The organism is Rathayibacter sp. VKM Ac-2835 (assembly GCF_013266705.1).
Taxonomy (GTDB): domain Bacteria; phylum Actinomycetota; class Actinomycetes; order Actinomycetales; family Microbacteriaceae; genus Rathayibacter.
This window is the reverse complement of the sequence record NZ_JABSNQ010000001.1, coordinates 395655-452969: the sequence shown is the minus strand read 5'-3', so window position 1 is coordinate 452969 and position 57315 is coordinate 395655. Positions and strand designations below refer to the sequence as shown.

Genomic DNA, 57315 nt, shown 5'->3' with positions numbered 1-57315 from the left:
GCGACCTCGACGTCTCCACCATCCGCGAGCTGCCGGCCGGCCGCCCCGGCATCAGCAGCCACGTCGTGTCCCTCGCCGACCATCCTGCCCTGATCGCCCGGGCCTGGGAGCGGGCTGACGAGGAGATCCGCAAGGGCCACCAGGTGTACCTCGTCTGCCCGGCGATCGAGCCGGGGGAGGCGGCGGAGGGTCCGCTCGCCGCGGAGGACGAGCCCACGGCGACCCCGCTGACGACGGTGTCGGAGACGATCGAGGGCGTCCGCAGGCACTCCCTCCTGGGGAAGCGCCGCTCGGCCGCCCTGCACGGACGGATGACGGCGGAGGAGAAGGACGCCGTCATGCAGTCCTTCGCGGCCGGCGAGATCGACGTCCTCGTCTCGACCACCGTCATCGAGGTCGGCGTCGACGTGCCGAACGCGTCGATGATGATCGTCCTCGACGCCGAGCGGTTCGGCGTCTCGCAGCTGCACCAGCTGCGCGGGCGGATCGGGCGCGGCGGCGTGCCCGGCGTCTGCCTCTTCGTCACCGCGGCCGAGGCGGGCACGACGCCGCGCGAGCGGGTCGAGACCGTCGCGGCGACGCTCGACGGCTTCGACCTGGCCGAGGCCGACCTGGAGCTGCGCCGGGAGGGCGACGTGCTGGGCGACTCGCAGTCCGGCGGGCGCTCCTCCCTGCGGCTGCTGCGCGTGGTGCAGGACTCCTGGCTCATCCTCGAGGCACGGGTGCTCGCCGAGCGGCTGCTCGAGACCGATCCGGTGCTCGCGACGCACGACCGCCTCCGCGCCGCCCTCGAGCGGCGCGTGCAGGAGCGCGACCGCGAGTTCCTCGGCAAGAGCTGACCCGGAGGGCTCCTCCGCTCCGATCCGGCCCGCGGGCGCCCGATACGCTGAGGGCATGGCCCGCATCGCCGTCGTCCCCGGTTCGTTCGACCCCGTCACCCTCGGGCATCTCGACGTCATCGAGCGCGCCGCGCGCCTCGTCGACGAGCTGCACGTGGTCGTCGTGCACAACCCGGCCAAGACCGCCCTGCTGCCGATCGCGCAGCGCGTCGCCCTGATCGAGCAGTCGATCGCAGAGGCCGGCATCGAGGGGACGATCGTCGTCGCCTCCTGGAGCATGGGCCTGCTCGTCGACTACTGCACCGACGTCGGCGCGAGCATCCTCGTGAAGGGCATCCGCTCGCAGGTCGACGTCGCCTACGAGACGCCGATGGCGATCGTGAACCGCAACCTCGCCCACGTCGAGACCGTCTTCCTCCTGCCCGACCCCGCGCACGCCCACGTCTCGTCCTCGCTGGTCCGCCAGGTCTCGGCCCTCGGCGGCGACGTCTCGCCCTACGTGCCGCCGGCCGTCGCGGCGTACCTCGCCTCCTGACCGCGCGCTCGCACGTTCCCGCCTCCGCTGGCAAGCGCCCGGCGGGCGTGCGCTCGACGCTGTCCTGGCCTGGGAGAATGGCGGGATGAGTGCGATGCGCGTGGCGGCCTGGGTCCTCGAGGGGATCCCCGAGGTGGTCCCGGGAGACGACCTGCTCGAGCTGATCCTCGCGGCGATCGAGGCCGCTCCGGCAGCGGACCGCCCCGTCGACGGAGACGTCCTCGTGGTGACCAGCAAGATCGTCTCGAAGGCCGAGGGCCGGGTGGTCGCCGCGGACGACCGCGAGGACGCCATCACCGCCGAGACCGTCCGCGTCGTCGCCACCCGGGCGCACGCGCACGGCGTCACCAGGATCGTGGAGAACCGCCTCGGCATCGTCCAGGCCGCCGCCGGGGTGGACTCGAGCAACGTCGCGGAGGGCACCGTGCTGCTGCTGCCGGAGGACCCCGACGCGTCGGCCCGCGCGCTCTGCGCGGGACTGCGCGAGCGGCTCGGCGCCCGGGTCGGCGTCGTCGTCAGCGACACCCTGGGCCGCGCCTGGCGGGTCGGCCAGACCGACGCGGCGATCGGAGCAGCGGGGCTGCTCGTGATCGACGACCTGCGCGGCGCCGTCGACGCGCTCGGCCGGACGCTCGCGGTGACCATGCCCGCGGTGGCCGACGAGATCGCCGCGCTCGGCGACCTCGTGAAGGGCAAGGCGACCGGGCACCCCGTCGCCGTCGTCCGCGGTGTCGGCCGGCTCGTCACCGGGCTCGACGCACCGGGCGCCCGCACGCTGACCCGCACCGGTCCGGACGACATGTTCCGCGTCGGCGCCGACGAGGCGCACGCCGAGGGCTATGCGGCAGGGCTCGCCGCTGCCGGGCGGGTCGCGTCATGAGCGGCGCCTGGACGGCCGTCGTCGTGTACCGCGGCCGCGGCACCTCCAAGACCCGGCTCGAGCTCGTGGCGCGCTCCGCCCTCGCCGAGGCGTTCCTCCTCGACACCCTGGCGTCGGTCGGCGCTGCGGAGTCGGTGGGCGCCGTCGTCCTCGTCACCTCCGACATGTCGGCGGTCGAGCGGGCCGCGCTCGAGCACCCCGGCCTGCACGTCATCGGCGATCCGGGGCAGCTCAATCCCGCGGTCGCCGCGGGAATCGCGCAGGCCCAGGACCTCCGCCCCGGTGCACCCGTGATCGCGCTGACGGCCGATCTGCCCGCGCTCACCGCCGCCGACCTCGACGCCGCCCTCGCGGCCGTCGGCGACGAGCCCTCGATGGTCGGCGACCGGGCCGGCAGCGGCACGACCGCGCTGCTCCTGCCCGGCGGGACCGGACCCGAGCCGGCCTTCGGCCTCGATTCGCGGGAGAAGCACGTCGGCGCCGGCTACCGCGTGCTCGACCTGCCCGAGTCCTCGACGCTGCGGCTGGACGTCGACACGGTCGACGACCTGCGCCACGCCGAGGCCGTGGGCGTCGGCGCCTGGACCGCGCGCGAGCTCGACGCCGCCGCCTGACGGTCCTCGGCCGTCAGCCGGCGAGCAGTCCCTCCTCGAAGGCCGCGGTCAGCCCGTGGTCGATCGCCAGGGGCGCTCCGTCGACGGAGCGGATCGGCACCGCGCGCCTCGTGCTCGACACCAGCCAGGCCGCAGCGGCGCCCGACAGTGCCGGGACGGGCAGGTCCCGCCGCGAGGATCCGAGCCCTCGCCGCTCGCCGATCGCGAGCAGCCGCGACACCGTCGTGCCGTCGAGGATCCCCGAGCCGGCAGCGGGCGTCAGGAGCACCCCGTCCGCGAGCAGCACGAGACTCGAGGTCGCCCCCTCGAGGAGCAGGCCGTCGCTCGTGCGCCAGACCACGTCCTCGGCACCGCGGCGCCTCGCCTCGCGCAGCGCCGCGCGGGTGACGGCACCGGAGGTCGACTTGACGCCGCCGAGCAGCCAGGGCGCGTCCTCCAGCGCCCCGTGCGCGTAGCCGCGGTCGAGCACGACGACCGGGACGCCGTGCTCGCGCAGCGCGGAGGAGTCGGCGGTCGGCTCGGCGCGGACCGTCGCTCGCGCCGTCGTCGCGTCGCGGTAGCCCGCGACCATCCGGATGCTGAGGTCCTCGACCGCGTCGTGCTCGTCCACCGCGAGGGCGATCGCCGCGGACCACGCCTCGGCCGACGGGATCCCGAGCCCGACGGCGGCGGCCGAGGCGGCCAGGCGCGCGAGGTGCTCCTCCCGCCCGTGCGCACGGCCCCGGATGACGGCCAGCGTCTCGAAGACGCCGTCGCCGCGCAGATACCCGGGCTCGTCGACGCGCACGAGACCGGCGTCGGGGTCGCGGAGGCGAGGAGTGCCGGAGTCGTCGATCTCGACGAGGACGGGGGAGGTCATCCCCCCATCCTGGCCTGCGGCGGTGCTCAGCGGGCGGTGAGACCGCGCGCGACGTCGTCCGCCGTGAGCAGCTCGCGCGGCGGTTCCGCGCGCGCTCCCGCCGCGGCCAGCACGTCCGCGGCGGCGAGCGCGTCGAGGTCGAGCCCGGTGGGCGCGGCCAGGCTCGACACCGCGACCTGGAAGGTCCGGTAGGCACCGAGCGGCGCGAGGCCCTCGCGGTCCTCGCCCTCGACGATGCGCTGCACCAGCGCGGTCTGGTCGAGCAGGTAGGCGCTGGCCGCGAGCGTCGTGCCGTCGGGGCTCCAGGCCGCGATCTTCCAGAACCGGAGCGGGACGCCGACCCCGCGGTAGACCGGGTCGCCCTCGGCGAGCACCGGGCCGGTGAAGACGTCGATCCGGGCGCGGTTCGCCTGGGCGTACTCGAGCACGAGGTCCTCGAGGCCGAGCCAGAGCTCCTTCGACTGGTTGAAGCCGCTCGCCTGCGGTGCCGCGTTCGTGTAGCAGAAGCTGTCCACGTTGCCGGCGCGGGCCTCGGCCGGCTCGCCCCAGACGGGGTCGCGGCGGCGCACGAGGTGGCCGCGGTCGAAGTCGTTCCGCGCGTACACCTCGGGGCCGGTCTGCTCGGCGGCGGGGACGCGCTCGTCCAGGTGCCAGTCGTCGCCGCGGCCCAGGTCGAGCAGTCGCGCGCCGTCGATGTTGACCGCGGTCGAGAGCGCGAGTCGCCGCTCCGGGTCGAGGAGCACCTCGAAGTGCGTGTACGGCAGCTGCCGCACCACGCGGTCTTCGGAGGGCCGCGGCGCCGCGAGCGGGACGCCGAGGAAGCCGGAGTCGAAGCCGCTCACTGGTCGACCTCCGCCGTCGGGGTGGCGGTGGGCGTCGCGGTCGCGGGCGCGGTCGGCGTCGCGGTCGCGGTCGGCTCCGCGGTGGGCTCGGCCGTGGCGGTCGGAGTCGCACTGGCCGTCGGAGCGGGCGCCTGCGTCTCGGGCGCGGGCACCAGGGCACCGTTGCTCACCAGCAGCGTGATGCTCGAGTAGCGGGCGATCGTCGTCCCGGCGCCGGGGTCGGTGCCGGCCACGGTGCCCGCGGGCGTCGCGGAGTCGACGGTGGCGCCCTCCTCGACGTCGAAGCCGAGGTCCTCGAGCACCTCGGTCGCGTCGTCGACCGACTGCCCGGCCACGTTCGGCACGGCGATCTGGCGGCCGTTCAGCAGCGCACTGCTCGGGTCGGCGAAGTCGTCTCCGCCGTACTTCTCGTCGGCGCGGGTCATCACGCGGTTCCAGATGTAGTGGCGCAGGTTGGAGGCGTAGGCGCGGGCATTCGTCTCCGCGCTCCGGACCAGGACGTTGCGCATCGATGCCTCGCCGATGATGTTGCCGACCCAGACCACGGTCGCGACGCGACTGGACGCGCCGTCCATCCAGGTGTGCACGGCGTCGTCGGTCGTGCCCGTCTTGCCGATGTGCTCGATGCCGTCCTCCGGATCCGAGGCGGCGGCGGTCCCGCTCGTGACGACGTCCTGGAGCGCATCGTTCGCGACGGCGGTGAGCTCGGGGGAGAGCGCCTGAGTGCAGGTCGAGACCGGTGCCTGGACGCCGACCCCGGCCGAGTCGGTGATCGCGTCGATCGCGATCGCGGTGCAGGCCGTGCCGTTGTTCGCGAAGCCGGCGAAGGCGGTCGCCATCGAGATCGGCGCGATCTGGTCAGCGGAGCCGAGGATCGCGGCCGGAGAGGGCGTGAGCGGGGCACCCGACGCGGTCTTCACGCCGAAGGACGCAGCCTGGTCGCGGATCGCGCAGAGGTCGAGCTGCTGCGCCATCGCGACGAAGACCGTGTTGATCGAGCGCATCGTGCCCTGGAGCACGCTGTAGGTGCCGTTCTCGTTCTCGTCGTTGCCGACGGCGAAGGTGCCGTTCCACTCGCCGCCCGGCTCGCAGGAGGAGGGGAACTCGGTGAAAGTGCGCTCGCGGCCGTTCACCGTCTCGAAGATGGTGTGGCCGTTGGCGATCCACTGCGCGAGGGTGAAGATCTTGTAGGTGGAGCCGACCTGGAATCCGGAGGAGCCGCCGTACGCCGTGTCGGCGTTGAAGTTGATCGCGGAGAAGTTCTCGCCGTTGACCGAGCCGGCCGCGTCGTAGTCCTTGTTCTGCACCATCGCCAGGACCCGGCCGGTGCCGACCTCCATCGAGAGGGTCGAGCTGCCGATGTTGACGTCGTCGATCGGCGTCTTCGGCACCCACTCGTTCGTGGCCGCCGTCGCGACGTCCTGCAGGTCGCGGTCGAGCGTCGTGTAGATCTTGTAGCCGCCGCGCTGGAAGTTGGCGAACCGGGTGTTCTCGTCGTCGCCGAAGGCGGGGTCGTTCTGGATGACCCGGGTCACGTAGTCGCAGAAGAAGGCGGCGTTGCCGGCCTGCTGGCAGCCCGTCGGGGTCTGCGTGATCGCGGGGACGACCTCCTCGGCCACCGCGGCGTCGTGGTCGGCCTGCGAGATCTTCCCCTCCTTCAGCATCTGGTCCAGGACGTAGTCGCGCCGGACCTTGTTCTCCGGGATGTTCTCCGGCTCGTCGATGCGGAGGCCGTTCGGGTTGTTCACCGTCGCGATCAGGCTCGCGGCCTGGGCGAGCGAGAGCGTCGCAGCGGTGCTGGAGAAGTAGTACTCGGCCGCGGCCTGGATCCCGTACACCTGACCGCCGAAGCCGGCGATGTTGAGGTAGCCCAGCAGGATGTCGTCCTTGCTGTACTTCTTCTCGAGGTCGACGGCGAGCTTCATCTCCTTGAGCTTGCGCGCCGGCGTCGTGGCGGTCGCCTCGTCGTAGGCGGCCTGCGAGGCGGCGGCGTCGGTGTCGCTGAGCGCCTCGGCCTTCTGCACGAGGACGTTCTTGACGTACTGCTGCGTGATCGAGGATCCGCCCTGCAGATCGCCGCCGACCACGTTGCTCAGCACCGCGCGGATCGTGCCCTGCAGGTCGACGCCGCCGTGCTCGTAGAAGCGCGGGTCCTCGGTGGAGACGGCCGCGTCCTTCACGAACTGGCTGACCTGGTCGAAGGCCACCTCCTCGCGGTTCTGCGCGTAGAAGGAGGCGAGGAGACCGTCGGTCCCGTCGGCGTTCTTCGCGTAGATCTCGGTCTTCTGCGCCAGCTGGCCCAGCTCGAGGTACTCGGGCACGGTCTCGAAGAGGCCGATCGGGTTGTTGGCGGCGAGCCCGGTGACGGCGAGGGCGGGAGTGACGCCGACGGTGATCAGCAGCCCTCCGGCCAGGCTCGCTCCGACGACACCGAGGACGCGGGCGAGCACGCCGCTGCGGGCGGTTCCTTGCGCAGACATGGCTACGAGAGTAGGCGACGAGTCTGCATCCCCGGTGCCGCCGTGCGCCGCGTCGGCTCGGAGTACGGTGAGCGGATGAGCCGGCAGCAGCGATGAGCACCTCCGCAGACACCGCGACGAGCCGCCCGCGCGCGGTCCTCGTGGTCGCGATCCTCGCCTCCTTCGTGGCGTTCCTCGACGGCACGGTCGTCAACGTGGCGCTGCCCGCGATCACCCGCGAGCTCGGCGGCGGGCTCGCCGTGCAGCAGTGGGTGGTCGACGGCTACCTGATCACCCTCGGCGCGCTGATCCTGGTCGCCGGCTCGCTGGCCGACCGGATCGGGCGCGCCCGCAGCATGACGATCGGCCTGATCGGCTTCGGCGTCACCTCGCTGCTCTGCGCGCTCGCGCCGACGGCGGAGGTGCTGATCGTCGCCCGGATGCTCCAGGGCGCCGCCGGGGCGATCCTCGTGCCCAGCTCGCTCGCGCTGATCATCGCGACGGTCCACGGCGCCGCGCAGGCGAAGACCATCGGCGCGTGGACCGCGTGGACGGGCACGGCGACGATCGCGGGCCCGGTGATCGGCGGGCTGCTGGTGGACGCCGGCTCCTGGCGCTACGTCTTCGCCCTCAACCTCCTCCCGATCGCGGTGACGCTGCTGCTCCTGCGGCGGCTCGGCCACGTCGACTCCGGCACCCGGGTGCCGATCGACGGCGTCGGCGCGGTGCTCGGCGTGATCGGCCTCGGCGGGCCGGTGTTCGCGCTGATCGAGCAGGAGCGGCTCGGCTTCGGGAACCCGCTGGTGCTCGTGGCCCTGATCGGCGGTCTCGCCGCCCTGGTCGCCTTCGTGCTCTGGGAGCGTCGGACGCCGAACCCGATGCTGCCGCTCTCGCTGTTCGCCTCGCGCAACTTCACGGTCGGCAACGTCTCGACGGCGTTCGTCTACGGGGCGCTGTCGTTCGGCTTCTTCGCCCTGGGTCTCTACCTGCAGCAGGGGCTCGGCTTCTCGGCCACGCTCGCCGGCCTCGCCACGCTGCCGCCGACGATCCTGCTCCTGCTGCTCTCGCAGGTCGCCGGCTCGCTGACGGCGCGGTTCGGGCCGCGGCTGTTCATGGGTGTCGGACCCCTGGTGGCCGGCGTCGGCTTCCTGCTGCTGGCCGGCGTCCGTCCGCCGGCCGACTACGCCACCCAGCTGCTGCCCGGCATCCTGCTCTTCGGGCTGGGCCTCGCGATCACCGTCGCCCCGCTGACCTCGACCATCCTCGGCGCGGTGGACAGCCGGCACAGCGGAGTCGGCTCCGCGATCAACAACGCGGTCTCGCGGATCGCCGGTCTGGTCGCGATCGCCGCCACCTCGCTGATCGTGGGCGACAGCCTCGACGCCGAGGGCTTCAGCCGCGCGGCGATCGCGACCGCCGTGCTGCTCTTCGCCGGCGGTCTGGTCTCGCTGCTCGGCATCCGCAACCCGGTGCGCGACGCGGAGCCGACCGCCGCGCGCTGACGGATCAGCCGTCGAGCTCGGCGACGTCGTAGCCGAAGATCGCACCGTCGGCGTCCTCCTCCTCGATGCCGGCGCAGGCGAAGCCGAACGGGTTCTCGCCGTCGACGATCGCGTTGGAGATCCCGTCGAAGGAGAAGCGGCCCGTCGCCGGGCAGGGCCGTGTGCCCCCTCCGAGGGCCGAGCGCGGCGTGAAAGTGTCCATCTGCCGTCGACTCGGCGCGCGGTGTCGAAAAAGGTTGTCGCTACATGGAATACTCGATACGTCGATGCGCTTGCATACATCGGACGGGGACGAGCTTCCCGCGCGATTCACACTCTCGAGGAGAAACCATGAGCGACACCACCACCATCCCCGGATACCGCGCCGGCACCTGGGTCATCGACCCCACGCACAGCGAGGTCGGCTTCAGCGTCCGCCACCTGATGATCAGCAAGGTCAAGGGCAAGTTCGAGCGCTTCACCGCCACCTTCACCACCGGGGAGAACCCGCTGGACTCCAAGGTCGAGGCCACCGCCGAGGTCGCCTCCATCAACACCAACGAGCCCAACCGCGACGGTCACCTCCGCACCGGCGACTTCTTCGAGGCCGAGAAGTACCCCTCGATCCACTTCGTGTCGACCGCGGTCCGCGCGAACGGCGACGACTTCCTCGTCGACGGCGAGCTCACCATCAAGGACGTCACCAAGCCCGTGACCTTCGAGGTCGAGTTCGGCGGCTTCGGCTCCGACCCCTACGGCAACTACAAGGCCGGTCTGACCGCCAAGGCGACGATCGACCGCACCGACTTCGGTCTCACCTACAACGCCGCCCTCGAGACCGGTGGCGTGCTCATCGGCGAGAAGGTCACCATCACGCTCGACCTCCAGGCCGCGCACCAGGCGTAGTCCGTCCCCGCACGACCGAGGCCGCCCCTCCCCACCCGGGGAGCGGGCGGCCTCGGTCGTTCGCGGTGCCCCGTGGAAGTGCATGCTGATCGAGCAGCCCGCGGAGCGGGCGTATCGAGATCCACCCGTCGCCGGACGGCGGGTCTGCAGTTCCGCCCTGCTGGGGCAGGCGGGTCTCGACACGCCCCGGCGGGGCTGCTCGACCAGCATGCAGCTACGCCCCCTGCGGCGCTGCTCGACCGGCACGGCTTCAGGCCGGGCTAGAGGATGCCGAGGTCCGTCAGCTGCTCGGAGATGCCGGCGCCGTCCGGGGCGTAGACCCACGGGGTGCCGCTGGTCTCGGAGAGGTCGGCGGCCTTCGAGCGCCCGCCCGCGAGAACCGCCTCGCCGTTCGAGAGCTGGCGGATCGCGATCGCCGCGACCTTCTCGGGATGCTCGTGCGCGAAGTCCGAGTAGATCTCCTCGTCGTGCTGACCGTCGTCGCCGACCAGCAGCCAGCGCACGTCGGGGAACTCGACGGCGAGGCGGCGGAGGTTCTCCTCCTTGTGCTGCTTGCCGCTGCGGAACCAGCGGTCGTGGGTGGGGCCCCAGTCGGTCAGGAGCAGCGCCCCCGCCGGGTAGAGGTGCCGCGAGAGGAACCGCGTCAGCGCCGGCGCCACGTTCCACGCACCGGTCGAGAGGTAGATCACCGGCGAACCCGGGTTCTGCCGCGAGAAGCGATCGAGGAACACCGCCATCCCGGGCGTGGGCATCCGTGCGTGCTCGTCGAGCACGAACGTGTTCCAGGCGGCGACGAAGGGCCGGGGGAGCGCGGTGACCATGACCGTGTCGTCGACGTCGGACACGACGCCGATCCTGGCCTCCGGGCGGACGATGAAGACGGGGGCCTCGACCGGCGCGCCGCCGTCCACCGTGAGGGTGATGCGGTGCCAGCCCGGCTCGAGCGTGATCGGGATGTCCGCGTCGACGACGCCGCCCCGGTCCGCGACGATCCGGTGGCTCTGCCCGTCGACGGCCACCGACACGACCGCTCCGCTGATGTAGAGGCTGGTGAAGCTGCGCCAGCCGCGGACGCTCTCGACCGGCTGGACCTCCTCCGCGCCCGGCGGCGTGGGCCGGGTGTAGAGGACGCGCGCGAGCACCCGGAGCTGCTCGGTGGTGCCGTACCCGGTGTAGGGGATGACCCGCGGCACGTAGCCCTTGCGCGTCACCCGGCGCATGCGCAGAGCGTGGATGCGGTCCTCGATGCGTGCGGCGCGGTGCAGGACCTCGGCCGCCCCGGCGCTCATCGGTTTGCTCTCAGGCGTCAGCGGCATCCGCCCAGTGTGCCAGACGCCTCCGGACACCGGTCGCCCCGACGCGATCGCGGACGGGCGCCCCGGCCGCCCGTCCGCCGCGGGTCAGTCCTCGACGGGCTCGATCAGCTCGGGACCGTTGCTGCTCACCGTGCCGACCGCGGAGCCGACGCGCTGCACCTCGAGCTCCTCGGCGAGCTCGGCCGCACCGTCGGAGGCCGCGCGCAGCAGCCCGCCGTCGCCCTCGGTGAGCGGGTCGAGCCAGTCCTCGATCAGCTCCGGCTGCAGCAGCACGGGCATCCGCTCGTGCACGGCCGCCACCGCCCCCGCGGAGGGGCGGGTCAGGATCGTCGCCGACAGCAGCCAGGGCGCGCCGGGCTCCGAGGAGCGCCACCACTCGTAGAGACCCGCGAAGAGCACCAGAGCGCCGCCGCCCGGGGAGACGAACACGGGCGCCTTCGCGCCGTCGGCGCCGACGCGCCACTCGTACCAGCCGGAGGCGGGGACGATCGCCCGGCGCGCCGCGAAGGACTCGCGGAAGGACGGCTTCTCGGCGACCGACTCGATCCGGGCGTTGAAGAGCGGCGCCCCGGACGGATCCGCGGCCGAGCGCGGAACCAGGCCCCAGCGGGCGCCCGCCAGGCGGCGTCGCGGCGGCTCGCCCTCCTCGACGCCCTTCATCGACTCGGCGACGACGGCGATCCGCTGCGTCGGCGCGATGTTCCAGGACGGCCCGGGCAGGTCCGGTCCGGGCTCGTCGATGTCGAACAGGGCGACCAGATCGGCACTGGTCTGAGAGAGGACGAAGCGTCCGCACATGGGTCCTCCTGGGTGGGCTGCGCGGCCACCCGACGTGGGGCGCAGAAAGCGAGAGACATTCGGTGATTCGACGCGAACGGCACGTCCCCGTGCGTACGATTGTAGAAACCGATACCGAAGGAGCTTCGCCGTGCCGCTTGGAAACCTCGTCGATCGACCTTTCGGAGAGTCGCCCCAGGTCCGCAACGAGCCCGTCCAGGTCCGCAGCGCGGCCCGGCTGGCCTCCCTCCTCGACGCCGCCGCGGCCGTGGTCGACGAGGTCGGCTTCGACCGGCTGACCACCGCGATGGTGGCCGAGCGCGCGGGCGCCGCGATCGGCACCGTCTACCGCTACTTCCCGGATCGCATCGCCGTGCTGCAGGCGCTGCGCGAGCGCGCGCTCGAGCGCTTCCGCAAGAAGGTCATCACCGACATCCGCGAGAAGCACCCCGACGACTGGTGGGGCGCGGTCGACTGCGCGATCGACGCGTTCTGCGACATGCACCGCACGGAGGCGGGATTCCGCTCGATCCGCTTCGTCGACACGATCCACGCCCCCGAGGTCGCGGGGGAGGCGTTCGAGGCCGGCTTCTTCGCCCGCCGCTTCGCCGAGATCCTCGCCTCGGAGTACGGCCTGCCCGGCGGAGCGCAGCTGTCGTTCCGGCTCGAGGTCACGGTCGAGGTCGCCGACGCGATGCTCACCCGCGCCTTCCTGATCGACCCCAACGGCGATCAGCGCTTCATCGACGAGAGCCGCGCGCTGCTGCGCAACTACCTCTCGATGCACTACGGGCCGATCGAGTCCTGACCGCGCGGCCGTCCGCGGCCTAGCTCTTTCCACGCTCCGGTGCAACACTGCGCCATCCGGGTTGGCACGCGTCTCCGAATGATGTTTTGCTGATCGCCAGGTTCTGACCGGGACCACGGGACAGGGAAGAGCAGGACCGTGATCGAATTCCGCGGAGTGAGCAAGCAGTATCCGGACGGCACTCGGGCGGTGGACGACTTCTCGCTCGTGCTGCCCTCGCGCCAGACCACCGTCTTCGTCGGCTCGTCCGGCTGCGGGAAGACCACGATCCTGCGGATGATCAACCGCATGATCGAGCCGACCGGCGGCACGATCGAGATCGACGGCGAGGACATCTCCACGCTCCCCGCCGTCTCGCTGCGCCGCCGCATCGGCTACGTCATGCAGAACTCCGGTCTTTTGCCGCACCGCCGGGTCATCGACAACATCGCCACGGTGCCGCGCCTGAACGGCGTGGCGAAGAAGCCCGCCCACGATCGCGCGCTCGAGCTGATGGACACCGTCGGGCTCGACCGCTCCCTCGCCACCCGCTATCCGAGCCAGCTCTCGGGCGGCCAGCAGCAGCGCGTCGGCGTCGCGCGCGGCCTCGCCGTCGACCCGAACATCCTGCTGATGGACGAGCCGTTCGGCGCCGTCGACCCGCTCGTGCGCGCCGACCTCCAGCGCGAGACGCTGCGCCTGCAGCGCGAGCTCGACAAGACGGTCGTCTTCGTCACCCACGACATCGACGAGGCCTTCCTGCTCGGCGACCAGGTCGTCATCCTCGAGAAGGGCGGCCGGATCGCGCAGAAGGGCTCGCCCGCCGAGATCCTCGCGAACCCGGCCAGCGAGTTCGTCGCCGGCTTCGTCGGCGCCGACCGCGGCAAGCGCTCGCTGTCGATCGAGGAGCGCGACGGCGCCCGGATCGTGGTCGACGGCGACGGGCGGCCCACCGGCGTCCTGCGCGCGCAGGACGGCGTCGGCGCGTGAACTGGGTCGTCAACAACACCGACCAGATCGTCGCGAACCTCCTGGCGCACCTCGCGCTCTCGGTCCCGCCGATCCTGCTCAGCTTCGTGATCTCGCTGCCCTTCGGCTGGATCGCCAATCGCTACCGCTGGAGCCGCGGCACCCTGCTCACCGGGCTCGGCGTGCTCTACGCGATCCCGTCGCTGGCGATGTTCATCCTGCTGCCCGCGCTGCTCGGCATCCCTCTGCGCTCGACCGCGAACGTCATCATCGGCCTCACCCTCTACGGCATCGCCCTGATGGTGCGCACCACCTCCGACGCGCTCTCCGCGGTGTCCGAGGACGTGACCCAGTCGGCGACGGCGATGGGCTACTCCGCCTGGGCGCGGTTCTGGAAGGTCGAGTTCCCGCTCGCCGGTCCCGTCCTGCTCTCGGGCCTCCGCGTGGTGACCGTGAGCACGGTCAGCCTGGTCACGGTCGGCGCGGTGCTCGGCATCCAGAGCCTCGGCCTGCTCTTCACCGACGGCTTCCAGCGCGGCATCCAGGGTGAGATCATCACGGGCATCGTGCTCACGATCGTGCTCGCCCTCGTGCTCGACGGCGTCCTCGTGCTGCTCGGACGCCTGCTGATGCCGTGGACGACCCTCGACCGGGCCCGCTCGCGCCGCAGGCCCGCGAGGAACGAGAAGGCGGTGACCGCGTGAACCTCATCGCTCAGGCCTTCGCCTGGATCGGCGACCCGACGCACTGGGAGGGCATCTACGGGATCCCCACGCGCGTCGCGCAGCACCTCGGCATCAGCCTCATCGTCCTCCTCATCGCCGCCGCGATCGCCATCCCGCTCGGCTACCTGATCGGGCACACCGGCAAGGGCAAGGGCATCGCCGTTCCGGTCGCCGGCGGCCTCCGCGCGCTGCCCACCCTGGGTGTGCTGGTCCTCGCGGCGATGAGCCTCGGCCTCGGCCTCGGTGCGCCGCTGATCGCGCTGGTGATCCTGGCGATCCCGTCGATCCTCGCGGGCGCCTACTCCGGTCTCGAGGCGGTCGACCGCCGCACCGTCGACGCGGCGCGGGCCGTGGGCATGACGGAGTGGCAGATCCTGTCGAAGGTCGAGATCCCGCTGGGCCTGCCGCTGCTGATCGGCGGACTGCGCGTCGCGGCCCTGCAGATCATCGCCACGGCGACGCTCGCCGACTACATCGGCGCCGGCGGTCTCGGCCGCTACATCTTCCAGGGCGTGAAGGCGGGCGACTACCCGCAGATGCTCGCGGGCTCGATCATCGTGATCGTCCTCACTCTGCTCAGCGAGGTGCTGTTCGCGATCCTGCAGAGGGTCGCCGTGCCCCGCGGGGTCGTGCTCGGCCTCGGCCGCGCCTCGACCGAGCGCACAGGTTTCCGCGCGTCGTCACTCCGACGCCGCGCGGTGGTGGGAATCCCCATCGACGAAGGGAAATAAGAGATGTTCACAGCAACCAAGAAGGGCCGTGTCGTTCTCAGCGCACTCGCGGTCGGCGCCGTGGTGGCGCTGGCAGGGTGCTCGTCCAGCGATCCGCTCGACGAAGGATCGGGAGCGACCGCCGGCGGCGACACCATCGTCATCGGCTCGCAGGACTACTACTCGAACGAGATCATCGCCGAGATCTACGCGCAGGCCCTCGAGGACGGGGGGATGACCGTGCAGCGCGACTTCCGCATCGGTCAGCGCGAGATCTACCTGCCCGAGATCGAGAGCGGCTCGATCGACGTCTTCCCCGAGTACGGCGGCAGCCTCCTGCAGGCGCTGGAGCCGGACACGACCGCGACCACGGCCGACGACGTCTACTCGGCGCTCACGGACGCCCTGCCCGACGGACTGCGCGCGCTCGACGCCGCGGACGCGAGCGACCAGAACTCGTACACCGTCACCCAGGCCTTCGCCGAGCAGTGGAACCTGACCGACATCGCCTCGCTCACGAACGTCACCGACCCGATCGTGCTCGGCGGCAACTCCGAGCTGCAGACCCGTCCCTACGGGCCCGACGCGCTGCAGTCGAAGTACGGCATCACCACGACGTTCCAGGCGATCGAGGACAGCGGCGGATCGACGACCGTCGACGCGCTGGCCAGCAACCAGATCCAGATGGCGAACATCTACACCGCCGACCCGAACATCGAGTCGAACGACCTCCTGCCCCTCGCCGACCCCGACGGACTGTTCGTCGCGGACAACGTGGTGCCGATCGTCTCCGACAAGGTCGACGACGACGCCGCCGAGATCCTCAACGGCGTCAGCGCGAAGCTGACCGCCGAGGACCTCGTCGCGCTGAACTCCGAGAGCGTCAACGAGCAGAAGTCGGCCGCGGCGATCGCGACCGAGTGGCTCACCTCGGCCGACCTCATCGGCTGATCCCACCCGCTCACGCCCGGAGGCGCGTCACTCGTCGAGGTGACGCGCCTCTGCGCGTGAGAGGAGCTTCTTCACGCCGATCACGACCAGCACGAAGACGACGATCGCCCCGACGAAGAGGTAGCCCGCGTAGTGCAGGCTGTCCGACAGCTCGCGGTAGCCGCCCGCCGCGGCGGCCCCGACGCCGACGTAGGCGAACGACCAGAGGATGCACGCGGGCGTCGTCCAGGCCATGAACGTGCGGTAGCTCATGCCGCTCATCCCGACCGTGAGGGGGATGAGCGAGTGCAGCACCGGCAGGAAGCGGGAGAGGAACACGGCGATGCCGCCGCGGCGCGCGAGGTAGCGCTCGGCCCGCAGCCAGTTCTTCTCGCCGAGCCGGCGGCCGAGCCGGGAGCCGCGGATCCGCGGCCCGAACCAGCGGCCCAGGTAGAAGCCGACCGATTCGCCGCAGAGCGCCCCGACGATCACGGCGACCGCCAGCGCGACGAACTGCGGGGGAGAGGTCACACCGGTCGCGCTCACGATCACGACGGTGTCGCCCGGGACGATCAGGCCGGCGAGGATCGTCGTCTCGAAGAAGACGGCGAGGCCGGCGAGCAGCGTCCGCCAGACGGGCGGCACGCTGACGACGAAGGCGAGGATGCCGGTCAGCGCGTCGTTCACGGCGTCGTGGTGTCCATCGGAGTCAGCGGACCCGCTTGAGCAGCGACCAGAACGTCTCGACGATCGATCCCATGTCGACCTGGTCGTCGAGCAGCCACTGCACCTGCAGACCGTCGGAGAGCGCGGTGATCATCTTGGCCGCCAGATCCGGGTCGATGTCGGCGGCGATGAGCCCCTCGCTCTGGTCCTCGCGGACGCGGGCGGCGAAGACCTCGTTGACGGTCCGGTAGCGCTCGATGAAGAACTCGTGCGCGGGGTGCGACTCGTCGGTCGCGTCCGCGGAGAGCGTCGCGTAGAGGTGGACGAGACCGGGGACCTCGCTGTTGTGGCGGATCAGCCGGACGACCTCCTCGATCGCCTGATCGCCCTTCTGCTCGAGGTCGTAGACGGCGCGGTCGGTGTCGTCGCGCTTGCGGAGGACCTCGGCGAAGAGCTCCTCCTTCGAGTCGAAGTAGTGCAGCAGCCCCGCCTGCGTCAGACCGACCTCCTCCGAGATCTCGCGCAGCGAGGCCTTGCGGTACCCCTGGCGCGAGAACACCTCGAGAGCGGTCTGCAGGATCTCCTCGCGTTTCGCGACGCCCTTGGCGTAGCTCCCCTTGCTCGGCATTCCTCGATCGTAGGGGGCGCGGCCGAGCGGGAGCCGCGAGCGTCGCGGGGTGACCGCGCACGATCGTCCAGGACGGACGGGGGGCGACACTCCAGCTGGGAAAAAGCTGGCAGTTGGCCTACCCCGTTCTCAGGTGGCGCGCGACGTCCGATCGCTCGCCGTCGAGAGGTCGATCGCCGGACCTCGGGCGGCGGCGGGCGCTGCTCGACCGGACGCTCGCGGCGAGATCGCTCGACGTCGAGACGCTCTGTCTCGACGTCGAGGAACCCCTGGCCCGGGAGTCGTCGCCGGGCTCCGAGGACGACCCCGGGAAGGGTGTCGTGGAGCGGCGCCGAGGGCCGCACATCCGCTCCAGTACTGGGATCGGAGGCCGTCGCGCCCCCGCCGCCGACCTAGGCTCGGACTCGTGAACGAACTCCTGGACCCGCTCCTCCTGTCGCGCTGGCAGTTCGGTCTGACGACGATCTACCACTTCCTCTTCGTGCCGCTCACCATCGGCATGGCACTGACGGTGGCGATCTTCCAGACCTGCTGGGTGCGCACCTCCCGCGTGCACTACCTGCAGCTGACGAAGTTCTTCGGCAAGATCTTCCTGATCAACTTCGCGATGGGGGTCGTCACCGGCATCGTCCAGGAGTTCCAGTTCGGGATGAACTGGAGCGACTACTCCCGCTTCGTGGGCGACGTCTTCGGCGCCCCGCTCGCGTTCGAGGGCCTCCTCGCGTTCTTCCTCGAGGCGACGTTCATCGGCCTGTGGATCTTCGGCTGGGACAAGCTCCCGGAGAAGCTGCACCTCGCGACGATCTGGCTCACCACGCTCGGCACGACGCTCTCGGCCTACTTCATCATCGCGGCGAACGCCTTCATGCAGAACCCGGTCGGCTTCCGGATCAACGAGGCCAAGGGCCGCGCCGAGCTCACCGACATCTGGGCCCTGCTGACCAACAAGGTCGCCCTCGCCGCGTTCCCGCACACGATCTTCGCCTGCTTCATGGTCTCGGCCGCGGTGATCGTCAGTGTCGCCGCCTATCACCTCTCGCGGAACCAGCACCTCGAGACGATGCGCCCGGCGCTGAAGTTCGGCGCCTGGATGATGCTGATCAGCGGTGGCCTCACCCTCTTCACCGGCGACTCGCTCGGCCTCGCCATGGTCGATACCCAGCCGATGAAGATGGCGGCCGCGGAGGCGCTCTACCGCACGTCCACCGGCGTGGACGCCTCCTTCTCGGTCTTCACCTGGGGCACGCCCGACGGCTCGAGCGAGCTGTTCTCGATCCGCATCCCGTATCTGCTCTCCTTCCTCTCGACGCACACCTTCACCGGGACCGTCGAGGGCATCAACGACCTGCAGGCGCAGTACAGCGCGGTCTACGGCCCCGGCGACTACACGCCGATCATCTGGGTCACCTACTGGTCGTTCCGCTGGATGATGGCGCTCGGCGTCCTCGCCATCGGCGTCGCCGCCGCCGGCCTCTGGTTCACCCGCAAGGGCCGCGAGCCGAAGCAGTGGATGTGGAAGATCGCGATCTGGGCCGCCCCTCTCCCGCTGATGGCCATGATCGTCGGCTGGGTCTTCACCGAGATGGGCCGCCAGCCCTGGCTGGTCTTCGGCCTGCTGAAGACCGCGGACGGCGTCTCGCCCGGCGTCAGCGGCATCGAGGTGCTGATCTCGCTGCTCGCCTTCACCGCCCTCTACGGCACCCTCGCGGTCGTCGAGTTCCGGCTGATCAAGCGGGCGGCCCAGGCCGGTCCCGACGACGCCCCCGAGATCGACGAGGAGAGCGGTCGCCCGCAGCTCGTCGGCACCGTCTACTAGAGGAAGGCACGCGCACATGGACCTCGGATCGCTCGATCTGGCCACGCTCTGGTTCTGGATCGTCGCCGTCTTCTTCATCGGCTACTTCGTGCTCGACGGCTTCGACTTCGGCGTCGGGATGTCGCTGCCCTTCCTCGGCCGCGACGACACCGACCGCCGCGTCCTGATCAACACGATCGGACCGGTCTGGGACCTCAACGAGACCTGGGTCATCGTCGCCGGAGCGGCGATGTTCGCCGCGTTCCCCGAGTGGTACGCGACGCTCTTCAGCGGGTTCTACCTGCCGCTGCTGCTGATCCTGCTGGCGCTGATCGCCCGCGGCGTCTCGTTCGAGTACCGCCACCAGCGCCCGGAGGCGGCGTGGAAGAAGCGGTTCGACACGATGATCGTGGTCGGCTCGGCGGTTCCCGCGTTCCTCTGGGGCGTCGCCTTCGCGAACATCGTGCAGGGTGTGCCGCTGGACGCGGACCACAACTACATCGGGACGGTCTTCGACCTGCTGAACCCGTACGCGCTGCTCGGCGGCGCGACCACGCTCCTGCTCTTCTTCACCCACGGCGTCGTCTTCGTCTCCCTGAAGACCGACGGCGAGATCCGCGAGCGGGCGCGCCGGCTCGCGATGCGGGCGGGACTGGTGACCATCGCGGTCGCCGCGGTGTTCCTCGGCTGGACGAACCTGGCGCAGGGGAGCGGTCCCTCCTGGCTGCTCTCGATCGCCGCCGCGACCGCGCTGGTGCTCGCCTGGGTCGCGAACCTGCGCGGGCGGGAGGGGCGCGCCTTCGCCCTTCTGGCCGGCACGATCGCCCTCGCGGTGCTCGCGCTGTTCACCACGCTCTTCCCGGCGGTGATGCCCGCCTCGAACGAGATCGCGAACAGCCTGACCATCGAGAACGCCTCGAGCACGCCCTATACCCTGACGGTGATGAGCTGGACGGCGCTGGTCTTCGTGCCGCTCATCGTCGGCTACCAGGCCTGGACCTACTGGATCTTCCGCAAGCGCATCAGCCGGACCCACATCCCGGCGGACGCGCACTGACCGAACGCAGACGTGAAACCCCTCGATCCCCGACTGCTCCGCTACGCCCGCGCCGCGCGGCTGTTCCTCCTGCTCGGCGGGGCGCTCGCGCTCGCCCGCACGGCGACCGCCGTCGCGTTCGCGTGGCTGGTGGCGCAGCTGGTGGCGGGGGCGGTCGACGGCCGGTCGGCCACCGAGCTCGCGCCCTCGCTCGCGGCGCTGCTCGGCGTGGTCGTGCTGCGCTCCGTGCTGGCCTGGGCCGTCGAGGTGAACGCGACACGGGGCGGCGCCGGTTCGAAGGCGCAGCTGCGGTCGGCGGTCCTCGCCGCGCTCGTCGCACTCGGGCCGTCCGGTCGCACGGCTGGATCGGGCGGGGTCGTCGCTCTGCTCGGCGGTGGGCTCGACGCGCTCGACGGCTACTTCGCCCGCTACCTGCCGCAGCTGATCGCGACCGCGATCACCACGCCGATCCTCGTGCTCGTCGTCTTCCTCGCCGATCCGCTCAGCGCGCTCTTCCTCGTCGTGACCCTCCCGCTGATCCCGGTGTTCATGGTCCTGATCGGCTGGGCGACCCAGGCGGTGCAGAAGAGGCAGTGGAGCCGCCTGCAGGCGCTCGCCTCCGGCTTCGTCGACACGGTCGGCGGGCTGGCCACGCTGAAGATCTTCGGGCGGGCGGAGAGGCAGGGCGCCCGCATCCGCGCGCTGACCGAGGACTACCGCGTGCACACGATGAAGGTGCTGCGGGTGACCTTCGTCAGCAGCTTCGTCCTCGAGCTGGCCGGATCGCTCTCGGTCGCGCTCGTCGCCGTCTCGATCGGACTGCGCCTGGTCGACGGCTCGCTCGGCCTCGCGATCGGGCTGTTCGTGCTGGTGCTGGCGCCGGACGTGTTCCTCCCGGTGCGGCAGGTCGGCGCCGAGTTCCACGCCGCGGCGGACGGGGTCCAGGTGGCGGACGAGGCGTTCACGATCATCGAATCCGCGGCGGCCGTGCCGACGCGGACCGCAGCGCCCGGCCGCTCGGGGGCGCTCGAGCTCCACGGCGTCGCGGTCGACGACGGAGCGGGTCGCGTCCTCGCGCCCGTCGACGCGACCCTGCTCGCCGGCTCGATCACCGCGCTGACCGGACCCAGCGGCTCCGGCAAGTCGACGCTGCTGGCCGCTCTGGCCGGCTTCGCCCCCGCGACCGGCTCGATCGCCCTCGGCGGCGAGACCATCGACGCGGCCACCGGTCGCGACTGGCTCGCCTGGTCCGGGCAGCGGCCCGACCTGCTCCCGGGGAGCGTCGGGTCCAACGTCGCGCTCGGCTCGCGCTCGCCCGACCCGGAGCGGATCCTGCGGGCACTCGCGATCGCGGGCACCGACCTCGACCCGGATCGGCGCATCGACGCCGACGGCACGGGGCTGTCCGGCGGGCAGGCGGCGCGGGTCGCCGTCGCGCGCGCCGTGCACCGCGTCCTCGAGCGCGGCTGCGCGGTGCTCGCCCTGGACGAGCCGACCGCCGCTCTCGACGAGGAGTCGGAGCGCCGGCTTCTCGCCGGGCTCCGCGGGCTCGCGGACCAGGGCGTCGTCGTACTCGTCGCGACCCACCGCCCCGCGACGATCGCGGCCGCCGACGCCGTGCTCGCGCTCGCTCCGGCCGAGGCGGTGCTCCGGTGAACCGCGCCGACGTGCTGCGGGCGGCGATGCCGGCTCCGCGGCGCTTCCTGCCCGGACTGTCCTTCGGTCTGCTCTCCTCGGCGTCCGTCGTGGCTCTGCTCGCCTGCTCGGCGTGGCTGATCGTGCGAGCGGCCGAGCAGCCGCCGATCCTCTTCCTCTCGATAGCCGTCGTCGGGGTGCGCGCGTTCGCGCTCTCGCGCGCCTTCTTCCGCTATCTCGAGCGCCTCTCCGGGCACGATGCCGCGTTCCGGGCGCTGGCGGAGCTGCGCGCCGGCGTCTACGAGCGGCTGGTGCCGGTCGCGCCCGACGGGCTCGGGCGGGTGCGCCGCGGCGATCTCGTCTCGCGGGTGGTCGCCGACGTCGATGCGCAGCAGGACGTGCCGCTGCGGATCGTGCAGCCGCTGCTCGTCTCGGCGGTCGTGTCCACCGTCGCGGTGGTGGGCGTCTGGCTGCTGCTGCCCGCGATGGGCGCCGTGCTGCTCGGCCTGCTCGTGCTCGCCTTCGCCGGGGGAGCCCTCGGCGTGGGACTGGTGTCGGCCCGCGCCGATCGCGAGCTCGCGCCGCTGCGCGGCGAGCTCGCGGAGCGATTGAATCTGCTGGTGACCCGGCTCGACGTGCTGATCGCCTTCGACGCGGCGGACGACGCGATCGCCGATGTCGCGGAGGCGGAGGCGGCGCTCACCCGAGCGGCCCGGCGGCGTGCCGCGTCGGCCGGGCTCGCCGCCGCCGTCCTCGCGCTGTGCTCCGGCGGCGCGGTCTGGGCCGGTCTCGCCCTCGGGATCCCCGTGGTTGGCGAGCTCGGCGGCCCGGCTCTCGGGGTGCTCGCCCTGGTGCCGCTCGCCGTGTTCGAGGTCGCCGCCGCGGCCCCGCTGGCCGTGCAGAGCGCGCGCTCGGCGCTCTCGAGCGCGCAGCGGCTCGCGGACCTCGACGCGCAGGCCGCGTCGTCCGCGCTCGCGACCGATGCCGACGTCGATCCCTCCGCCGCTGTCCCGCTCGGCCGCGACATCGTCCTCCGCGACCTCTCCGTGGGCTGGCCCGGCGCCGCGACTCCCGCGCTCACCGGCGTCTCGCTCGATCTGCGCGCCGGCGAGCGGGTCCTCGTCACCGGCGGCAGCGGCTCCGGCAAGACGACCCTCGCGCACGCCCTCGTCCGCTTCCTCGACCACACCGGCTCGTACCGGATCGGCGGGGTCGAGGCGCGCATGCTCCCCCAGTCCGAGCTCCGGCGCATGGTCGGCCTCGTCGAGCAGCAGCCCTACCTCTTCGACGACACGATCCGGCAGAACCTGCTGTTCGCGCGACCCGAGGCCGACGACGCCGTGCTCCTGGGTGTCCTCGAGCGGGTGGGCCTCGCCTCGTGGACGGCGGCCCGCGGTGGCCTCGACGCGCGCGTCGGCGAGCGAGGCTCGCTGGTCTCGGGCGGTCAGGCCCAGCGCCTGGCGCTCGCGCGGGCCCTGCTCGCCGACTTCGACGTGCTGGTGCTCGACGAGCCGACCGCCTCGGTGGACGCCCCCGTCGCCGACGCGCTGCTCGCCGACCTGCTGCGCGCCGCGTCCGGCCGCACGGTCGTGCTGATCGCGCACCGCGTCCCCGGGTCCCTCGCCTTCGACCGGCGGATCACGGTCGCGGACGGCACCGCGGGCTGACGCGTGACACAGCGGATCCCCGGGCCGAGAAGACGGCCCGGGGATGCGGTTCAGTGCGCGTGCACGGGGGTCAGCGGCTCGACCAGCTCGCCCGTCCGCGCCCGTCGTACTGCACGAGGTTGCCGTCGTCCTGCATCACCAGGCGGAACGGCGGGACGGCGGGGCCGACGTTGACGAAGTAGCGCGGGAGGACGCTCCAGCTCACTCGGCCCTGGGCCGCGACCGCCATGTACCCGTCCTCGTCGATCGAGAAGAAGTCGCCCGACGTCGACGTTCCGGTGGACCAGACCGGACCGGAGCGCCCGTAGACGACGAGGTTGCCGTCGGCCTGCATCACGGCGTTGTAGGCGCCGTTCCCGGAGCGGAGTCCCTCACCTCCGTACAGCGCGGCAGCTGCGAACAAGGTGCTGTTCGGGAAGGCGATCCGGCTGCTCCAGAGCAGGTCGTCGTCGATGCTGTAGAGAACCAGTCGCCCCGTGTTGTCGAGGTTCATCCGCACCCCGGAGCCGCTGGTGCCGGTGAACCACTTCACCGCGCCGTCCGCGCCGTAGATCACGGCGTTGCCGTCCTCCTGCAGCACGAAGCGGTTCCCGGCGCCGGACGTGCCCGTGTTCCAGGTGACTCCCTGCGGTCCGTAGCCGACGAAGTTGCCGTCGCTCTGCATCACGGCGGTGAAGCGGCCGTCGCCGGAGGTCAGCCGCTGACCGGCGCGCAGCGTCTCGGTGGGGTAGAGCGAGTCGGTCGGCGGCGCCGGGATCGTCGTGCCGATGCTGCTCGCCCACGCGGGGGTGCCGTTCGCCCGGCTGACGACGAGGTTGCCGTCGTTCTGGATCCGGACGCTCGCGCCGTTCTCGTCACCCGTTCCGGTGAACCAGACGGGCCGGCCGTCCGCGGCGTAGATCACGAGGTTGCCGTCGGCCTGCATCACCAGGCGATCCCCGCGACCCTGGGTGCCGGTGCTGAAGGTGGCACGGCCGCTCGCGTCGTAGGTGACGGCGTTGCCGTCGGTCTGCAGGACGAACCGGTAGCCGCCGCCGACCGAGACGATGCTCTCGCCGCGCGCGAGCTGCTCCCCGCTGACGAGGGCGTCGGTGAAGACGTTCGCGGCGGTCGCGACCGCGGTCGAGACGGGCCCCGAGCCGGCCGCGAGGGCCGGGGTCGCTCCGAGCAGCAGGGCGGCTGCGGTCACGAGCACCACCGCCCCGGAGAGGAGTGTGCGGGCGGGGTGGAGAGGCGTCATCGCTGGTCCTTCGAGCGGATCGGTGGGCAGTTCTCCCGCATGCTCCCATGCCGCTCGCCGCGCCACGCCGCCGGAACGCGGTCGTGATCGAGTGGTGACCCGGCCTTCTCAGTCCGCTGACCGAACCCGTCTCTCGGCCTCCGCGAGCGACCCGCCCTCGGAGGCCCACCGGTCGAGCACACCGTCGACGCGGGCCCGCGCGGATCCGCTGCTGCTCGCGCGCAGAGGGAGGATCACGTCGCGGGCGAGCGATGCCGTCAGCTCCTCGACCCGCGCATCACGGACGAAGCCCTCGAGCCGCGTCAGGTCGGAGGCACGCAGCATCGCTGCTCGCGACTGCAGCAGGACGATCGCCGCGAGCCGCGTCTCGAAGACAGGCGGCTCCCACAGCTCCGAGGACAGCGCCGTGACGTCGTCGTGCTCGAGCCCGCGGAACTTCTTCAGGGCGTCCCGCACGGTGCCGCGGACCGCTCCGACCGAGGCCCCGGTGGAGTCGAGCCCCGCGCCGAGCCGCTCGCGCACGTCCTGCGCCCGCCAGACGTCGCCCTCGTACTCCAGCGCCGCGCGGATGAAGTCGCCGGCGTCGCTCACCCCTCCATCATGCGACGAGAGGGGGAGTGGCGGCGAACCGGGCGCCTCGGCGCGCCCCCTACGGGTCGCGCAGTCCGGAGACGCCGACGGCCCGGTGCGTGCGGGACATGCACGAACCGGGCCGTCGGCGCGGGCCCACCGGAGGGCGGGGACCCGATCAGGGCCGCGTCGAGGCGACCGCGCTCAGCGGCTCGACCACACCGCCTGGTTCCGTCCGTCGTACTCGACGAGGTTGCCGTCGTCCTGCATCACGAGGCGGAACGGGGCGACCGCGCTGGAGCGGGGCGTCACCGTCCAGGTGCCGATCCCGTCGCCGCGGACGACCGCCATGAAGCCGTCCTCGTAGAGGTTGAACGAGCTGCCGGCGCCCGAGGTGCCCGTCGACCAGATCGGGCCGGAGCGGCCGTAGACGACGAAGTTGCCGTCGCTCTGCATCACGGCCCGGTAGACGCCGTTGGCCGAGCGGAGGAGGCTGCCGGCGGCGAGCCCGTTCTCGGCGTAGAGGCTCGAGCCGGGCAGCTGCGCCTGGCTGGTCCAGAGCACGGCGTCGGCCTGGTCGACGATGATCAGCGATCCGCCGTTGTCGATGCCGAGGCGCAGATCGCTGCCGCGGGTACCGGAGGACCACTGGACCGAATCGTCCGGGCCGTAGATGACGGCGTTGCCGTCGGTCTGCAGCACGAGCCGGTTGCCGGCGCCGCGGGTGCCGGTGTTCCAGACGACGCCCTGGGGGCCGTAGCCGACGAAGTTGCCGTCGGTCTGCATCACCGCACGGAAGCGGCCGTCCGCCGAGGTGAGCTGGCGCCCGCCGCGGAGGGTCTCGCCGGTGAAGAGCGTGTCGGTCGCCGGAGCGGCGATCCTCCCGTTGACGCTGCTCGCCCACGCGGGGGAGCCGTTCTCGCGGGAGACGACGAGATTGCCGTCCTCCTGGATGATCAGGGAGGCGCCGGGCTCGTCGTTCGTGCCCGTGCTCCAGACGGGGCGGTCGTCTGCGGAGTAGATCACGACGTTGCCGTCGGTCTGCATCGCGAGGTGGTCGCCGCGGCCGGCGGTGCCGGTCGCGAAGACGACCCGGCCGTCGGGCGCGTAGGTGACGGCGTTGCCGTCGGTCTGCATCACGAACTCGTAGGCGGGGCCCGGGTCGTTCGAGTAGATGCTCTCCCCGCCGGCGAGCTCCTCGCCGCCGATCAGCGCGTTGTAGTAGACGCCGGCGGCGCGGGCCTGCGCATCGGCGTTCGGCTGGAGTGCGGGTGTCGACTCGGCGGCGGAGGCGGAGGAGAGCGTCTGCTGCACCGCCTCCTCGGCGAAAGCAGGCGTCGCGGTGAGGAGGAGTGCCCCGGTCGCGACGAGCGCGACGAGGCCGGAGCCGACGAATCGGGCGGGCCCGGTGGAGCGGGAGAACCCGTTCGAGCGGGAGGAAGAGGGAGGCGTCATCGCAGATCTTTCTCGAGAGGTCGGCATCGCCGAGCGGATCCTCGAATGCTCGCACGCGCCGGCGGCATCGGGCGTGCGCTCGGGACGCCGTGTCCCGGTGGCGCGTGCGTCGGCGCCGCCGAAGCGCTCGCTCGCCCGTGGCCCGGACCTCGGGCCTTCATGACGGCGGCCCGGTCCGTGCGGGAGGCGCACGACCGGGCCGTCAATGCAGAGCGGACCGCCTCGGCGGAGCCCGCTGGTGGATGCCGTCAGCGGCTGGACCAGACGACGTGGCCCTGTCCGTCGTACTCGACGAGCTTCCCGTCGTTCTGCAGCACGAAGCGGAACGGCCCGGTCGCGCCGGAGGCGGAGCGGTTCGCCCAGACCACGGTGTCACTCCAGTCGTAGATCGACGCGACGCCGTTCTCGGCGACGTACAGCCCGTTGGCGATGCCGTGAGTCCCGGTCTGCCAGATCAGACCCGTCGGGCCGTGGACGACGAGGTTCCCGTCGGACTGCATCACCGCCAGGTACAGACCGTCGTCCGAGCGCAGCACGTCACCGGTCGAGAGGTGGTTCGGGGCGTACAGGACCGACCCCGGCAGCTGGGACTGGCTGTCCCAGCCCAGGTCGCCCTCGTCGTCGACGATCGTGAGCACTCCGCTGTCGTCGAGTACGACGGCGAGGTTCTCGACGTTGGAGTCGGTCGACCACGCGGCGGTGCCGGACGACCACTCGACGGAGCCGTCGGTGCCGAGGACGACGGCGTCGCCGTCGTCCTGCAGGACGAAGCGGTTGCCGGTGCCGCGGGTGCCGGTGCTCCAGATCTTTCCGGCGGGTCCGTCGCCGACGAGATCGCCGTCGGTCTGCATGACCGCGTGGAAGAGCCCGTTCTCCGACGTGAGCTGGTCACCCGGTGCGAGGGTGCCGCCGGTGGGGAGGGTGTCGTGCGGCGGTGCGGCCGTCGTCCCGGCCCCGTCCGACCGGGCGGGAGTGCCGTTCTGCGAAGCCGCTGCTCCGACGGCGCTCTGGGCGAGGGCGGGTGTCGTGCCGAGGAGCAGGGCTCCCGCCGCGACGAGCGCGACGAGGACGGAGGCGAGGGAGCGTGGTTGTGATGGGGACGTCATGGCAGTTCCTTCTCGTGGAGATGGGCACCGCCGTCGACGAGGCGGCATCGCCGAACGGTCTTCCTCCCACGAAAGCACTGCCGCAGGATTTCCACATCTTGTGGCGCGGGGCGTGGGGTCACCGTCGCGCCGTCGCGCTTCTCTGCTCTGCAGGAGAGCAGGCGCAGGGTCGGACCCTTCGCGAGAACGCCGATGGCCCGGCTCGTGCAGGGCGTGCACGTGCCGGGCCATCGGACGGGATGTCAGCGCATCCGCGAGCGCATCGACCTCCGGGCGGTCAGCGGGTGGACCAGACGGCCCGGCCCTGCCCGTCGTACTCGACGAGGTTCCCGTCGGTCTGCATGACGAGACGGAACGGCCCGACCGAAGCGGAGGCGGGGCCGGACGACCAGGTGACCTTGCCGACCTCGGTCTCGATCGTCGCGACGCCGTCGGCTGCGAGGACGAGAGCGCTCTCGATGCCCGAGGTCCTCGTCTGCCAGATCGCCCCGGACGGGCCGTAGACGACGAAGTTCCCGTCGGCCTGCATCAGCGCTCGGTAGGCGCTGTCGTCCGAGCGCAGCAGCCCCCCGATCTCGAGGACGCCGGGTGCATACGCGACCGACCCCGGCAGAGCGGTCTGACTGTCCCATTCGAGAGCACCGTCGGGATCGACGATCTTCAGCACTCCGCTGTCGTCGAGGGCGACGGTGAGGTCCTCGCCACCGGTGCCGGACGCCCACCTGACCGAGTCGTCGGCGCCGTAGACGACGGCGTTCCCGTCGTCCTGGATGACGAAGCGGTTGCCGATGCCGCGGGTGCCGGTGCTCCAGATCGCTCCGGCGGGGCCGTAGCCGACGAGGTTGCCGTCGCGCTGCATGACCGCGCGGAACAGCCCGTTCTCGGAGGTGAGCTGGTGACCGTGGAAGAGCGTGCTGCCGGTGTCGAGCGAGTGGTGCGGCGGTTCGGCGATCCTCCCGGCGGCGGCGGACCAGGCGGGCGTGCCGTTCTGGCGGTAGAGGACGAGGTCGCCGTCCTCTCCGAGCACGAGGTGGGCGCCGGGCTCACCGTCCGTGCCGGAGCTCCAGAGGGGACGCCGATCCGCATCGACGACGACGATGTTCCCGTCTTCCTGCACGATCAAGGAGTTGCGATCTCCCGAGGTGCCGGTTCTGAAGAGGACCCTCCCGTCGTCCGAGCGGAGGACAGCGTCGCCGTCCGTCTGCATGGTGAGGACGAACGTGTCCTCCGGATCGGAGAACACACTGAAGTTCGGGCCGAGGGTCTCGCCGCTGAGGACGGCGTTGTAGTACTCGTACTGCCCTCTGCTGCCGCCGCTGGGCCACGGCTTGAGGGCGGGTGTGGTCGGGCTCCACTCGGTCGACGAGGACCACCCGGGTGCCCCGCTCGCCGCGAGGGCGGGCGTCCCGCCGAGGAGCAGGCCTCCGGTTGCGACGAGCGCGACGATCCCGGCGGCGAGGGGGCGTGGAGATGTTCTGAGTGACATGGCAGTTCTTTCTCGAGAGGACGGCACCGCCGCGATCGAGGCGGCGTCGCCGAGCGGTCTTCCACCCACACAAGCACTCACCCCCGGGTCCGATCGCGTTCCGGCGCGCAGTGCGGGGTCGTTGTCACGTCACCCGCGAGAACGCCGTCGAGCGCCCGGTTCGAGCGAGGCGAGCGCGAACCGGGCGGTCGCCGTGGAGCTCGGACCGGTCGTGACCGAGGCGCGGACGTCTTCGCGCGCACGGCGACGGCCCGGCTCGTGCGGACTGCGCACGAGCCGGGCCATCGGAGGGAGACGTCACCGGATCGGCGCGCCCGACGACCTAGGAACGGTCAGCGGAGGGACCAGACCGGCCGATCCTCGCTGTCGTACTCGACGAGGTTGCCGTCGCTCTGCAGGACGAAGCGGTAGGGCGCGGTGCCGCCGGCGGCGGGCGTCGCCGTCCAGACGACGCTGCCGTCGCCCGCGACGATCCGGGCGGTGCCGTCCTCGGAGAACTCGAACGAGCTGTCGACACCCGACGTGCCCGTCCACCAGTCGGCGCCCGTCGGGCCGTAGACGACGAAGTTCCCGTCGGCCTGCATCACCGCGCGGTACCGGCCGTCGTCGGAGCGGAGGTGGTCGTCCACCGCGAGGGTGTTCGGCGCGTACATGCTCGACCCGGGCAGCCCGGACTGGCTGGTCCACAGCACGTCGTAGTCCTCGTCGCTGATGCTGAGCACGCCGTTGTCGTCGAGGAGGATGCTGCTCGCCGCGCCCTCGGTGTCGGCGGCCCACTTGATGCCGCCGTCCGCACCGACGATCACGGCGTAGCCGTCCTCCGACACGAGGAGCTCGTTCGCCTCGCCGCGCGTGCCGGTGTTCCAGACGACCCCGTCGGGTCCGTAGCCGACGAGGTTGCCGTCGCGCTGCATCACCGCGCGGAACAGTCCGTTCTCCGAGGTGAGCTGGTGGCCCCGCAGCAGCGGCTCGTCGACGTTCAGGGTGTCGAACGGCGGCTCGGGGAGCGCGCGGCCGACGCTGCTCGCCCACGCGGGCGTGTCGTCCTCGCGGTAGAGGACGAGGTTGGAGTCCCCCTGGACGACCAGGTGAGAGCCCGGCTCGTTGTCGGTTCCGGTGCTCCACAGGGGGCGGTCGGCGGACGAGTAGATCACCACGTTGCCGTCCTCCTGCAGGACGAGGCGGTTGCCGCGGCCCGAGGTTCCGGTGCTGAAGAGCGGGTGACCGACCTCGTCGTAGACCACGGCGTTGCCGTCGTCCTGCATCCGGAAGGTGGATCCTCCTCCGGACCCGTCGGAGGCGATGTACTGGCCGGCGAGGAGCTGCTCGCCGGCGACCAGCTCGTCGGAGACCTCGCCGCGCACTGTCGCGGCGGCGGCGACGGAGGTCGTCGCGGAGGTGCTCGAGGAGACGGTGCTGTGAGCGCTCTGCGCGAGCGCCGGCGTGGCGGTGCAGAGCAGGGCGCCGGCGGCGGCGAGGGCGACGAGCCCTGAGGCGAGTGGTCGTGAGGTGTGGGATGTCATCGCAGTTCTTTCTCGAGAGGGGGGCACCGTCGGAGAGAGGGCGGCATCGCCGAGCGGACTGCCTCGATCCTGGCGCGCAGGAGTGCCGTGCTCCGCGGTCCGGCGCGTGATGCGGGGTCCCTGTCACGCGGTCCCTCCTCCCCGCCGAGAAACGGCCCGGCTCGTGCGAGGAGTGCACGAGCCGTCGGAGGGAGGCCGGCGTCGCCGAGCAGGTGCCTCGAGGGCCGCGAGACGACGCCTCGGCCGTCCGTGGCACGCGACCGGCGTCAGCACGGCTCGGTGCCGCAGACGAGTCAGGGGAGGGGGCGTCGGAGGGCGTCCAGGCGGCGGCGCCAGGCGTCCAGCCGGCCCGGCACCGCGGCGAGCGCCGGCCCGTCGACCCAGCTCGTCGCCAGACGCAGCCCGTGCAGCGCGTTCGCCGTCCACACCTCGCGGCCGTCGAGGTCGGCCGGCTCGGCCGGGGCCTCGATGACGTCGACGCCGAGCGCTCCCGCGAGCACGGAGACCGTGCGGGCGGTCACGCTCCGGACGCGGCGGCTGCTCGCGGGCGGAACGACCAGCGCGTCGCCGAGCCACCAGAGCACGGCGCTCGACGCGCCGTCGACGACCGTGCCGTCTGCACCGAGGATCACGGCCTCGTCCGCACCGGCCGCGAGAGCCCGCGAGCGCAGGAGCGCGAGACGCGCGATGTCCGGTCCCTTGCGCGCCGGAACGCGCCGAGGATCGACGGGGCTCGTCCAGAGCACGACGGTGCGGCCCTGCGGCGGCGCGGGGCGAAGACGCAGGCGCAGTCCCTCCGCGGTCAGCTCGACCCGGGGGAAGGAGTCGCCGGTGCGGGGGAGCGCCGCGACGGCGGCGTCGAAGAACGCCCCGGTGTCCTCCGGTCCAGCGGCGTCGGCGACCGCGGCGAGGAACCGCTCCCGGTGCAGCTCGAGACCGCGCACGCGGCCCGCCGACACCAGCCAGGAGTCGGCCGCGAGGAGGGCGCCGGCCGGAGCGTCGGCCGCGGGACCGAGCTCGCGCCCGTCCCACACCCGCACCAGCTCGCCGTCCACGACGGCCTACGCTAGCCCAGTGGCCGCTCTCCTCGAGGACCCCGCACTCCGCCGGGAGCTGCCGTGGGTCGATCCCGAGCGCGCTCACCTCGCTCTGTTCTCCCGCGCGCACGCCTCCTTCTGGCTCGACTCCGGCCGCGACGCCGTCGAGGGACTCTCCTTCCTCGGTGCCTCCGACGACGTGCTGATGATCGAGGCCGGAGCCGACGTCTCGACGGCGCTCGCCGCGGTCGGCACCGAGCGGACCGGTGACCGGGCACTCGGCCGGTACGGCTGGATCGCGTACGAGGCCGGCGCGCCCTTCGTCTCCCTCCCCGCCGCGTCCTCGGACGCGGAGGCGCCGCCCGCACTCGCGCTGATCCGCGGCGATCCGGTGCTCGAGTTCGATCATGCCCGGAGGACCCTCCACCTCGTGTCCTCCCCGCGGCAGGAGCGGGAGGCGCGGCGACTCGAGCAGGCGCTGACGGCGCTCGCCGCGACTCCCGCCGACAGCCGGGGCCCCGGCGACGCCGAGCCCGCCGGCCCCGCCGTCTGGCGGCACGGCCCCGAGGAGTACCGCGCCCTGATCGCGCGCTGCCAGGCCGCGATCCGCGCGGGTGACGCCTATCAGCTCTGCCTCACCAACGAGGTCCTGGTCGAGGGCGCCTTCGACCCCGTCGAGGCGTACCGCCGCCTCCGCCGCTCGAGTCCCAGCCATCACGGCGGACTGATCCGGATCGGCGGGCTCGCCCTCGTCAGCGCCTCGCCCGAGCGGTTCCTCGCCGTCACAGCGGAGGGCCGCGTCGCCACGCACCCGATCAAGGGGACCCGGCCGCGCAGCGCCGACCCCGCGGCCGATGCGGAGCTGCGGGCCGAGCTGCTCGCGAGCGTCAAGGAGCGCGCCGAGAACGTGATGATCGTCGACCTCGTGCGAAACGACCTCGCGCGGATCGCCGCTCCCTCCTCCGTGCGGGTGGATCGCCTCCTCGAGGTCGAGAGCTACCCCCACGTGCACCAGCTGGTCAGCGAGGTGTCGGCGCAGCGCGCGCCGGGCGTCGGCCTGGCCGACCTGCTCGCGGCGACCTTCCCCGCCGGATCGATGACGGGAGCCCCGAAGCGGCGCGCGATCGAGCTCCTGCGCGAGTGGGAGGCGGGGCCCCGGGGGATCTACGCCGGCGCGTTCGGGCGGCTCGGCGGCGACGGCTCGCTGGATCTCGCGATGACCATCCGCACGCTCGTGCTCGACGGTGTCCGCGCCAGGATCGGCACCGGCGGAGGCATCACCACCCTGTCGATCCCGGACGAGGAGGTGGAGGAGACGCGCCTCAAGGCCCGCGCGCTGCTCGCCGTGCTCGGAGTCGACCTGCGCGTCGCGGACGAGTCGTCGCCCGGTCACTAGAGGCCAGTAGGGTGGTTGGTCGAACGCAGGCGCCTCGATCGCGCGCGTTTCCCCCTCCCTTTAGAAGTGAGACACACCTGTGGCAGAAGAGACCTCCCAGCAGACCGGCGCGACCGACGAGGAGCGCTACGACTTCCGCGCGCTCCAGGAGAAGTGGCTCCCGATCTGGGAGGAGACCCGGCCGTTCGCGACCGGCGACTCCACCGACAAGCGCCCGCGCAAGTACGTGCTCGACATGTTCCCCTACCCCTCCGGCGACCTACACATGGGTCACGCGGAGGCGTACGCGCTGGGTGACGTCATCGCCCGCTACTGGCGCCAGCAGGGCTTCAACGTGCTGCACCCGATCGGCTGGGACAGCTTCGGCCTGCCCGCCGAGAACGCGGCGATCAAGCGCGGCCTGAACCCCGTCTCCTGGACCTACGACAACATCGAGCAGCAGAAGCGCTCGATGAAGCGCTACGCCGCGTCCTTCGACTGGGACCGCGTGCTGCACACCTCCGACCCCGAGTACTACAAGTGGAACCAGTGGCTGTTCCTCAAGATGTACGAGAAGGGCCTCGCCTACCGCAAGGACAGCTGGGTCAACTGGGACCCGGTGGACCAGACCGTCCTCGCGAACGAGCAGGTCCTCGCCGACGGCACCTCGGAGCGCTCCGGCGCCGTCGTGGTGAAGAAGAAGCTCACGCAGTGGTACTTCAAGATCACCGACTACGCCGACCGCCTGCTCGACGACCTCAACCAGCTCGAGGGCTCCTGGCCGTCGAAGGTCATCGCGATGCAGCGCAACTGGATCGGCCGCTCGATCGGCGCCGACGTCGAGTTCGAGATCGAGGGCCGCGACGAGCGGATCACGGTCTTCACGACGCGCCCCGACACCCTCTTCGGCGCGACCTTCATGGTCGTCGCACCCGACTCCGACCTGGCCGCCGAGCTGGTCGAGGGTGCCGACCCGGAGCTGCAGACCGCCTTCCGCAGCTACCTCGAGAAGGTGCAGAAGTCGAGCGAGATCGAGCGCCTCACCGTTGACCGCCCGAAGACCGGCGTCTTCCTCGGCCGCTACGCGATCAACCCCGTCAACGGCGAGCGCCTGCCGATCTGGTCGGCCGACTACGTGCTGTCCGACTACGGGCACGGCGCGGTGATGGCCGTCCCCGCGCACGACCAGCGCGACCTGGACTTCGCCCGCGCCTTCGACCTGCCCGTGCGGGTCGTCGTCGACACGACCGCCTCGGTCACCGGCGCGATCCCGGTCATCCCGAAGGACCCGGAGGAGCTCGCCGCGCTCGAGAAGGAGTACTCGCTCGACCCGGCCACCACCGGCGAGGCGCTGACCGGCGACGGCCGCCTGATCAACTCCGGCCCGCTCGACGGCCTCTCCAAGCGCACCGCCATCGAGCGCGTGATCAAGCTGCTCGAGGAGCGCGGCCGCGGCCGCTCGGCGAAGAACTACCGCCTGCGCGACTGGCTGATCTCGCGCCAGCGCTACTGGGGCACGCCGATCCCGATCATCCACGGCGAGAACGGCGAGCTGATCCCCGTCCCCGAGGACCAGCTGCCCGTGCGCCTGCCCTCGACCGACGGCCTCGACCTGCAGCCGAAGGGCTCGTCGCCGCTCGGTGCTGCGGAGGACTGGGTGAACGTCGCGAACCCGAACGACGGCAGCCCCGCGCGCCGCGACCCGGACACGATGGACACCTTCGTCGACTCCTCCTGGTACTTCCTGCGCTTCCTCTCGCCGAAGGACGACACCCAGGCGTTCGACCCGAAGCTCGCCGAGAAGTGGGCGCCCGTCGACCAGTACGTGGGCGGTGTGACGCACGCGATCCTGCACCTGCTCTACGCGCGCTTCATCACCAAGGTCCTCTTCGACCTCGGCTACGTCTCCTTCACCGAGCCGTTCACCGCGCTGCTGAACCAGGGCATGGTGCAGATGGACGGCGCCGCGATGTCGAAGTCGAAGGGCAACATCGTCCGCCTGTCCGATCAGCTGGACGAGTTCGGCGTCGACGCCGTGCGCCTGACGATGGCGTTCGCCGGGCCGCCCGAGGACGACATCGACTGGGCCGACGTCTCGCCGTCGGGCAGCGCGAAGTTCCTCGCCCGCGCCTGGCGCCTGGCGAAGGACGTCACGACGAAGCCCGACGTGGAGTGGAAGAACGGCGACGCGGCGCTGCGCCGGCAGACGCACCGCTTCCTCGCCGAGTCGCCCTCGCTGATCGAGGCGTTCAAGTTCAACGTCGTCGTCGCGCGCCTGATGGAGCTGGTCAACGCCACCCGCAAGGTCATCGACTCCGGTGCCGGCGCGGGCGACCCCGCCGTTCGTGAGGCGACCGAGGTCGTCGCGATGGCGCTCAACCTGTTCGCGCCGTACACGGCCGAGGACATGTGGAACCGGCTCGGCTACGAGGGCTCGGTCGCGCACGCGCTCTGGCGCAAGGCCGACCCGACGCTCCTGGTCGAGGAGAAGGTCACCGCGATCCTCCAGGTCGACGGCAAGGTCCGCGATCGGATCGAGGTCTCGCCGAAGATCTCCTCGGACGAGCTCGAGCAGAAGGCGCGCGCGGCCACCGGTGTCGCGCGGGCGCTGCAGGGCCGCGAGGTCGTCACGGCCGTCGTCCGGGCGCCGCGCCTGGTCAACCTGGTGACGAAGCCGGCGTAGGTCGTCCCGACCACCTGCTCTCCTCGAAGGGGCCCCACCACTGCGGAGGGGCCCCTTCGGCGTTCCCGCCCGACGCGCTGTCAGGCGGGCGGCACCGAGCCGTTGCGGATGTGCTGGTAGACGACCGAGGTGCGGACGTCCGCGACCTCGCGGCGCTCTGTGAGGCGGTCGATGACGAAGGCGTAGAGGTCGTCGTTGTCGCGGACGGCGACGTGGATGATGAAGTCCTCGTTGCCGGCGGTGACGAAGACGCCGAGGGTCTGCTCGAGGCCGCTGACCCAGTCGCGGAACGACTCGATGACCTCGCGGGACGGCGGCCGGATCCGGACGGCGATCAGCGCCTGGACGCCGCGTCCGATCGCGGCGAGGTCGACGTCGAGGGTGGCGCCTCGGATGACGCCGCGGGTGCGCAGCCGCCGCATGCGGTCGAGGGAGGTGGTGGGGGAGACGCCGACCGCGGTCGCGACGTCGCGATTGGACATCCGCGCATCCGACTGCAGGAGGCGGAGGATGGCGATGTCGAGCGCGTCGAGGACCACCGGATCTCGGTTCTGCTGGTCGTTCATACGGACATTATGCGGGACGCTCGCGCATTGCCTATCGTGAGCGCGGTCGGTCGGGAGGATCGACCAGAGAGGGACGACGATGAGCACTGCACCGGTCGGCTACGCCGAGGACGAGATCGACACCGCGGCGCCGACGCGATCGGCACGGCTGAAGTGGGTAGTCGTGGTCGACGAGACACTGCCGATCGGTCGCGCGGTGAACGCCGCCGTCTGTGTCGCGGCCGCTACCGGCGCGCAGGTGCCCGGACTGCTCGGTCCCGCTGCGCAGGACGCCTCGGGCTCCGAGCACCCGGGGCTGCCGTGGGCGGGCTGCACCGTGCTCGCGTCCGACGCGGCGACGCTGCGGACGATCCGGGCGAAGGCGGAGGCGCACGAGGGGACGTTCGTCGCCGACATGCCCGCCGCCGCGCAGGACACCCGGGTGTACGACGAGTACCGGGAGGTGCTCGGGGCGACCGGGCCCGAGCTCGTCGAGTACCTGGCGGTCGGTCTGATCGGGCCGAGGAACCGCGTGGACAAGATCGTCGGGCGGCTGCGACTGCTCTGAGCGGTCGGGGCGGGCGTCCTCCACAGGACGGGATCTCGAGCTTCTTCCTCTGATCCGCAGGAGTCGCTGATCGCCCGAACCGGGCCGCCCTAGCGTCGTCGGATGCAGCAGACGAGCCAGGCCGACGACCCCGCGGGGCTGCTGCGGCGTCCGCGCCGAGCGCGATCGCGCTGGCGGATCGGGGTCGGCGCGGCGATGGTGCTGGTGATCGCGGCAGCGGTCGTGGCAGTGCTCCTCGCGGGAACGCGGGCGAGCGGCCGGACGGAGGTGCTCGCGCCGGCCGGTGGTGCCGGTGCTGCGGCGGGTCCGTCGGGAGCGCCGGCGTCTGCGGGCGCGACCGGTTCGCCTGCGCCGAGCAGCAGTCCGGGCGAGGTCCTCTTCGTGCACGTCGCCGGAGCGGTCGCGGCTCCCGGGCTCTACCTCCTCGATCCTGGTGCGCGGGTCGCGGATGCGCTCGCGGCGGCTGGTGGCTTCACGGAAGCAGCCGAGCGGGCAGCCGTGAACCTCGCACGGCGGCTCGTGGACGGTGAGCAGATCCTCGTCCCCGAGCGGGGTGTGGCGGCCCTGCCGGGAGGCACGGGTCCGGCCGCAGCTGCGGGCACCACCGGCGGAATCGTCAGCCTCAGCACGGCCACGGCCGCGCAGCTCGAGGAGCTGCCCGAGATCGGTCCCGCTACGGCGGCGAAGATCGTCGCCTATCGCGAGGAGCACGGGCCGTTCACCTCGGTGGACCAGCTGCTGGAGGTGCCGGGCGTCGGCGAGAAGACGCTCGAGGCGTTCCGCGAGCAGGTGGCGCCGTGATCCGCGCGCAGGACCTGCGGCTGCTCCCGCTCGCGCTCGCGGCGTGGGCGGCGGCCGCGGCGACCGGGCTGCTGCCGGTCACGGCCGTTCTCGGGGGCGGGGCGCTGCTCTGCACGGTGGCGTGGTCGGTGACCCTCGTCGTCGTCACGACGGTGCTCGCGTTCCGTCGTCGCCGCGCGGCCGTCGTCCTGGCCGGGATCGCGGTGGCACTCGGGGGAGCGGCGCTGGCCGTCACCTCCGTCGTGGTCGCAGCGCCCGAGCGGCATCCTCCGGAGCTGCGGGCGGCGGCGGAATCCCGAGCGGTGCAGGCGGTGCTCGTCCGCATCGAGACCTCCGCGCGGCCGCTCACCGCCGGCGGAGTGTGGTTCGACGGCACCGCGCTGCAGCTGGAGGATCAGCCGATGTCCGCGCCGGTGCGGGTGTTCCTGGCCGAGCCCGGCGGCCGACTGCCGGTCGGCTCCGAGGTCGTGCTCCGAGTCCGGGCCGAGGAGCCGGGCTCAGTCGGCGAGAGCACGCTCCTGACCGCGAGCGCCGTGCTCGAGCGGCGCCCGCCCGTGGGAGTGGCGGCGGTCGCGGAGGTGCTGCGCGCGGGCTTCCTCGCCCGGACCGCGGTGCTCGGGGGAGACGTGGCCGGCCTGCTGCCCGGGCTCGCGACCGGGGACACCTCCGCCCTCCGGTCCGATCTGGAGGACGACATGCGGACCGCCTCGCTCACCCACCTCACTGCGGTCTCCGGAGCGAACTGCGCGGTCGTGGTCGCGGCCGGCTGGCTCGTCGCCGCGCTGCTCGGCGCCGGCCGTCGCCTCCGCACCCTCTCGGCGCTGGCGGTCCTCGCCGCGTTCGTCGTGCTGGTCACTCCGGAGCCGAGCGTCGTGCGGGCGGCGGTGATGGCGACCGTCGTGCTGCTCGCCCGGCTGGGGCGGCGGTCCGGTGCGGCGGTCCCGGCGCTGCTGGCGAGCGTCGTCCTGCTGATGCTCGTCGATCCATCGATCGCGGGGCGGCTCGGCTTCGTGCTGTCCGTGCTGGCGACGGGCGGGCTGCTGCTCGCGGGGGAGCCGATCGCGGACCGGCTGGGCGACGTGCTGCCGCGTCCGCTCGCGCTGGTGGTCGCGGTCCCGCTGGCGGCGCAGCTGGCCTGCCAGCCCGCGGTCCTGCTGATCGACCCGTCGATCCCGGTCTACGGGGTGCTGGCGAATCTGCTCGCCGAGCCGGCGGCCCCGGTGGCCACCGGACTCGGGCTGATCGGCTGCCTCCTGGCGCCGTGGTGGCCGGGCGGTGCCGACGTCGCGATCCGTCTCGCGGCCGTGCCTGCCTGGTGGATCGCCTCGATCGCGCGCGCCGTCGCCACCTGGCCGTCGCCGCGGATCGCCTGGCTGCCCGGGCTCGGCGGGATGCTGGCGCTCACTCTCCTGACCGTGCTCGCCTTGCTGCTCGTCACCCGTTCGCGTCGCCTCGCGCGGGCGCGACAGGTCGCGGCGACCGTGCTCGCCGGGGCGCTTGTCGTCGGGGGAGCGTCGAGCGTGGCGACACCGCTGCTGCGCTCCGGAGCCGTCCCGTTCGACTGGCGGGTGGCGATGTGCGACATCGGGCAGGGCGACGCGGTGCTGATCCGCGGCGACGCGGGGGTGGTCCTCGTCGACACCGGGCCGCTGCCGGAGCGGCTCGACGCGTGCCTCGACCTGCTCGGCATCGACCGCCTCGCGATGCTCCTGCTCACCCACTACGACCTCGACCACGTCGGCGGCCTGGCGGCCGTGGTCGGCCGCGTCGACGAGGCGCTCGTCGGCCCAGTCGCGGACGAGGGCGACACCCGGGATCGCGCGGCCCTCCTGTCCGGTGGCGCAGCGGTGCGGGAGGCGGCGCGCGGAGACACCGGCTCGGTCGGCTCGCTGCGCTGGCGGGTCGTCTGGCCGGAGCGGGGGACCACCCTGCGCGGCAACGAGGCGAGCGTGACCCTGCGGATCGACATCGCCGCGGACGCGACGGGCGGCCCGCTCTCGCTGGCCATGCTCGGCGACCTCGGTGCCGAGGAGCAGGGCCGACTCGCGCGCCTGGACCCGGGCCGCGTCGACGTCGTGAAGGTGGCGCACCACGGCTCCGCCGACCAGTCGCCGGCCCTCTACGACGCGCTCGGCGCCCGCATCGGCCTCGTCTCGGTCGGCGCGGACAACACGTACGGCCATCCGACGCCCTCGCTGCTCGCCCTGCTGGCCGAGCGCGGCACTCGCGCGCTGCGGACGGACCTGGAGGGGACGGTGCTGCTCTCATCCCGACCGGAGGGCGTCGTGGTCTGGTCAAGTGGAGCGGCCGCCCCTGTGGCTGCTCCGGACGAGCGCGGAGGTGGACTCGCGCCTGTGCTCAGCCGAGGGTCGCCCGTCGCCGGGGAGGGCGGTGCTGCCGGAACCCGATCTGCGGGCGTCTCACGACGGCGTCGACATCCTGTCGCCGCAAGTCGGTAGCGGATGTCTCCGACTGCTTGGATTCGGGATCGACGTGTCAGGACGAGGAGAAGGAGCCGGCGTGACTCGGAAGGAACGACCCGAACTCCGGAAGGACCAACCGGGTGTCTCGATCCCACTGGTCATGTTCGCCCACATGGCAGTCCTCCTGTTCCTGGCCGCGGTGCCGCACCAGCCACCGTGGTGGATCGTCGTCTCCGCGGTCGCGCTGGTCGGAACGGGGATCGGCGCCTTCTCCGATTCCCGCAGGTATCGACGGAAGTACCTGGAGAGGCAGCGACGGCGCGGTCCGTCCTCACGGCGCGACCTCTCCTCGCTTCTCCAGCGCGGGTCTCCGGACTCGTAGAATCGAGGGTCACGGAAGGACGACGGCATGGCAGGCAGAGCCCCGGCGCGCGGCAAGGCGGCCCCCTCGAAGGCGGCGATCCCGCAGCTCGCGTGGAACCAGACGCGACCCGCTCCGATCGTCCTGATCACCGGTCCGGAGCAGTTCCTCGCCGACCGGGCGCTGCGGTTCCTCCGCGAGTTCCTGCGCGCCGAGGACCCTAGTCTCGAGGTCAACGACATCGACGCCGGCGGCTACGCGCCGGGGGAGCTGCTCACGCTGGCGAGTCCCTCACTGTTCGACGAGCCTCGGCTGCTGCGCGTCTCCAACGTCGAGAAGTGCTCCGACGCGTTCCTCGTCGAGATGATCGAGTACCTCGCCCAGCCCGCGGACGGCGCGACCGTCGTGCTCCGGCACGGCGGCGGCAACCGCGGCAAGAAGCTGCTCGACGCGATCCGCTCGGGTACCGGCGGCGGCATCGAGATCGTCTGCGCGGAGCTCAAGCGGGAGAGCGACAAGGTCGACTTCGCGATCGCGGAGTTCCGCACCGCCGGGCGCACGGCGACCACCGGTGCGGTGCGGGCGCTGGTGTCGGCGTTCTCCGACGACCTGGACGAGCTCGCCTCGGCCTGCCAGCAGCTCGTCTCCGACGTCACGGGGGACATCACCGAGGCGACGGTCGCGAAGTACTACGGTGGTCGGGTCGAGACCACCGCGTTCACGGTCGCCGATGCGGCGATCGCCGGCCGGCACGGGGAGGCGCTCCTGGGGCTCCGACACGCGCTGGCGTCGGGTGCGGACCCGGTGCCGATCGTCGCGGCGTTCGCGAGCAAGCTGCGCACGATGGCGAAGGTCGCCGGGTCCCGCGAGGGCTCGGGCCAGATCGCCTCACGGCTGGGACTCGCGCCGTGGCAGGTGGACCGCGCGCGCCGCGACCTGGCCGGCTGGACCGGTGACGGCCTGGGGACGGCGATCCTGACCGTCGCGGAGGCCGACGCGAACGTCAAGGGCGCGACCCGGGACCCGGTCTTCGCGCTGGAGCGCATGGTGTCGGTCATCTCGGCGCGCGGAGTCTGACACGCGTCCGCCGCCCGGAGCCCCCCCCCCGGCCGGAGGTGGCGGGTCTCGATACGCCCCTGCGGGGCTACTCGACCAGCATGTGGTCGTGCGGGCTCGTGCTGCGCGTTGTCCTGGCGAGCCGGCGCCGGTGGTGCTGAAGCCGCGGCTGCGCAGGCGAACAGGCGATTCGCGTGCCAGCGAATCGTCGTAGCCGGAACGCGACCCGCTCCTCCCAGCGCGACCACCTCGGGGAGCCGACCGCGCGACGGACGACGAGGAACGAGGAGTCCGTCGACGGCGATCGGAAACGACGAAGGGCCCGGCCAGAGGCCGGACCCTTCGTCGTTGCGGCGAGACGCAGCCTTACAGCGCGGCGACCTGCTTCGCGATGGCCGACTTGCGGTTCGCGGCCTGGTTCTTGTGGATGACGCCCTTGCTCGAGGCCTTGTCGAGCTTCTTGGCGGCGAAGGCGAGCGCGGTGGCGGCCTTCTCGGTGTCGCCGGCGGCGATGGCGGAGTGCACCGCGCGGACGGCGGTCTTCAGCTCGCTCTTGACCGCCTTGTTGCGGTCGTTCGCCTTCTTGTTGGTGAGGTTGCGCTTGATCTGCGACTTGATGTTTGCCACGTCTATTACCTTCTTCTCGGATGTGTGTGCAGCCGGCTACTCGACGGAGTGCCCCTTCCGGTGGCGTGGAAACGCCATCCCGGTGCGACTGGAGGTCGCCGGCTTCTGAATCACTCCACACACGCCAATGGTGGAGCGCAAGCCAACAAGGAACTTTAGCGCACCCGCCGCCACCCTTCAACCGCGACGCGCCTCCGTCCGTGCCCCCTCCCGCGAGATGCCACTTGCGCACGCGACACGTCGCGCGAGGCGTACGCAAGTGGCATCTCGCGGGAGGAACCCGCCAGTAGCCTGACCAGCGATGCCCCGACTCGCCGATCACATCCCCGCCGTTCCGCCCTCGGGCATCCGCCGGCTGTTCGAGATCGCCCTCCGCCTGGACGGCGTGACGCTGCTCGCGGTGGGGGAGCCCGACGTCGCCGTCGCGCCGCACATCATCGAGGCGGCCCGCGCCGCCTGGGCCGCGGACGACACCGGCTACGGCCCGAACGGCGGCCTGATGGAGCTGCGGCGTGCGATCGTCGCCAAGCTCGCCCGCGACAACGGGTTCCGCGCCGACGTCGAGCAGGTCTGGGTCACGGTCGGCGCCACGCAGGCGCTGTACCAGGCGATGACGCTGACGCTCGGCCCGGGCGACGAGGTGCTCCTGCCCGACCCCGGCTACACCACCTTCACGATGAACGCGCGGATGATCGGTGCCGTCCCGGTGCCCTACACGCTGCGCGCCGAGAACGGCTTCTTCCCGGATCTCGACGAGCTCGAGCGGATCGTCACCGACCGCACCCGGGCGATCATCGTGAACAGCCCCTCGAACCCGCTCGGCATCGTGCTGCCGCGGCCGATGCTCGAGCGGCTGCTCGAGTTCGCTCGTCGCCACGACCTCTGGATCATCAGCGACGAGGTCTACGAGTGCTTCACCTACGGCCGCCCGCACGTGAGCCTCGCCGCGCTCGCACAGGAGGCCGGTCACGACGACGACCGCGTCTTCAGTGTCTTCTCCTTGTCGAAGACCTACGCGATGACCGGCGTCCGCGTCGGCTACCTCATCACTCCTCCCGGCCTGACCTCGACGATGGTCACCGTTCAGGAGGCGTCGATCAGCTGCGTCGCGACGCCCGACCAGCGCGCGGCCCTCGCGGCGCTGACCGGCCCGCAAGACGCGGTGGCCGCTGCCTCCGCGCACTACCTCGCCAATCTTCGGCTCGCGACGGCGCTGCTCGACGAGCGCGGCATCCGCTTCCGCGAGCCGGAGGGCGCCTTCTACCTCTGGATCGACGTCTCGCATGCGAGCGACGGCGACGTCGCCTCCTGGGCCGAGTCCTTCCTCCTCGAGACGCTCGTCGCGGTCGCGCCGGGCAGCGCCTTCGGCCGCACCGGCGAGGGCTGGATCCGCGTCTGCCTCGCGGCCGACCCCGCCGACCTCGAGCACGGGCTCCGCGCACTGCCGGCTCCGATCGCGGCGGCGAGCGCATGAGCGCCGACGACGTCCTGGTCCGCCGGGTGCGCCCCGACGAGTACGCCGAGGTCTCGCGCCTGCGTCTCGCCGCCTACGCGCACGACTACGAGCTGGGGGAGGAGTACGCGGCGGACGTCGCCGACGTCGCCCGGCACGACCGCGAGGGCGAGGTCTGGGTCGCCGAGGAGGCCGGCGCGATCCTCGCGACCGTCACCACCGCGGCTCCCGGCGCCAACCTCTACTCCCTCGGCCGCCCGGGCGAGCTCGACTGGCGACTGCTCGCCGTCGCCCCGGAGGCGCGCGGCCGCGGTCTGGGCCGCCTGCTCACCGAGTTCGTGGTGATGCTCGCGGTTGAGCGCGGTGTCGAGCGCATCGTGATGAACAGCGGCACGGACATGCTCGCCGCGCACGCCCTCTACGAGAGCATGGGCTTCGTCCGGCTCCCCGAGCGCGAGAACCCGCCCGGGATCGAGCCCACGCGCACCTACGGACTCGACCTCTAGGCACGATCGCCCGCAGAACATCAGCGGAGAGGCGCTTCTATCGCTGATCGGCGATGAGACCCCTCCACAGCTGATGCTCTGCACCGCATCCGGCCGGTCCCGGCCCCTCGCCCGCCGTCGCACCCCGGCCATGGGACACTGGACGCACGATGTCTCCACGTGCACACCTCGGGCTCGAGCCCGCCGCGACCGATCCGGCGTCCATCCGCAACTTCTGCATCATCGCCCACATCGATCACGGCAAGTCCACCCTCGCCGATCGCATGCTCGGCATCACGGGCGTGGTCGAGGACCGCGCGATGCGCGCGCAGTACCTCGATCGGATGGACATCGAGCGCGAGCGCGGCATCACGATCAAGTCCCAGGCCGTCCGGATGCCGTGGGAGCGCGACGGGCAGACGTTCGCGCTCAACATGATCGACACCCCCGGCCACGTCGACTTCTCCTACGAGGTCAGCCGCTCGCTCGCCGCCTGCGAGGGCGCGATCCTCCTTGTCGACGCCGCCCAGGGCATCGAGGCGCAGACACTCGCCAACCTCTACCTCGCGCTCGAGAACGACCTGGCGATCATCCCGGTCCTCAACAAGATCGACCTGCCCGCGGCCGATCCGGAGAAGTACGCGGCCGAGCTCGCGAGCCTCATCGGCGGCGACCCGGCCGACGTCCTCCGCGTCTCCGGCAAGACCGGCGTCGGCGTCGAGGCGCTGCTCGACCGCGTCACCGAGCTGGTGCCCGCGCCGGTCGGCGACAAGAACGCCCCGGCCCGCGCGATGATCTTCGACTCGGTCTACGACTCCTACCGCGGCGTCGTCACCTACGTCCGGATGATCGACGGCCAGCTCTCGCCGCGCGAGAAGATCCAGATGATGTCGACGCGCGCGACGCACGAGATCCTCGAGATCGGCGTCTCCAGCCCCGAGCCCGTCTCCACCAAGGGCCTCGGCGTCGGCGAGGTCGGCTACCTGATCACCGGCGTGAAGGACGTGCGCCAGTCGAAGGTCGGCGACACCGTCACCACGGCGTCCAAGCCCGCCACCGAGGCGCTGCCCGGCTACACCGAGCCGCTGCCGATGGTGTTCTCCGGCCTCTACCCGATCGACGGCAGCGACTACCCGGATCTCCGCGAGGCGCTGGACAAGCTCAAGCTCTCCGACGCGGCGCTCGTCTACGAGCCCGAGACCTCGGTCGCGCTCGGCTTCGGCTTCCGCTGCGGCTTCCTCGGCCTGCTGCACCTCGAGATCGTCACCGAGCGGCTGGACCGAGAGTTCGGCCTCGACCTGATCACCACGGCGCCGTCCGTCATCTACGAGGTGACCACCGACGACAAGAGCACCGTCACGGTCACCAACCCGAGCGAGTTCCCGGTCGGCAAGATCGCCAGCGTCACCGAGCCGATCGTCCGGGCCGCGATCCTCGCGCCGAAGGACTACGTCGGCACGATCATGGAGCTCTGCCAGAGCCGCCGCGGCACGCTGATCGGCATGGAGTACCTCGGCGAGGACCGCGTCGAGATCCGCTACCACATGCCCCTCGGCGAGATCGTCTTCGACTTCTTCGACAACCTGAAGTCGAAGACGGCCGGCTACGCCTCGCTCGACTACGAGCCCGCCGGCGACCAGGAGGCCGACCTGGTGAAGGTCGACATCCTGCTGCAGGGCGAGCAGGTCGACGCGTTCAGCGCCATCGTCCACCGCGACAAGGCCTACGCCTACGGCGTGCTGATGACGGGGCGGCTGCGCAAGCTGATCCCGCGCCAGCAGTTCGAGGTGCCCATCCAGGCCGCGATCGGCGCCCGCATCATCGCGCGCGAGTCGATCAGCGCGATGCGGAAGGACGTCCTCGCCAAGTGCTATGGCGGTGACATCACCCGCAAGCGCAAACTGCTCGAGAAGCAGAAGGAGGGCAAGAAGCGCATGAAGATGGTCGGCCGCGTCGAGGTCCCGCAGGAGGCGTTCATCGCCGCCCTGAGTGGTGACGTCGAGACGAAGGACAAGAAGTGAGCGTCCGGCGCTCGAGCTTCGAGGGGCAGCCGCAGGTCACCTACGCGGCGGTCGGCGGCACGCTCGCGCCGGACCTGCTCGAGTACCCGCCGGACGGCTTCACCGCCGAGCGGTTCGAGGCGCGCCTGGGCTCGGGCGCCGAGCGCTTCGCGATCACGACCGCGTCGCTGATGACGTGGGGCGTGCAGCGCGGCAGCGGCATCGCCGTCACCGACATCACCGCCGGCAGCGGGGTGCAGTACACGGGTGTCAACTTCGACTCCGCCGGCACGCCGATCGACCTCGCCAGCCGCCCGACCGAGGAGCAGTTCTCGGCCGACGGCACGCCCTACATCACCGCCGGCGTCACCGCCGTGCTCAAGATCACCCTGCTCGGCCGGACGGTCGACGCTCCCGTGCGCGTCGTCTACGTCGTGGACGAGCCCGACCAGGTCGGCTTCGCCTACGGCACCCTCGAGGGCCACCCGGAGAGCGGCGAGGAGTCCTTCGTGGTCGAGAAGCGCGCCGACGACTCGGTCTGGCTCGTCATCCGCGTCTTCTCACGGCCCTCCACCGCCCTCTACCGCCTCGGCACCCCCGTCCTCCGCGCCGTGCAGAAGCGGCAGGTCAAGAAGTACCTGCGCGCGCTGCTGCCGGCGCGCGTCAGCTGACGTGGGCAGCGCCCTCCCGCTCGCCGACCCGGCTCCGCTCGACGGACTCCTGCCGGCCTCCGTCGCCGACGGAGTGCTGAACCGCGACCTCGGGCTGTACGTGCACGTCCCGTTCTGCCGGGTGCGCTGCGGCTACTGCGACTTCAACACCTACACGGCGACGGAGCTGCGCGGCGCGAAGCAGCAGGACTACGCGGACGAGGCGATCGTCGAGATGGCCCTCGGCGAGGGCGTGCTCGCGGCGGCGGGTCTGCCGCGGCGTCCGGCGGCGACGGTGTTCTTCGGCGGCGGTACTCCGACGCTGCTGCCGGCCCGCGACCTCGTGCGGATGCTCGACGGGCTCCGCCGGCACTTCGGCATCGCCGACGGTGCCGAGATCACCACGGAGGCGAATCCCGACTCGGTCGACGCCGCCTATCTCCGCGAGCTGGCCGAGGCCGGCTTCACCCGGGTCAGCTTCGGGATGCAGTCGGCCGTGCCGCACGTTCTCGCGACGCTCGAGCGCACCCACGACCCGGAGCGCGTGCCGCTCGTGGTCGAGTGGGCGCGCGAGGCGGGGCTGCAGGTCAGCCTCGACCTGATCTACGGGACGCCGGGGGAGTCGCTGGCCGACTGGGAGCGCTCGCTCGACTCGGCGCTGGCGAACCGGCCCGACCACCTCTCGGCGTACGCGCTGATCGTGGAGGACGGGACGAAGCTCGCGCGGCAGATCCGCCGGGGCGAGGTGGCGACTCCGGACGACGACCTGACCGCGGACATGTACGAGCTGGCGGATGCTCGGCTCGCCGCGGCCGGCTACTCCTGGTACGAGGTCAGCAACTGGGCCCGCGACGACGCGCACCGGTCGCGGCACAACCTGTCCTACTGGCTCGGGCACGACTGGTGGGGCGTGGGTCCCGGCGCCCACAGCCACGTCGGCGGGGTGCGCTGGTGGAACGTGAAGCACCCGGCGGCCTACGCCGAGCGACTGCACTCCGGATCGTCGCCGGCTGCGGGGCGGGAGACCCTCGACGACGCGACCCGCCGGGTGGAGGACGTGCTGCTGCGCTCCCGGCTGGCCGACGGGCTGCCGATCGACGCGATCGACCCGGAGCGGCGTCGCGAAGTGGCGGGTCTCATCGCCGACGGACTCGTCGACGGGCGTGCCGCGCTCGGCGGGCGGATCGTGCTGACGCTGCACGGCCGACTGCTGGCCGACGCGGTCGTCCGCCGCCTGACGGACGGCTGAGCCGGCCGGGGTTCGTACGGGAGGGTGGGTCTCGATACGCCGCCTGCGGCGGCTACTCGACCAGCACGGGGTGCAGCCTGCGACGGCTACTCGACCAGCATGAGGTGTCGCCTGCGGCGGCTACTCGACCAGCACGAGGCGTCGCCTGCGGCGGCTACTCGACCAGCGCGCTGCGCAGCGGGCGCATCGAGATCCCGCCCGGTCTCTACTTGAAGAAGGGGATGCTCAGCGGGTACGTGTAGTACTCGCCGGCGCTGGCGCGCACCGAAGCGATGATCGCGAAGACGATGACCAGGATCGGCACGACGAGGAAGACGATGAAGCCGACGAGCACGAAGCTCAGGATCGTCCCGGCCACGTAGGCGATCAGCGTGGTCAGGTGGAAGTTCAGCGCCGTCTTCGCGTGCGCCTCGAGGAAGGGCCCGCGGCCCTTGAAGACGAGGTAGACGATCAGCGACGGGATGAAGCTGAAGAAGATGCCCGTGACGTGGGTGACGATGGCCCAGGTCTTCTCGTCGGCCGGATTCAGCGGCGGCGCGGGCGTCGAGTAGGCGGGCGGCGCGGGCGGGGTGGCCGACATGGTGATCTCCGTCTCAGGCATCGGCGCGTCGGGCGACCCCGGGCGCTCGGCGTCCATCGTGGCAGAGAGGCGGCCGCTCCGGTGCGGATCCTGGGCGAGCCCCGCCCTCCTCCGTTCTGCGCGGTTATGATTGGCACTCAATCTCGCGGAGTGCCAAGCTCCGCGCGGCGCCACGGCGCCGAGGTGGTCGTGCCGCGAGGCACCCGGAGTCCGGCGGGAGGTCGGTCGTATGGTGACGGAGCGCGGTCTCCAGGTCCTGCGCGTGATCGTGCAGGACTACGTCGCGAACCGCGAGCCGGTGGGCTCCAAGTCGATCGTCGAGCGCCATGCGTTCGGCGTCTCCGCGGCGACCATCCGCAACGAGATGGCGCAGCTCGAGGAGGAGGAGCTGATCGCGGCCCCGCACACCTCCTCCGGCCGCGTCCCCACCGACAAGGGCTACCGCCTCTTCGTCGACCAGCTGACCGACCTGCGCCCGCTGACCGCGGCGCAGCGGCAGGCGATCGAGACCTTCCTCGGCCAGAGCCCCGACCTCGACGAGGTGCTCGTGCGGACGGTCCGGCTGCTCTCGCAGCTCACCAACAGTGTCGCGCTCGTGCAGTACCCCTCCTTCGGGGCCGCGCGCATCCGTCACGTCGAGCTGGTCGCTCTCGCCCCGCGGCGGCTGCTCTCCGTGCTGATCACCGACACCGGCCGCGTCGACCAGCGCGTGCTCGAGACGCCCGAGGACGTCGACGAGCTGCTGCTCGGCGAGATCCGGGCGAAGCTCAACACGGCCGTCCTCGGTCTGGGCCTCGCCGCTGCGGCGGAGACGCTGCAGAGCGCGACCGAGCAGTTCAGCCCCGAGCGCCGCGACGTCGTCGACCCGGTCGTGCAGACCCTGCTCGAGCAGGTCGGCGCGAACCGGCAGGACCGCCTGGTGATGGCGGGCGCCGCGAACCTGGTGCGCACGGAGGAGGACTTCTCCGGCAGCATCTATCCCGTTCTCGAGGCGATCGAGGAGCAGGTCGAGCTGCTGCGCCTCTTCGCCGAGATGACGCCGGACCCGCGCGGCATCTCGGTCCGCATCGGCCGCGAGAACGCGCCGTTCGGCCTGCAGGAGACCTCCGTCCTCACCAGCGGCTACAACACGGCCGGCGGCCAGGTCTCGCGCCTGGGGGTCCTCGGACCGATCAGGATGGACTACTCCGGCAACATCGCGGCGGTCCGCGCCGTCGCCCGCTACCTCTCCCGCCTCCTCGGCGAGGAATGACCCGCTCTCAGACCCTCGCCGGACACCCCCGGCTCCCGACAGGTCCGCCGCGCCCGGCGCACCGACCACGAACGAAGGACGAAGCCCCCTGTGGCCGATCACTACGAAGTCCTCGGCGTCGACCGCGACGCCTCCGCCGACGAGATCAAGAAGGCGTACCGCCGGCTCGCACGCGAGCTGCACCCCGACGTCAACCCGAGCGCGGACGCGTCCGAGCGCTTCAAGCTCGTCACGCACGCCTACGACGTCCTGAGCGACGCCCAGCAGCGCCAGCAGTACGACCGCGGCCCGCAGGACGGCTTCCCCGGCGGCGGCGGGCAGGGCTTCGGCGGCTTCGGCGACATCTTCGAGACCTTCTTCGGCCAGGGCGCGCAGGGCTCCTCGCGCGGCCCGCGGTCGCGCCGGGAGCGCGGCCAGGACGCGCTGCTGCGCGTCGAGGTCTCGCTCGACGAGGTCATCTTCGGCACGCACCGCGACCTCGAGGTCGACACGGCCGTGCTCTGCGAGACCTGCCAGGGCTCCTGCTGCCAGCCCGGCACCTCGCCGGTCACCTGCGACATCTGCCACGGCTCCGGCCAGATCCAGCGCACCGTCCGCTCGCTGCTCGGCAACGTGATGACGGCCAGCCCCTGCGGCACGTGCCGCGGCTACGGCACCGTCATCGCCACCCCGTGCTCCACCTGCCAGGGCCAGGGCCGCGTGCGCGCGCGCCGGACCATCCCCGTCGACGTCCCCGCGGGCGTGGACACGGGCCTCCGCCTGCAGATGCCCGGCAGCGGCGAGGTCGGCCCGGCCGGCGGCCCGAGCGGCGACCTCTACCTCGAGATCAAGGTCAAGCACCACGACATCTTCAGCCGCAACGGCGACGACCTGCTCTGCACCCTCGAGGTGCAGATGACGGACGCGATCCTCGGCTCGACGACGACCCTCGCGGCGCTCGACGGCGACATTGAGATCGAGGTCAAGCCGGGCACCCAGAGCACCGAGATCGTCACGATCAAGGGCCGCGGTGTCACCAAGCTGCGCGGCAACGGCCGCGGAGACCTCCGCGTCGGCATCCAGGTGGTCACGCCCACGAAGCTCGGGCACCGCGAGCGCGAGCTGGTGCAGGAGTTCGCCAAGCACTACAAGCCGCAGAAGCCGGCGCTGACGCACTTCCAGCAGGGGCTGTTCTCCAAGCTCCGCGACCGCTTCCTGGGCTGACCGGAGCCGGCGTGGCGCACCACTACATCGACGAGTCCCTCGACTCCGGGGACTTCGTCGCCGGCGGCCGGCTGGAGCTCTCGGGCGCGGAGGCGCGCCACCTCGCGACCGTGAGCAGGATCCGCGCCGGCGAGAGCGTGCGGATCGGCGACGGCCGCGGCCGGGTCGCCGTCGCGGTCGTCGAGACCGCGGAGGCGTCGCGCGTCGTCCTCGGCGTCGTCTCGGTCGAGGAGGTGCCCGCGCCGAGCCCGCGGCTCGTGCTCGTGCAGGCGCTCGCGAAGGGCGACCGCGACGAGCTGGCGATCCAGGCCGCGACCGAGCTGGGCGTGGACGAGGTGGTGCCGTGGCAGGCTGCGCGCTCCGTCTCGCGCTGGTCGGGCGTCAAGGAGGAGAAGGGCCGCGAGCGCTGGCGCAGCATCGTCCGCGAGGCGAGCAAGCAGTCGCTCCGCGCCCGGGTGCCGGAGGTGTCGGCGGTCGTCGGCCTCCGCGCGCTCGTGGACCGTGCGGCGACGGCGCGCGTGCTCGTGCTCGAGCCGTCGGCGGGCGAGCGCCTCACCGCGATCGAGCCGGACGGGCGCGACCTCGTGCTGGTCGTCGGCCCCGAGGGCGGCATCGCCGCGGAGGAGCTCCGCGCGCTGGCCGATGCCGGGGCCGAGGCCGTCGCGCTCGGCGACTCCGTCCTGCGCACCTCGACCGCCGGCCCGGCCGCGATCGCCGTGCTGTCGGCCCGGCTCGGCCGCTGGTGACCCCCGCCGATCCGCGCGCCCTGGGCGAACGCGCCCCCGCCCGGGTCGCCCCGCCGTTTAAGATGGACGCATGACCGAGCCCACTGTCTTCACGCGCATCGTCCGCGGAGAGATCCCCGCCGACGTGGTGTTCGAGAACGAGCGGATCCTCGCGATCCAGGACATCGCGCCCAAGGCCCCCGTGCACCTGCTGATCTTCCCGAAGACCCAGGAGTACGCGAACGTCGCCGAGCTCGCCGCGGGCGACCCGGCACTGCTCGCCGAGATCGCCCGGGTCGCGCAGACGCTCGCCGACGCGCACAGCAACGGCCAGTTCCGGCTGGTCTTCAACTCCGGCGAAGAGGCCGGTCAGACCGTGTTCCACGTCCACGCCCACGTCCTGGGCGGCCACCTGACGGAAGGCTCCCTTGCCACCGGTTGATCACGCGGACGACGGCTCCGCGAGCCCGAACCCCACTCGACCCGGCTCCGCGGAGCCGACGCCCCCGCAAGACCCTGCGGACGGCACCACCGGCGGGACGCACCGCGTCATCGCCGTCGACGGAGTCGCCATGGTGCGTCTCCTCGGACCTCAGGACCGCCTCATCCGGGCGGTCGAATCGCGATTCCCCGATGTCCGGGTGCACGTGCGCGGCAACGAGGTGACCCTCGACGGCGAGGGCGTCCCCGTCGCCGCGGCGGCGCGCCTGGTGGAAGAACTGGTGCTCATGACGGCAGGCGGCCACGACCTCGACCCAGAGGGCGTGCGCGAGTCCGCGCGCATCCTCGAGAACGGCGGGCCGGTGCGTCCCGCGGACGCGTTCGGCCAGGCCATCCTCACGGCGCGCGGGAAGAGCATCCGCCCCAAGACCCTCGGGCAGCGCGAGTACGTCGACGCCGTCGATCAGAACACGATCGTCTTCGGCATCGGCCCCGCCGGCACCGGCAAGACCTACCTCGCGATGGCCAAGGCGGTGCAGGCCCTGCAGCGCAAGGAGGTCGAGCGGATCATCCTGACCCGCCCCGCGGTCGAGGCAGGGGAACGGCTCGGCTACCTGCCGGGCTCGCTCACCGACAAGATCGACCCGTACCTGCGCCCGCTCTACGACGCGCTGAACGAGATGATGGACCCGGAGATCGTCCCGAAGCTCCTCGCGGCGGGAACGATCGAGGTCGCCCCGCTGGCGTACATGCGCGGCCGCACGCTGAACACGTCGTTCGTCGTGCTGGACGAGGCGCAGAACACCACGCCGGAGCAGATGAAGATGTTCCTGACCCGCCTCGGCTTCGGCTCGAAGATGGTGATCACGGGCGACATCACCCAGGTCGACCTCCCCGCCGGCTCCAGCGGTCTCCGCCTGGTGACCCGGGTGCTCGACGACATCGACGACATCCACTTCGCGCGGCTGACCAGCGAGGACGTGGTCCGCCACAGCCTCGTCGGCCGGATCGTGGACGCCTACACCGAGTACGACCAGCAGAAGCAGGCGCAGAGCTTCGAGCGCGAGCAGGCCCGCGAGTTCGCGGCCCGCGCCGAGCGCCGGGCGGCCACCCGGTCGACCGGCGACGCGCAGCCCAAGCGGCCGCGCGCCTGAGCACGGCACTCCCCGTCTCCGCACCGCCCTCCCGCCGAGCACCCTCCCGACCGAAGGAACCCCGCACCCCGTGAGCATCGAGATCAACAACGAGTCGAGCATCCCCGTGGACGAGGCGACCCTGCTGCGCCTCGCGGGCTACGCGCTCGACTCGCTGCACGTGCACCCCGACGCCGAGCTCGCGATCGTGCTGGTCGACGAGGGCGCGATGGAGCAGCTGCACGTGCAGTGGATGGACGAGCCCGGCCCCACCGACGTGCTGAGCTTCCCGATGGACGAGCTGCGCCCCGGCACCGAGGACGAGCAGACCCCGGCCGGCCTGCTCGGCGACATCGTGCTGTGCCCGCAGGTGGCGCAGAACCAGGCCGAGGCGGCCGGCCACTCCGTGCTCGACGAGCTGCTGCTGCTGACCGCGCACGGGCTGCTGCACCTGCTCGGCTTCGACCACGCGGAGCCGGAGGAGGAGCGCGAGATGTTCGGCATCCAGCGCGACATCCTCGTCGGGTTCCACATCAGCGAGCGACGCCGCTAGGCCCGGCGTGCTGACCGTCCAGCTCCTCATCGCCGCCCTCGGCCTCGTCGCCCTCGGCGGCTGGCTCGCCGCCACCGACGCGGCGCTCGGCGTGCTCTCGCGCAGCGACGTCCTCGAGATGGCGCACCACTCGCGCAGCTCCCGCGCCCTGCGGGCCATCGCCGGCGACATGAGCGCGCACGTCAACGTCGTCAACTTCACCCGGATCGCGGCCGAGACCACGGCCGCCGTCTTCGTCACCACCGTGCTCGTCGTCGTGGTCGACGCGCTCTGGCTGGCGCTCCTGCTCGCGATCCTGATCATGGCGGCCGTCTCGTTCGTGCTGGTCGGCTCGAGCCCGCGCAGCGTCGGCCGCGCGCACGCCCGCGCCGTGCTCGGCTCCAGCGCCTCGCTCGTGCATGTGCTGCGGGTCGCGCTCGGTCCGGTCGCCCACGGCCTCGTCGCGCTGGGCAACCGGGTCACCCCGGGCACCGGCCGCTCGGCAGGCTTCTCCTCCGAGGAGCAGCTGCTGAGCATGGTCGACGAGGCGACCGAGCAGTCGGTCCTCGAGCAGGACGACCGCGAGCTCATCCACTCGATCTTCGAGTTCAACGACACCCTGGTGCGCGAGGTGATGGTGCCCCGGACCGACATGGTCACGATCGAGGCGGGTGCCTCGGTCGGCGCCGGCATGGGCCTGCTGCTCAGCCGCGGCATCTCCCGCCTGCCCGTCATCGGCGACGGCGTCGACGACGTGCTCGGCGTGCTCTACCTCCGCGACGTCGCCCGGCACACCTACGAGCGCCCGGACGACGACGACTCCGCCGCCGACCTCGCCCGCCCGGCGCTGTTCGTGCCGGAGTCGAAGAAGGCCGACGAGCTGCTGCGCCAGATGCAGCTCGAGTCCAACCATCTCGCCATGGTGGTCGACGAGTACGGCGGCATCGCCGGGCTGGTCACGCTCGAGGACCTGATCGAGGAGCTGGTCGGCGACATCTCGGACGAGTACGACCGCGAGGTCGACCTCTTCGAGGAGACCGAGCCGGGCGTCTACCGGGTCTCGGCCCGGCTGCCCGTCGACGAGCTGGGCGAGCTGTTCGAGCTCGACCTCGAGGACGACGACGTCGACTCGGTCGGCGGACTGCTCACCAAGGCCTACGGCCGCCTGCCCGAGCGCGGCGCGACCGCCCGGATCGACGGGGTGATCCTCGAGGCCGAGCAGGCGGATCCCCGCCGCGGCACCATCTCGACCGTCATCGTGCGGCGCGATCCCGACTACGATCCCTCAGGCGAGACCAGCACCGGACCGGTTCCGGTCGTCGCGGAGACAGACCACCAGGACGAGGACGCACGATGACCGACCAGAGCACCCCCAGCACTCCCTACCGGGCGGGCTTCGTGTCGTTCGTCGGCCGCCCGAACGTGGGCAAGTCGACCCTCACGAACGCGCTGGTCGGCGAGAAGATCGCCATCACCAGCTCGAAGCCGCAGACCACCCGCCGCGCCATCCGCGGCATCGTGCACCGCCCCGACGGCCAGCTGATCGTGGTGGACACCCCGGGCATCCACCGCCCGCGCACCCTGCTCGGCGAGCGGCTCAACTCCCTCGTCACCTCGACGCTCGGCGACGTCGACGTGATCGGGATGCTCTTCCCGGCCGACGAGCCGATCGGCCCCGGCGACCGCTTCATCAACGAGCAGCTCGAGTCGTTCCCGCGCGCCCGCAAGGTCGCGATCGTGTCCAAGGTCGACCTCTCCTCGAAGAAGTCCGTCGCGAAGCAGCTGCTCGCCGTCTCCGAGCTGCGCGAGTGGGACACGATCGTGCCGATCTCGGCGGTCACCGAGGAGCAGCTCGACGTGCTCGCGGTCGAGCTGCTGCGCCTGATGCCCGTCTCGCCGGCGCTCTACCCCGAGGAGGCCGTGACCGATGAGGACACCGGCTCGCGCATCGCGGAGTTCATCCGCGAGGCGGCGCTCGAGGGCGTCTCGGACGAGCTGCCGCACTCGCTCGCCGTGACGCTCGACGACATGGTCGAGCGCGAGGACGGCTCCTTCATCGACATCTACGCGAACGTCTTCGTCGAGCGCGACAGCCAGAAGGGCATCATCATCGGCAAGGGCGGTCAGCGCCTGCGCGAGGTGGGCGCGGTGTCGCGCGAGCAGATCGAGCGGCTGCTCGGCCGGCGCGTCTTCCTCTCGATCCGGGTGAAGGTCGCCAAGGAGTGGCAGCGCGACCCCAAGCTGCTCGGCCGCCTCGGCTTCTGAGCCCGCGGTGACCCGGGGCGCCGCTCCGGCAGGGGGACCGCGGTCACTCTCCCGGACGACGACGCCGACCGCGCCGCCGCGTAGCGTGGGGCCCATGCGTGCGCTCCTGGACCGTCCCGCGACGCTCCCGATCGCCGGAGCGCTGCTCGCCGTCCTCCACCTTGGTCTGAGCGCCGCGGGTCTCGTCGCACCGGAGCATCTCAGCGGTGGTCTCCTGATCGCGCTCGGGCTCGCCGTGGCGGCGTTCCTGCCGGCGCTCTCGCCATCCCTGATCGCCGTCGGGGCGATCGTCGGCGGCGGCCTCCCCCTGCTCGGCGTGCCGGTGGACGGGGTCCTCGCGGGCCTGATCGCGCTGTGGTCGACGGCACGCCGACTCGGACCGTGGACGCGGACGCTGACCCTGGTCGGCGCCCTGCTCCTGGCCGCGATCGGCGGCGTCGCCGCCGCGCTGGCCGGGACCCAGCAGCTGCTGCCGGACGACGCGAACGCCGACGAGGTCCTCCTCTTCCGTGCGGTCACCGCTCTGGTCGTCGCCGGCCTCCTCGTCGGGCTGGAGGTGCTCGCCTGGCGCGGTGGGGTGCGGCGCCCCGTCGGTGTCGGCGACCGCATCGACGCCCTGCTGGTGCGGGTCGCCGGGCCGCAGGACGGCTTCGCCGTCGGCAGTGCCGGCTGGCAGGCGCTCCTGCTGCTCCTGATCTCCACGGTGCCGTTCGCCGGTCCGGCGGGCTCGCTCCAGCCGGTCGTCGGCGGAGTGCTGGCCGTCGCGCTCGTGCTGCACCGCCGGGCGCCGGCGCTCGCCCTCGCGATCGCCTGGGGTGGCGCGCTCCTGCAGATGGGGCTGGGGCTGGCGCCGGGTCCGCCCGACCTCGCGATCCTCGCGGTGCTGTTCGGCACCGGCGCGTCCGAGCGACGCCGGGTGCGCGCGGCCGGAGCCGTCTCGGCGGTGCTCGGCGCGGTCGTGGCCGTCGGCTACCTCGTGCTGATCTTCGGGCTGATCGCGAACACCACGTCGCCGATCCTGACCGGGGGAGCGGTGTTCGGCGGGATCCTCGCCACGCTCGGGCTCTCCTGGACGGTCGGCCTGCTCTCCCGCTCCGTCCGGCGGGCACGGGAGGGCCAGACCCTCCGCGCCGAGGCGGAGCGCGAGCGCGCGGCGGCGCAGCGCGAGCTCGACACGGTCGAGGAGCGCAACCGGATCGCGCGGGACATGCACGACGTCGTGGCGCACTCGCTCGCCGTCGTGATCGCGCAGGCGGACGGCGCCCGCTACCTCGGCGCGTCCAGCCCTGAGCAGACCGACGCCGCCCTGCTGACCATCTCCTCGGTCGCCCGCGACGCGCTCGGCGACGTCCGCGTCCTCCTGGCGCAACTCCGGCACAGCCAGAGCGACGGCCCGCAGCCCGAGGCGCGCGACCTGCCGGCGCTGCTCGAGAGC

53 protein-coding genes (2 of these 53 running past the window's edge) are annotated in these 57315 nt (G+C 72.1%); 35 read left to right on the top strand and 18 right to left on the bottom strand.

Annotation, left to right across the window (positions count from 1 at the left end):
• From HRK28_RS02120 to cofC, 4 genes are all read left to right on the top strand, one after another.
• Nucleotides 1–839: the 3' end of an ATP-dependent DNA helicase RecG gene (locus tag HRK28_RS02120; protein WP_367948324.1), read on the top strand. The gene continues 1339 nt to the left of window position 1, outside the view; the window shows 839 of its 2178 coding nt (coding positions 1340–2178); its start codon lies off the left edge, out of view; it ends in the stop codon at nt 837–839.
• A gap of 55 nt (nt 840–894) precedes the next feature.
• On the top strand, nt 895–1374 hold the full coding sequence (coaD, locus tag HRK28_RS02115) for a pantetheine-phosphate adenylyltransferase (protein WP_160088545.1): 480 nt from the start codon (nt 895–897) through the stop codon (nt 1372–1374).
• Nucleotides 1375–1459: 85 nt separating this feature from the next.
• Nucleotides 1460–2254, top strand: coding sequence for a coenzyme F420-0:L-glutamate ligase (cofE, locus tag HRK28_RS02110; RefSeq protein ID WP_208543751.1), 795 nt, complete (start codon nt 1460–1462; stop codon nt 2252–2254).
• Nucleotides 2251–2868, top strand: coding sequence for a 2-phospho-L-lactate guanylyltransferase (gene cofC / locus HRK28_RS02105; RefSeq protein ID WP_160088547.1), 618 nt, complete (start codon nt 2251–2253; stop codon nt 2866–2868). The genes cofE and cofC overlap by 4 nt, the downstream gene beginning before the upstream one ends.
• Before the next feature lie 13 nt (nt 2869–2881).
• On the opposite strand, the gene HRK28_RS02100 is transcribed toward cofC, so the two are convergent.
• The 3 genes from HRK28_RS02100 to HRK28_RS02090 are packed head-to-tail and all read right to left on the bottom strand — an operon-like array spanning nt 2882 to nt 7049.
• Nucleotides 2882–3727 (bottom strand): aminotransferase class IV, encoded by an 846-nt coding sequence (locus tag HRK28_RS02100; protein ID WP_173250277.1) that lies wholly within the window; start codon nt 3725–3727, stop codon nt 2882–2884.
• A 26-nt stretch (nt 3728–3753) separates the two neighbouring features.
• On the bottom strand, nt 3754–4569 hold the full coding sequence (locus HRK28_RS02095; protein WP_160088551.1) for a DNA/RNA non-specific endonuclease: 816 nt from the start codon (nt 4567–4569) through the stop codon (nt 3754–3756).
• Complete coding sequence (locus tag HRK28_RS02090) at nt 4566–7049, bottom strand: transglycosylase domain-containing protein (protein ID WP_173250276.1); 2484 nt, start codon at nt 7047–7049, stop codon at nt 4566–4568. The genes HRK28_RS02095 and HRK28_RS02090 overlap by 4 nt, the downstream gene beginning before the upstream one ends.
• A gap of 92 nt (nt 7050–7141) precedes the next feature.
• Here HRK28_RS02090 and HRK28_RS02085 point away from each other — a divergent pair, with 92 nt between their 5' ends.
• The gene (locus HRK28_RS02085) at nt 7142–8530 is read left to right on the top strand and encodes a DHA2 family efflux MFS transporter permease subunit (protein ID WP_173250275.1); all 1389 of its coding nucleotides are present in this window, start codon (nt 7142–7144) and stop codon (nt 8528–8530) included.
• Nucleotides 8531–8534: 4 nt separating this feature from the next.
• Here HRK28_RS02085 and HRK28_RS02080 read toward each other — a convergent pair whose 3' ends face one another.
• Complete coding sequence (locus HRK28_RS02080; protein WP_173250274.1) at nt 8535–8732, bottom strand: hypothetical protein; 198 nt, start codon at nt 8730–8732, stop codon at nt 8535–8537.
• 128 nt (nt 8733–8860) lie between these two features.
• Here HRK28_RS02080 and HRK28_RS02075 point away from each other — a divergent pair, with 128 nt between their 5' ends.
• On the top strand, nt 8861–9415 hold the full coding sequence (locus HRK28_RS02075; RefSeq protein ID WP_123445585.1) for a YceI family protein: 555 nt from the start codon (nt 8861–8863) through the stop codon (nt 9413–9415).
• A gap of 260 nt (nt 9416–9675) precedes the next feature.
• Here HRK28_RS02075 and HRK28_RS02070 read toward each other — a convergent pair whose 3' ends face one another.
• A complete protein-coding gene (locus HRK28_RS02070; RefSeq protein ID WP_254304489.1) occupies nt 9676–10704 on the bottom strand; it encodes an App1 family protein in 1029 nt (342 codons plus the stop codon).
• A gap of 111 nt (nt 10705–10815) precedes the next feature.
• Nucleotides 10816–11529 carry an SOS response-associated peptidase gene (locus HRK28_RS02065; protein ID WP_173250272.1) on the bottom strand — a complete coding sequence of 238 codons (714 nt, stop codon included), beginning with the start codon at nt 11527–11529 and terminating at the stop codon, nt 10816–10818.
• 130 nt (nt 11530–11659) lie between these two features.
• Here HRK28_RS02065 and HRK28_RS20405 point away from each other — a divergent pair, with 130 nt between their 5' ends.
• The 5 genes from HRK28_RS20405 (at nt 11660) to HRK28_RS02040 (ending at nt 15650) form a co-directional block, all read left to right on the top strand.
• Nucleotides 11660–12316, top strand: a complete 657-nt coding sequence (locus HRK28_RS20405) for a TetR family transcriptional regulator (RefSeq protein ID WP_244231820.1) — start codon at nt 11660–11662, stop codon at nt 12314–12316.
• A gap of 138 nt (nt 12317–12454) precedes the next feature.
• Nucleotides 12455–13285: an ABC transporter ATP-binding protein gene (locus HRK28_RS02055; RefSeq protein ID WP_123732083.1), complete on the top strand. Its 831-nt coding sequence runs from the start codon at nt 12455–12457 to the stop codon at nt 13283–13285.
• A complete protein-coding gene (locus HRK28_RS02050; RefSeq protein ID WP_160088565.1) occupies nt 13282–13968 on the top strand; it encodes an ABC transporter permease in 687 nt (228 codons plus the stop codon). The genes HRK28_RS02055 and HRK28_RS02050 overlap by 4 nt, the downstream gene beginning before the upstream one ends.
• The gene (locus HRK28_RS02045) at nt 13965–14720 is read left to right on the top strand and encodes an ABC transporter permease (RefSeq protein ID WP_173250271.1); all 756 of its coding nucleotides are present in this window, start codon (nt 13965–13967) and stop codon (nt 14718–14720) included. The genes HRK28_RS02050 and HRK28_RS02045 overlap by 4 nt, the downstream gene beginning before the upstream one ends.
• 3 nt (nt 14721–14723) lie before the next feature.
• The gene (locus HRK28_RS02040; RefSeq protein ID WP_173250270.1) at nt 14724–15650 is read left to right on the top strand and encodes an ABC transporter substrate-binding protein; all 927 of its coding nucleotides are present in this window, start codon (nt 14724–14726) and stop codon (nt 15648–15650) included.
• A 27-nt stretch (nt 15651–15677) separates the two neighbouring features.
• Here the strand turns inward: HRK28_RS02040 and HRK28_RS02035 are convergent, their stop codons facing one another.
• Nucleotides 15678–16316 carry a DedA family protein gene (locus HRK28_RS02035; protein ID WP_173250269.1) on the bottom strand — a complete coding sequence of 213 codons (639 nt, stop codon included), beginning with the start codon at nt 16314–16316 and terminating at the stop codon, nt 15678–15680.
• A gap of 22 nt (nt 16317–16338) precedes the next feature.
• Nucleotides 16339–16923 carry a TetR/AcrR family transcriptional regulator gene (locus tag HRK28_RS02030; protein WP_173250268.1) on the bottom strand — a complete coding sequence of 195 codons (585 nt, stop codon included), beginning with the start codon at nt 16921–16923 and terminating at the stop codon, nt 16339–16341.
• A gap of 406 nt (nt 16924–17329) precedes the next feature.
• Here HRK28_RS02030 and HRK28_RS02025 point away from each other — a divergent pair, with 406 nt between their 5' ends.
• From HRK28_RS02025 to cydC, 4 genes are read left to right on the top strand one after another with little or no spacing between them, the layout of a single operon-like run.
• Nucleotides 17330–18739, top strand: coding sequence for a cytochrome ubiquinol oxidase subunit I (locus tag HRK28_RS02025; RefSeq protein WP_160088575.1), 1410 nt, complete (start codon nt 17330–17332; stop codon nt 18737–18739).
• A 16-nt stretch (nt 18740–18755) separates the two neighbouring features.
• Nucleotides 18756–19775 carry a cytochrome d ubiquinol oxidase subunit II gene (gene cydB, locus HRK28_RS02020; RefSeq protein WP_173250267.1) on the top strand — a complete coding sequence of 340 codons (1020 nt, stop codon included), beginning with the start codon at nt 18756–18758 and terminating at the stop codon, nt 19773–19775.
• A gap of 12 nt (nt 19776–19787) precedes the next feature.
• A complete protein-coding gene (gene cydD / locus HRK28_RS02015; RefSeq protein WP_173250266.1) occupies nt 19788–21410 on the top strand; it encodes a thiol reductant ABC exporter subunit CydD in 1623 nt (540 codons plus the stop codon).
• Nucleotides 21407–23056 carry a thiol reductant ABC exporter subunit CydC gene (cydC, locus tag HRK28_RS02010; RefSeq protein ID WP_367948323.1) on the top strand — a complete coding sequence of 550 codons (1650 nt, stop codon included), beginning with the start codon at nt 21407–21409 and terminating at the stop codon, nt 23054–23056. Before cydD ends, cydC begins: the two co-directional genes overlap by 4 nt.
• Nucleotides 23057–23126: 70 nt before the next feature.
• Here the strand turns inward: cydC and HRK28_RS02005 are convergent, their stop codons facing one another.
• From HRK28_RS02005 to HRK28_RS01975, 7 genes are all read right to left on the bottom strand, one after another.
• Complete coding sequence (locus tag HRK28_RS02005; RefSeq protein ID WP_173250265.1) at nt 23127–24296, bottom strand: hypothetical protein; 1170 nt, start codon at nt 24294–24296, stop codon at nt 23127–23129.
• 108 nt (nt 24297–24404) lie between these two features.
• Complete coding sequence (locus HRK28_RS02000; protein ID WP_173250264.1) at nt 24405–24887, bottom strand: DNA alkylation repair protein; 483 nt, start codon at nt 24885–24887, stop codon at nt 24405–24407.
• Nucleotides 24888–25070: 183 nt separating this feature from the next.
• Entirely contained in the window at nt 25071–26321 is a 1251-nt protein-coding gene (locus HRK28_RS01995; RefSeq protein WP_173250263.1) for a hypothetical protein, read from the bottom strand.
• A gap of 248 nt (nt 26322–26569) precedes the next feature.
• A complete protein-coding gene (locus tag HRK28_RS01990) occupies nt 26570–27427 on the bottom strand; it encodes a hypothetical protein (RefSeq protein WP_173250262.1) in 858 nt (285 codons plus the stop codon).
• A 277-nt stretch (nt 27428–27704) separates the two neighbouring features.
• Nucleotides 27705–28913 (bottom strand): hypothetical protein, encoded by a 1209-nt coding sequence (locus HRK28_RS01985; protein WP_173250261.1) that lies wholly within the window; start codon nt 28911–28913, stop codon nt 27705–27707.
• Nucleotides 28914–29245: 332 nt separating this feature from the next.
• Nucleotides 29246–30436, bottom strand: coding sequence for a hypothetical protein (locus HRK28_RS01980; protein ID WP_173250260.1), 1191 nt, complete (start codon nt 30434–30436; stop codon nt 29246–29248).
• Nucleotides 30437–30729: 293 nt separating this feature from the next.
• Nucleotides 30730–31491, bottom strand: coding sequence for an aminotransferase class IV (locus HRK28_RS01975; RefSeq protein ID WP_173250259.1), 762 nt, complete (start codon nt 31489–31491; stop codon nt 30730–30732).
• A 19-nt stretch (nt 31492–31510) separates the two neighbouring features.
• Here HRK28_RS01975 and HRK28_RS01970 point away from each other — a divergent pair, with 19 nt between their 5' ends.
• Nucleotides 31511–32869, top strand: a complete 1359-nt coding sequence (locus HRK28_RS01970) for an anthranilate synthase component I family protein (RefSeq protein ID WP_367948322.1) — start codon at nt 31511–31513, stop codon at nt 32867–32869.
• A gap of 79 nt (nt 32870–32948) precedes the next feature.
• Nucleotides 32949–35531 (top strand): leucine--tRNA ligase, encoded by a 2583-nt coding sequence (gene leuS / locus HRK28_RS01965; protein ID WP_160088595.1) that lies wholly within the window; start codon nt 32949–32951, stop codon nt 35529–35531.
• A gap of 80 nt (nt 35532–35611) precedes the next feature.
• Here the strand turns inward: leuS and HRK28_RS01960 are convergent, their stop codons facing one another.
• Nucleotides 35612–36097, bottom strand: coding sequence for an Lrp/AsnC family transcriptional regulator (locus tag HRK28_RS01960; RefSeq protein WP_160088597.1), 486 nt, complete (start codon nt 36095–36097; stop codon nt 35612–35614).
• 79 nt (nt 36098–36176) lie between these two features.
• Here HRK28_RS01960 and HRK28_RS01955 point away from each other — a divergent pair, with 79 nt between their 5' ends.
• The 4 genes from HRK28_RS01955 (at nt 36177) to holA (ending at nt 41306) form a co-directional block, all read left to right on the top strand.
• Nucleotides 36177–36644: a DUF2000 domain-containing protein gene (locus tag HRK28_RS01955; protein WP_173250258.1), complete on the top strand. Its 468-nt coding sequence runs from the start codon at nt 36177–36179 to the stop codon at nt 36642–36644.
• Between the two features lie 102 nt (nt 36645–36746).
• Nucleotides 36747–37445, top strand: coding sequence for a ComEA family DNA-binding protein (locus HRK28_RS01950; protein WP_173250257.1), 699 nt, complete (start codon nt 36747–36749; stop codon nt 37443–37445).
• On the top strand, nt 37442–39904 hold the full coding sequence (locus HRK28_RS01945) for a ComEC/Rec2 family competence protein (protein WP_173250256.1): 2463 nt from the start codon (nt 37442–37444) through the stop codon (nt 39902–39904). The genes HRK28_RS01950 and HRK28_RS01945 overlap by 4 nt, the downstream gene beginning before the upstream one ends.
• A 373-nt stretch (nt 39905–40277) precedes the next feature.
• On the top strand, nt 40278–41306 hold the full coding sequence (gene holA, locus HRK28_RS01940; protein WP_123735445.1) for a DNA polymerase III subunit delta: 1029 nt from the start codon (nt 40278–40280) through the stop codon (nt 41304–41306).
• A 345-nt stretch (nt 41307–41651) separates the two neighbouring features.
• Here holA and rpsT read toward each other — a convergent pair whose 3' ends face one another.
• Nucleotides 41652–41912 (bottom strand): 30S ribosomal protein S20, encoded by a 261-nt coding sequence (gene rpsT, locus HRK28_RS01935; protein WP_160088609.1) that lies wholly within the window; start codon nt 41910–41912, stop codon nt 41652–41654.
• A gap of 301 nt (nt 41913–42213) precedes the next feature.
• Between rpsT and HRK28_RS01930 the strand changes: the two genes are divergently transcribed.
• The 5 genes from HRK28_RS01930 (at nt 42214) to hemW (ending at nt 47749) form a co-directional block, all read left to right on the top strand.
• A complete protein-coding gene (locus HRK28_RS01930; protein WP_160088611.1) occupies nt 42214–43386 on the top strand; it encodes a pyridoxal phosphate-dependent aminotransferase in 1173 nt (390 codons plus the stop codon).
• Nucleotides 43383–43871: a GNAT family N-acetyltransferase gene (locus HRK28_RS01925; RefSeq protein ID WP_173250255.1), complete on the top strand. Its 489-nt coding sequence runs from the start codon at nt 43383–43385 to the stop codon at nt 43869–43871. The genes HRK28_RS01930 and HRK28_RS01925 overlap by 4 nt, the downstream gene beginning before the upstream one ends.
• A 149-nt stretch (nt 43872–44020) precedes the next feature.
• The gene (lepA, locus tag HRK28_RS01920) at nt 44021–45871 is read left to right on the top strand and encodes a translation elongation factor 4 (RefSeq protein ID WP_123445615.1); all 1851 of its coding nucleotides are present in this window, start codon (nt 44021–44023) and stop codon (nt 45869–45871) included.
• Nucleotides 45868–46521: a DUF1990 family protein gene (locus HRK28_RS01915; RefSeq protein ID WP_160088615.1), complete on the top strand. Its 654-nt coding sequence runs from the start codon at nt 45868–45870 to the stop codon at nt 46519–46521. The genes lepA and HRK28_RS01915 overlap by 4 nt, the downstream gene beginning before the upstream one ends.
• Nucleotide 46522: 1 nt before the next feature.
• Nucleotides 46523–47749 carry a radical SAM family heme chaperone HemW gene (gene hemW, locus HRK28_RS01910; RefSeq protein ID WP_160088617.1) on the top strand — a complete coding sequence of 409 codons (1227 nt, stop codon included), beginning with the start codon at nt 46523–46525 and terminating at the stop codon, nt 47747–47749.
• Between the two features lie 205 nt (nt 47750–47954).
• Here hemW and HRK28_RS01905 read toward each other — a convergent pair whose 3' ends face one another.
• Nucleotides 47955–48329, bottom strand: coding sequence for a DUF4870 domain-containing protein (locus HRK28_RS01905; RefSeq protein ID WP_173250254.1), 375 nt, complete (start codon nt 48327–48329; stop codon nt 47955–47957).
• 229 nt (nt 48330–48558) lie between these two features.
• On the opposite strand from HRK28_RS01905, the gene hrcA reads away from it, so the two are divergent.
• The 9 genes from hrcA to HRK28_RS01860 all read left to right on the top strand — a co-directional run.
• Complete coding sequence (hrcA, locus tag HRK28_RS01900) at nt 48559–49581, top strand: heat-inducible transcriptional repressor HrcA (RefSeq protein ID WP_127886279.1); 1023 nt, start codon at nt 48559–48561, stop codon at nt 49579–49581.
• Nucleotides 49582–49671: 90 nt separating this feature from the next.
• Nucleotides 49672–50784, top strand: a complete 1113-nt coding sequence (gene dnaJ, locus HRK28_RS01895; protein ID WP_123445619.1) for a molecular chaperone DnaJ — start codon at nt 49672–49674, stop codon at nt 50782–50784.
• A gap of 11 nt (nt 50785–50795) precedes the next feature.
• Nucleotides 50796–51530, top strand: a complete 735-nt coding sequence (locus HRK28_RS01890) for a 16S rRNA (uracil(1498)-N(3))-methyltransferase (RefSeq protein ID WP_173250253.1) — start codon at nt 50796–50798, stop codon at nt 51528–51530.
• Nucleotides 51531–51600: 70 nt separating this feature from the next.
• Nucleotides 51601–51951 carry a histidine triad nucleotide-binding protein gene (locus HRK28_RS01885; RefSeq protein ID WP_160088623.1) on the top strand — a complete coding sequence of 117 codons (351 nt, stop codon included), beginning with the start codon at nt 51601–51603 and terminating at the stop codon, nt 51949–51951.
• 130 nt (nt 51952–52081) lie between these two features.
• Nucleotides 52082–53104 (top strand): PhoH family protein, encoded by a 1023-nt coding sequence (locus HRK28_RS01880; RefSeq protein ID WP_173250252.1) that lies wholly within the window; start codon nt 52082–52084, stop codon nt 53102–53104.
• A 70-nt stretch (nt 53105–53174) separates the two neighbouring features.
• Complete coding sequence (ybeY, locus tag HRK28_RS01875) at nt 53175–53636, top strand: rRNA maturation RNase YbeY (protein WP_160088627.1); 462 nt, start codon at nt 53175–53177, stop codon at nt 53634–53636.
• A 7-nt stretch (nt 53637–53643) separates the two neighbouring features.
• Nucleotides 53644–54972, top strand: coding sequence for a hemolysin family protein (locus tag HRK28_RS01870; protein ID WP_160088637.1), 1329 nt, complete (start codon nt 53644–53646; stop codon nt 54970–54972).
• Nucleotides 54969–55880 (top strand): GTPase Era, encoded by a 912-nt coding sequence (era, locus tag HRK28_RS01865; RefSeq protein WP_173250251.1) that lies wholly within the window; start codon nt 54969–54971, stop codon nt 55878–55880. Before HRK28_RS01870 ends, era begins: the two co-directional genes overlap by 4 nt.
• A 94-nt stretch (nt 55881–55974) precedes the next feature.
• Nucleotides 55975–57315, top strand: the 5' portion of a protein-coding gene (locus tag HRK28_RS01860) for a histidine kinase (protein ID WP_173250250.1). Its footprint extends 393 nt past the window's final position; the window shows 1341 of its 1734 coding nt (coding positions 1–1341); it begins with the start codon at nt 55975–55977; its stop codon lies beyond the right edge, outside the window.

Bases quoted from the DNA above. Each gene is read 5' to 3' on its own strand.
- coaD (WP_160088545.1), top strand. From the start codon at position 895: ATGGCCCGCATCGCCGTCGTCCCCGGTTCGTTCGACCCCGTCACCCTC.
- cofE (WP_208543751.1), top strand. From the start codon at position 1,460: ATGAGTGCGATGCGCGTGGCGGCCTGGGTCCTCGAGGGGATCCCCGAG.
- cofC (WP_160088547.1), top strand. From the start codon at position 2,251: ATGAGCGGCGCCTGGACGGCCGTCGTCGTGTACCGCGGCCGCGGCACC.
- HRK28_RS02100 (WP_173250277.1), bottom strand. From the start codon at position 3,727: ATGACCTCCCCCGTCCTCGTCGAGATCGACGACTCCGGCACTCCTCGC.
- HRK28_RS02090 (WP_173250276.1), bottom strand. From the start codon at position 7,049: ATGTCTGCGCAAGGAACCGCCCGCAGCGGCGTGCTCGCCCGCGTCCTC.
- HRK28_RS02085 (WP_173250275.1), top strand. From the start codon at position 7,142: ATGAGCACCTCCGCAGACACCGCGACGAGCCGCCCGCGCGCGGTCCTC.
- HRK28_RS02080 (WP_173250274.1), bottom strand. From the start codon at position 8,732: ATGGACACTTTCACGCCGCGCTCGGCCCTCGGAGGGGGCACACGGCCC.
- HRK28_RS02075 (WP_123445585.1), top strand. From the start codon at position 8,861: ATGAGCGACACCACCACCATCCCCGGATACCGCGCCGGCACCTGGGTC.
- HRK28_RS02070 (WP_254304489.1), bottom strand. From the start codon at position 10,704: ATGAGCGCCGGGGCGGCCGAGGTCCTGCACCGCGCCGCACGCATCGAG.
- HRK28_RS02065 (WP_173250272.1), bottom strand. From the start codon at position 11,529: ATGTGCGGACGCTTCGTCCTCTCTCAGACCAGTGCCGATCTGGTCGCC.
- HRK28_RS02040 (WP_173250270.1), top strand. From the start codon at position 14,724: ATGTTCACAGCAACCAAGAAGGGCCGTGTCGTTCTCAGCGCACTCGCG.
- HRK28_RS02030 (WP_173250268.1), bottom strand. From the start codon at position 16,923: ATGCCGAGCAAGGGGAGCTACGCCAAGGGCGTCGCGAAACGCGAGGAG.
- cydB (WP_173250267.1), top strand. From the start codon at position 18,756: ATGGACCTCGGATCGCTCGATCTGGCCACGCTCTGGTTCTGGATCGTC.
- HRK28_RS02005 (WP_173250265.1), bottom strand. From the start codon at position 24,296: ATGACGCCTCTCCACCCCGCCCGCACACTCCTCTCCGGGGCGGTGGTG.
- HRK28_RS01995 (WP_173250263.1), bottom strand. From the start codon at position 26,321: ATGACGCCTCCCTCTTCCTCCCGCTCGAACGGGTTCTCCCGCTCCACC.
- HRK28_RS01990 (WP_173250262.1), bottom strand. From the start codon at position 27,427: ATGACGTCCCCATCACAACCACGCTCCCTCGCCTCCGTCCTCGTCGCG.
- HRK28_RS01985 (WP_173250261.1), bottom strand. From the start codon at position 28,913: ATGTCACTCAGAACATCTCCACGCCCCCTCGCCGCCGGGATCGTCGCG.
- HRK28_RS01980 (WP_173250260.1), bottom strand. From the start codon at position 30,436: ATGACATCCCACACCTCACGACCACTCGCCTCAGGGCTCGTCGCCCTC.
- HRK28_RS01960 (WP_160088597.1), bottom strand. From the start codon at position 36,097: ATGAACGACCAGCAGAACCGAGATCCGGTGGTCCTCGACGCGCTCGAC.
- HRK28_RS01955 (WP_173250258.1), top strand. From the start codon at position 36,177: ATGAGCACTGCACCGGTCGGCTACGCCGAGGACGAGATCGACACCGCG.
- HRK28_RS01950 (WP_173250257.1), top strand. From the start codon at position 36,747: ATGCAGCAGACGAGCCAGGCCGACGACCCCGCGGGGCTGCTGCGGCGT.
- holA (WP_123735445.1), top strand. From the start codon at position 40,278: ATGGCAGGCAGAGCCCCGGCGCGCGGCAAGGCGGCCCCCTCGAAGGCG.
- HRK28_RS01930 (WP_160088611.1), top strand. From the start codon at position 42,214: ATGCCCCGACTCGCCGATCACATCCCCGCCGTTCCGCCCTCGGGCATC.
- HRK28_RS01925 (WP_173250255.1), top strand. From the start codon at position 43,383: ATGAGCGCCGACGACGTCCTGGTCCGCCGGGTGCGCCCCGACGAGTAC.
- lepA (WP_123445615.1), top strand. From the start codon at position 44,021: ATGTCTCCACGTGCACACCTCGGGCTCGAGCCCGCCGCGACCGATCCG.
- HRK28_RS01905 (WP_173250254.1), bottom strand. From the start codon at position 48,329: ATGTCGGCCACCCCGCCCGCGCCGCCCGCCTACTCGACGCCCGCGCCG.
- hrcA (WP_127886279.1), top strand. From the start codon at position 48,559: ATGGTGACGGAGCGCGGTCTCCAGGTCCTGCGCGTGATCGTGCAGGAC.
- HRK28_RS01885 (WP_160088623.1), top strand. From the start codon at position 51,601: ATGACCGAGCCCACTGTCTTCACGCGCATCGTCCGCGGAGAGATCCCC.
- HRK28_RS01880 (WP_173250252.1), top strand. From the start codon at position 52,082: ATGGTGCGTCTCCTCGGACCTCAGGACCGCCTCATCCGGGCGGTCGAA.
- era (WP_173250251.1), top strand. From the start codon at position 54,969: ATGACCGACCAGAGCACCCCCAGCACTCCCTACCGGGCGGGCTTCGTG.